Raw genomic sequence first — 49,041 nt, forward strand, 5'->3', positions numbered from 1 at the left:
CCATCACTAAAGAGGTCGGTGCAGACGAGTTGGCAGTCGCGCGTGGTAAGCAGCGCAATATCGCCGGTTGGAAAAAAACTGGCGATCAGTAAGCCTACAGCTGTTCTTCTGGGCTGATCAGTCCAGAAGATCCAGCGCCAGTCGGACAAAATCCTGCGAGGTGACAATCCCGAGCAGGTTTCCCTCTTCGTCTGCGATCAGCAGACAACCTTCTTTCTCAGCTCTCAAGCGCTCTCCGGTTGTCTTAAGCGGCGTATCTGCGGGTAAGGTATCGATTTCTTTGTCCAGGCAGTCGAGTACCGGCGTTTTCGCCAGATAGTCCTGCAGATGGTGGGCGCCAAATTTATCGGTAATCCGGAACGCTTCACGCAGAAACTCTTTCTGACTCAGCACGCCCTTAATTGAGCCTGATTCATTGACCACTGGAATATGGCGTACGTGGTGCTCCCGCATCAATTCTTCGGCATCGCGCAACGTAGATTCGGTGCCGAGGGTTTTGACGTCGCGGGTCATGATGTCGCTGACGGTTTGCATAATTTCAGATCTCTTTCATTACCTTACCTAAAGTAAAGCACTTAACCGGGGAGCTGCTATTCTGAAATCAGATAGTCACGCCGGAAGGGAGGTTTCATGAGTTTTTCAGACAGTATCCGTAACTACTACGAGCAGATGGTGGCCGAAGAAATTGTCACTCAACTGAATGCAGCGGGGCGTGATGTATCGACGGGCGCTATGGCTGATATTGCTTGTGTTGCACTTAACAGGTTGCCACCGAAATACATCCGGTACGAGGTGGATATGGCGTTTTATATGTCCCCGGATGAGCTGATTATGACCCGCCAACGGGTCCGTGATGGCGTCGCCGATGCAATACGCTTCGTTGATTCTCACCGGCGAGAAGACGACGCGGGCAATGACATCGGTTGAGCGGCGTATTATTGTAACGACAGGTTTGAATAATAAGACAGGATTGGCACGCCGGGTTCAGTGGCTGCCTGATGGAGTAATTAATGAATATCTTATTGGTGGATGACGATACTGAACTGACGGCATTGCTGACCCGCTACCTTGAGCGTGAGCTATTTAAAGTAACCGCCGTCCACACTGCAGAAGAAGGCTTGGCTGAGGCTCTGAGTGCACGTTATCAGGCCGTTGTGCTTGATGTTATGCTGCCCGGAGGTAGTGGTATCGACATTCTTGGGCAAATCCGTACCCGCAGTGACGTTCCTGTTCTGATGCTCACTGCGAAGGGCGATGAAATGGATCGCATTCAAGGGCTCGAGATTGGCGCAGACGACTATATTCCCAAGCCGTGTAACCCCCGAGAACTGTCTGCCCGGCTGCGGTCCATTCTGCGACGAGGTCGTTCGGCAGATGTCATCTCTGCAACGCTGGAAGTAGAAGATCTGGTGATCGACTTCGACAAGCACATCGTGCACCGCAACGGCGAAGAACTCGACCTTACGGTCACAGAATTCAATATTCTGGGTGTTCTGGTACGTGAAGCCGGCAAAGTTGTCGACAAGAACCGCCTCGCTGAGCAGTCGATGCAACGTTCATTGACCCTGTTTGACCGCAGTCTCGATATGCATCTGAGTAATCTGCGCAAGAAACTGGGGCCTTCGCCTGGCGGAGAGCAGCGCATTAAGACCGTCCGTGGTGTCGGTTACATGTACCAGATGGAGCAGGGATCAGCTGAAGACTGATGCGCGGCGTATTTCTCAAGATCTATCTCGCCTTTATGGTGACTGCTTTGGTAACCACGGCTGTCACCATTACTCTGGCAGCCTATTATCGCCAGTGGTCCAATGATTCGGTCAACCTGATCGCACCGACCGGAGGCTACATCTCTGCGGCTGAGCTGATTCTTCAGCAGGGTGGCGAACCCTTGTTGCTGGAGTGGTTACTACGGTTTGAAAGGCATCCGAGTGTTAATGCCTATGTTTTTGATGATCAGGGGCTGAGCCTGCTACCCGACCCTCCCGCGACTGTCGTCAACTATGCCTTATCGGCAGAAAGCTATGAGGCTCAGGTAAATCCTGTCAGTCGCTCTGAAATTCTCGTGAAAGCCCCAATCGAAAGTGCTGGGGGCCGGGTGTATCTCCTCGTGGTTGAGTTTATGCATCCGCTGGTGGTGTTTAATTTGCCGGCTTATCTCGGCTGGGGGTTACTCGCGTCCTTTCTGATCTTTGCTGTCTGGAGCCTTCTGCTCTCTGGCTATCTCACGCGCCCTGTGCGATTCATGCAGAAAACGGTTCAGGCCTTTGCCAGTGGAGACTGGCATGCCCGAATGGACCCAAGATCACTAAGGCGACGGGATGAACTGGGTGAGCTGAGCCGCGAGTTTAATCATATGGCGGGTTACATTGAGCGTCTGATACATGACCAGAAGCAGCTCGTCAGTGATGTTTCCCACGAGTTGCGATCGCCTCTGGCTCGCAGTACTGTGGCTCTGGAGCTAGCTCGTCTTGATGCGGTACCTGATCAGGAGGAGCATCTGGATCGTATCGAGCTGGAAACACACCGGCTCAATGAGATGATTGAAGATCTCCTGAACATGGCCAAGCTTGATGCTCAGCAGGACCATAGCCATTGGAGCGACGTGCATTGCGATAATGTATTGCAGCAAGTCGTCGATGATGCCCGGTTTGAGCATCCGGACAGTGAAGTGAATCTGACACTGGCAGAGGGCTTGCCGGTGGTATTTGGCGATCGAAAACTGCTTAAGTCTGCGTTTGAAAATATCACCCGCAATGCGTTGCTACACACTCAGGAGGGTACCAGTGTTGATCTGTCAGCGCGGATGAAAAATGGCCTGATCCGGATTGTGATCCGGGATCATGGGCCAGGGGTGCCTGACGATAAACTGGAAGATCTTTTGCGCCCGTTTGTTCGGGCTGAGTCTGCGCGGGAGCGACTGGGGCAAGGACATCGCGGTTTTGGTCTGGGCCTCGCTATTGCACATCGGGTGGTGTCGCATCATCGGGGGCAGATTTCATTGCGCAACCATCGTGAGGGTGGCCTGATGGTCACTATTGACCTTCCTCCAGCGGGCTGAAATGGCCTCTTTACGTTGGGTTTACTTCTCTCTGCTGTAATAAATTGTTGAGCTGCCGTTACAATACAAGTCTACAAGAATAAGCAGGTTGTATTGTGCGTTTGATTCCCACTCTGATATTGATGTGTCTTCCGGCGGTCGCTTTGGCAAACCCGCCGCATTCAGGCGCACGCCCGGACATGTCGGTTGAGTGGAGCAACAGCCAGCCAGAACAACGTCAGGCACTGGATAATTTTTATCAGGCGCTGCAACAAATGCCGCCGGGTGCGGGTAATCCCGACATCAACGAGCGACAGCGTCATCTTGAACAGCTGCGTGATATGTCGACGGAGCAGCGTCAGGAGATGTTCCGTAACTTCGTTCAGGATGCTGAGCGTCGCCGCTAAAAATACCTCCCTTAAGAATTGCGTCATTTCGGCAATGGACAAATCCCATCCAGCCGATAAAGTGGTGCCCGTCTAATCTCGGGAAACCAGCATGAAAACACGTATCACTGAACTTTTAGGTATCGAAGCTCCCCTGATCCTTCCGGGGATGAGCTGGATCTCTACTCCTCAGCTTGTTGCTGCCGTATCGAATGCGGGCGGCCTTGGTATTCTTGCCAGTGGGCCTCTGACTCCAGAAGAAACCCGAGCCGCTATTCGTGAAATCCGTGAACTGACGGATAAACCTTTCGGCGTAGGCGTGACTCTGCTCATGCCGGGCGCGAAAGAAAATGCCATGATCGCACTGGAAGAAAAGGTACCTGTTATTAACTTTTCGCTGGGTAAAGGCGATTGGCTGGTTAAAAAAGCTCATGAATACGGTGGCAAAGTGATCGCTACCGTCGTGTCAGAAAAGCACGCATTATCAGCTCAGAGTATCGGTGCGGATGCTCTGCTGGTGACTGGTCATGAAGCCGCTGCCCACGGCGGTGATGTGACATCACTGGTGCTGGTACCCTCTATCGCCAGCAAAGTAGATATTCCTGTCATCGCCACCGGTGGCTTTGCCGATGCCCGTGGCTTAATGGCAGCGCTTTCTCTCGGCGCCGAAGCGGTAGCAATGGGCTCCCGATTTGCGACCAGTGCAGACAGTCCGCTGCATAACCATGTTAAAGAGACTGTGATTAAGAAGTCCGAGCAGGAAACTATCTACTCTAAAAACTTTGATGGCCTCTGGGCCCGAGTGATGAAGACGCCGCGCTCAGTCAAAGAAACCAAACGCCCTATGAATCTCATCATGGCAGGTATTGAAGCGACGAAAGCAGCCAAGATCGTTAAACAGCCAGTATGGAAGATCATGCTCGGCATGATGGTGATGCTCGATAAAATCAAGCTGCTCGCATACTTCGGTGCCAGTGTGCCGCGCCTGCAGGCCGCAACAATCAATGGTGATCTTGATAAAGGCGTGCAGTTCATTGGTCAGACTCAGGGTTTGATCGAGGACATACCAACGGTTCAGGAGCTGGTAGATCGTATTCTGGCAGACGCCAAAGCGATGCATGAAAGCAATAACCGCTTCTTTTCCTGATGACGCCATACAGGCTATCTGCGGATAGCCTGTTTTTATTTTTTTATATCCCTCTTTTTCATTTACACCTTCCATGAAATGACCTTCTCGGTTTTTTCTGGCCAATTTCATTCCTAGGTATGAGGCTGTCCGGATAATGCACGAATTCGCGTAGTGCTTTTGTAACCCTGTCTCTATTAATCCTTCTTTGTCCGTATAAAGCATTCTTCAAAAGATAGACATTTGTATACTTGTTCTCGCTCTGGCCATAGCACCACATAAAAATAATAGGGTGAGGAACAGAAAATGAAAAAGTATCTGCTTACGGCAGTGGTTGCGGCCACTATGTCGGCGGAGGTTTCTGCGATGTCGGAAACTGTTGAAACTGGCTATACAGAGACGAAATATCCCATTGTTCTGGCGCATGGTTTGTTTGGGTTTGACGAAATTCTCGGTGTTGATTACTGGAATAGAGTCCCCGAAACTCTGCAAGAAGACGGTGCAGATGTCTACCTGACACAAGTGGCTGCGGCGAACAGTCCTGAAATCAGAGGCGAGCAGTTAATTCCACAAATTGAAGAAATTCTGGCGATTACAGGCGCTGAGAAAGTAAACCTGATCGGACACAGCCACGGTGGTCCGACTACGCGCTATGTTGCCTCTGTGCGCCCCGATTTAGTGGCTTCCGTCACCTCTATTGGTGGTGTGAATAAAGGCACACCGGTTGCAGAAGGTGTAAACGGAATAAGTGGAAGTCCGGAGAATCCCTCTCTCGTAACGAACCTGGGCAATGCTCTGGCCACGGTCATCGACTTTGTTTCTGGCGGTGGATACGAACAGGATCTGGCAGCATCCGTGGGCTCAATGACCTTTGCTGAAGCAGAGCGTTTCAATGAACAGCACCCAGGTGGCGTTCCTGAAACGACATGTGGTGAGGGAGAATACGAATATCAGGGAGTGAGATATTACTCCTGGACCGGATCTCAGGTACTGACCAATGCGCTTGATCCTTTTGACTATGTATCGGCGGCAGCCTCACTCTTCTTCCCGGCAGGCGAAGCAAACGATGGTCTGGTGGGAGCATGCTCTACGAACCTGGGGATGGTTATCCGCAACGATTTCAAAATGAACCATTTTGATGAAGTAAATCAGTTGCTCGGATTACATGGTTTAAATGAAACCGATCCCCTGACTGTTTTTCGTACACACGCTCATCGTTTAAAACGACACGGTCTATAGTCCTGATAAAATAGACCACAATTAAAAAGAGAAATTAAACCGATTCTGATCATTCTTTCTGACAGGCTATTAAAAATTAGCCTGTCTTTCTTCGGTTTTTAATTTTCGATAATAGTCTGTTAAGGGGTATCTCTCACTCTTAGGTATTAGCGCGTCCGGATAATTTACCTCGAATGTAGTTGTTTTGTAACCCTGTCTTTATAAGTACTTTTATGTCCGGATAAAGCATTTTATACAAGATAAACATTTGTATACTTTTTTCGCTCTGGCCAAAGCACCAAATAAAAATAATAGGGTGAGGAACAGGAAATGAAAAAATATCTGCTTACAGCAGTAGCAGCAGCTACTGTGTCTTCACAGGTTATGGCTATGTCCGAAACCTTAGAAACCGGGTATACCGAAACAAAATATCCTATCGTACTTGTTCATGGTTTTCTTGGATTTGATCAGCTGGTCGGTGTTGATTACTGGTATAACATTCCGGAAACACTGCAACAGGATGGCGCAGAAGTATTTGTTGCAACAGTATCAAATACTAACTACCCAGAAGTTCGCGGTGAACAACTAATTGAGCAGGTTGAGGATATTCTGGCTATTACAGGCGCAGAAAAGGTAAATCTGATTGGGCACAGCCATGGTGGTCCTACGACGCGCTACGCTGGGTCAGTGAGACCGGACATTATTGCATCGGTTTCCTCTATTTCTGGCGTCAATAAAGGCACAGTCGTGGCTGATACACTCATGGAATGGTCCGATAACTCTGATGTGTTCGGGACGGCCTTTGATGTATTTATTTCAGGGATTTCTGGGTTTATATCCTTTGCTTCGGGCAGTGATCTTCCACTGGCGCCTGTTGAGTCTGTGCGGTCAATGACAACTGATGCATCGGTTATCTTCAATGCAGCACACCCCGGTGGAATTCCAGAAAGTGATTGCGGCGAGGGGGGCTATGAATATAACGGCGTGCACTACTACTCCTGGGCCGGAGCGAAGCCAGCGACCAATCTCCTGGACCCGCTGGAGCCGATTACTATCGCGTTCTCGCAGTTCTTCCCTGACGGGGTTGCTAACGATGGTTTTGTCGACCCGTGCACGAGTAACCTGGGTATGGTCATCCGCAATGATTTTGCTATGACCCATCTGGATGAGGTGAACCAGATGCTCGGTATTCATGACCTGAGCGAAACCGATCCTTTGACGGTGTTCCGCACGCACGCTAACCGCCTCAAGAACGACGGTCTCTGATATGAAAGTCAGCATAGTCGTTGTCGCTTTAGTGATGTCAGCGGCTGTCGCTGGCTTCTTTTGGCTCCCTCAGGGAGGCGTTGTGATCAGCCAGTCAGAACCCTCTTCGTCGCAATCTATTGACGCCAGAAGACCGATAGCTGACAGCCCGTTACGTTCACGTTTCCTGCAGTCGGCAACATTCAGAGGTGCTACTCCGGATGGACGGCTGCAGGTATTGAATGGAAACCTGTTGGTAAATCGCGATCTCAAACGGTGGATGGATTTCTATCTCAGCTCTGTGGGTGAATTCAGTATTCAGGAAATCACTGAATTTATGGAAGCAGAGATGCGCACTTTGCCAGCGCCTGCTGATCAGCAGGCACTGGACCTTTTACATAAGTATCTTGCGTATCTTGATGATATTTCGCGCTACGATGAAGTCAGCGGAAGAAAAGTGAATGGCGCCGATCTGGATGGTCTGGTCGCGCGTATGGAGTGGTTAGAAGATCTGCGCCGTATCTACTTTGCTGATACTACGATTGCTGCATTTTTCGGCGACGATGAGGCGTTGGATCGCTATTCTCTAGAAAGAATGCGACTTGCTAAGAACGGTGGTGACACGGCGGCACTGGACCAACTGGAAGATACATTGCCACTTCATCTGCGTGTTGCGAGGGAGAAAGCCCGAAGTATCGAAACCTCTCAGAGTTTGCGGGATACCATCGATGACCCTCAGGCACTCTGGGAGGCCAGGAAAGAGCGATTTGGGCAAGCCGCTGCAGACCGGCTGGCAGCTCTGGATGTTGAACGCCAGCAGTGGCATGCCCGACTGTCAGACTACAGAGCCTTTCTGGAACACAATGCAGATAAGAAAAATATTGATGATCTGACTGAGGCCTACCTGACTGAGCATTTTTCTCCTGTTGAGCAGAAGCGTGTCGATGCTGCGTTACAGGCAAGCTCAGATTAGCTTCTGTAGAGCGTAAGTGTTAATCCCCAGCATCAGCAAGAAGTGCCTGTAATGGTTTAAACAGCGACGGTGCTGAGATCAGAATATTGTCACCGCACAGCTGGGGGTTCATTTCTTCATTTAATGCCTGGATATGTCCAAAACAGGCTCCAGCCTCGCGGGCGATCAGTTGCGCTGCGGCAAAGTCCCAGGGTTTGACCGATTCGTAGTAACCATCCAGACGCCCACAAGCTACCCAGCAGATATCCAGTGCTGCAGAACCTAAGCGGCGTATATCTGCGCAGTGCGCCAGAACGTGCTCAAGTCGCCGCATTAATAAAGCGAGGTTATCAATCTCGTATGGGAAACCGGTGGCGATGATTGAGCGGCCAAGATCCGTTTTATCTGAGCAGTGAATCGGTACATCGTTGAGCCGTGCGCCTTTTCCTGCCTGTGCATGGAATGTCTCATTGAGAAATGGATTGTGAACGACACCCACTCGCGCTTTTCCATTGTGATAGTAGGCAATCGAGACAGCGACCTGAGGGTGATTGTGAGCAAAATTAACGGTGCCATCGATCGGGTCGACGATCCATAAGTGTTCCTGTTGGCCTGCCTTTGCCAGCTCATCGGGATTCAGCTCTTCAGACAGAATCTGATGATCCGGGTAGTTACGACGAATCGCGGCTGTAATCAGCTCGTCAGCCGCGACGTCAGCCTGGGTAACCAGTTCGCTGCCATTTTTGTAGGACAACGACAGTGACTTTCTTTGGCTGGCAATCAGGTCGCCTGCCTCTTTAGCTAATCGCAGTGCTAATGTCAGAATATTGGTCTCGTGCATGTTCCAGTCACCACAGGAGTTCAGTGTTTGCGAGTATGCGCTTCGAAAACACGGCTTACCAGAGAGCCGGACCGGGTCGGGAAGGTGAGAGAGTGTTACACTGTATCTTTTTAGCGTCTGAGCAAAGGGTATGACACGAGTACATCTGATCACTGGGTTTCTGGGAGTGGGTAAAACAACTGCCATTCTGGACCTTTTGCAACAGTCCCCCGGTAACGAGAAGTGGGCCGTATTAGTGAATGAATTTGGCGAAGTGGGTGTCGATGGCGCCATCCTCGAAGCCAATGGCGCTGTCGTGCGTGAAGTGCCCGGCGGTTGCCTGTGTTGCGTGTCCGGGCTGCCGTTTCAGATGGGGCTGAATATGTTGCTCGCCAAAGAAAAACCCGACGTTCTGTTAATTGAACCTACCGGCCTGGGGCATCCTCGCAAAGTACTGACCACACTGCGCAGCGATGACTATCGCGATCTGCTGACGGCTGGAGCCAACCTCTGCCTGATCGACCCACGTCATCTGAAGGACTCACGCTACACCGATAATGATACCTTTAACGATCAGATCACACTGGCTGATGTACTGGTCGCCAATAAAACCGATCTTTGCTCCGTTGATGATCTGGCGGCATTCGATGCATTGGCGGCATCAGCAACACCTCCTAAGGCGGAGGTTGTACGCACGCAACAGGGCCGGCTGGAGGCTTCCTTGCTGGAATTGTCCACCAACCCTGAGCGCCTGCAATTGAAAGATCGCGGCCATCATCATCACCACAGTAAAGAGCCGGCTGCGCCGGTTGCCTTGCAGGCCGGTGAGGAGATTCGTCGTCTGGAAAGCCACGGTGAGGGGCACTTTTCCTGCGGCTGGCTGATCTCTGGCGAATGGGTGTTTTCTCTCGATGCGCTGCGCTACTGGTTTGACCAGCTCGATTCGGATGAGGGGAGGGTGGTGCGTGCGAAAGCATTAATCCACACCGAGCAGGGGCATTATGTTCTCAATTGGCGTGATGGTGTACTTTCAGAAATGCCGACCCGCGCGCTGGAAGAAAGTCGGCTGGAAATTATTACCGAAACCACACCAGATGCTGACGCATTGGAAATATCACTGAAAAAGTGTCGGAGCGAACAATGAAATACTGCCCGCAATGCAAAGCTGATATCAATATTCAGGTCATTGATGGTGAAAAGCGACGCGCTTGTGCAGTGCAATGTGGCTTTGTCTTCTGGGATAACCCGACACCCGTGGTGGCAGTCGTAGTCGAAACGCCAGATGGTGTGGTGTTGGCCCACAACAAGCTCTGGCCCGCGGGCAAATATAGTATTATTACCGGCTTTCTGGAGCGTGGAGAAACGCCTGAGATCTGTGCTCTGCGAGAAACCGAAGAAGAACTCGGCTTAAAAGCAACACAGGCTGACTTTATTGGTTTCGAGCTGTTCGATGGCAAAGGTTTTAATGGTCATGAATATAATCAGATCATTATCGGCTTTCATATCTACGCGGAGGGGAATATCGCACTGGATGAGAATGAACTGGATGAATACAAAATCATCCCCGTTGAAAAACTGAAAGGCTGGGGTTCGGCGACCGGAAAAATCGTTCAGCGCTGGCTCGACGGGAAAACCTCTTAAGACATCATTGAGTGCCGGGAAACCTTATAAAAAATACGTTTAATAAACCGTAATAAATACGCCGTAAAACCGTAAGAAAAGTGACCCGGCAATGACATCTGTTTCTGACTGAATACCCGCTGGTTTTTCTACCGGATGGTGATGTAATGAAACGTTCTCTTCTCTGGCTGGCAATGCTCTCTGCGAGTGCTGCGCATGCCGATATTCTGATCAATGAAACCGATGCTGATACCCCCAGCACCGACACGGCTGAATTTATCGAGCTTTATGATGGCGGTCTCGGTGCTCAGTCACTGAATGGCCTGTCATTAGTTCTGTTTAATGGTAACGGTGATGCCAGCTATAAATCCATTTCACTGAATGGCTTTCAGACCAACGCTGATGGGTACTTCGTTGTTTGCGGCGATGATAGCAACGTCAGCAATTGCGACCTGGATCTGTCGCCTGACAGCAATCTGGTTCAGAACGGCGCAGATGCCGTTGCACTGTTTTCCCGCCCGGCGTCAGACTTTCCGAATGGTACCCCTGTAACGACGGACGGCCTGATCGATGCGGTTGTTTACGACACCAATGATAGTGATGACGCTGGCCTGTTACCTCTGCTGAATGCTGGTCAGCCTCAACTGAACGAAGCCATGAGCGGCAATAAAGATCACCATTCGTTGCAACGTTGTTCGGGCGGTGCCCGCGACACCGAAGGCTTTGTTGCTGATCTGCCAACGCCGGGCGAAGCAAATGCCTGTGGCGGCAGTGAGCCTGAGCCAACACTGGGTGCCTGTGGTGATGTCGCTACCCCGATCAGCGCAATTCAGGGATTAATTACAGATATCGCGAACGATGCCAGCCCAATGAATGGCCAGCAGGTCATCGTTGAAGCCATCGTGACTACCGACCTGCAGGGCGGCACTCTGGCGAACGGCGAATATTCTTACCAGTACAGTGGTTTCTGGCTGCAGCAGGCCGACAATGAAACCGATACTGACCCGATGACTTCGGAAGGTGTATTTGTTTACAACTACAGCGAGAACGTCTCTGTTGGTGATCGCGTGCGTTTGCAGGCAACGGTTGGCGAATACAACAACGTAACTCAGTTGAGCAATATTTCTGATATTGCCGTCTGCTCGTCAGGCAATGCATTGCCGGCAGCCATTGAGCTGACTCTGCCGGTGGCTGATCTGGCCGAATTCGAAGCGGTCGAAGGCATGCTGGTAGAAAGCGATCAGTCGCTGCTGATCAGTGACCTGTTTGGTACCGGCTACGGCTTCGGTAATTACGGCCAGTTTGCTGTGTCTTCACGTCTGCATTTTCAGGGTACTGAAATTGCGCTGCCGGGTTCAGCCGAAGCGCTGGCGGCAGAGCCAAACCGGGTGCTGGACACGCTGTTAATTGATGACGGTGTGTCGGCGTCGTATCCGGAATTTATTCCTTTCCCGGATGACTCGGGTTTCTCCGCAGATAACCCGGTACGTATCGGTTATTCCGTTCCTGCGTTCGCTGGTGTGATGAACGCGTTCCGCGATAATTACACGGTTATTCCAGCGGCGATCACCATTGATCCTACACACCCACGCACACTGGTGCCTCAGGTGTCTGACCAGGCGAACCTGGTGGTTGTTGGTATGAATGTTCTTAACTTCTTTAATGGTGATGGCATGGGGGGTGGCTTCCCGACGTCTCGTGGCGCCCCAAGCGCTGACGCGCTTGATATGCAGACCGCGAAGATCGTTGCAGCACTGGATGCCATGAACGCTGATGTGATTGGTTTGATGGAGCTTGAGAACGACGGCTGGGATGCAGAGAGCGCCATCGTTGAACTGACAGAAGCTTTGAACGCTGTGCAGGCGCCGGGTGATGAATATTCTGTGATTAATCCGGGCGGTAATCGTATCGGCACTGATGAAATCGCCGTTGGTCTGATTTATCGCGCTGATCGCGTCACACCGGTGGGTGCAGCGCGTGTCCTTGATTCCAGTAATTCACCACTGGATGAAAATAATATCCCGCTGTTTGATGACACGAAAAACCGCCCTGCATTAATTCAGACCTTTAATGTTGATGGCCAGGAAATCACCTTTGCCGTTAACCACCTGAAGTCAAAAGGGTCTGCGTGTAATGAACCGGACGAAGGGTTGGATGGTCAGGGCAGCTGCAACATTAACCGTACCCGTGCGGCACAGGCCTTAGTTGAATTTCTCGCTGACGATGAGCAGGTGATGATTCTTGGCGACCTGAATGCGTACAGCCAGGAAGATCCGATGCAGGCGTTCTACTCCGCCGGTTTCACCAACCTGAAATACACCGATGCCGCCACCGAAGAGCGGCCATACAGTTATACCTTCTCGGGCCTGCTGGGTTCACTGGATCACGCACTGGCGACTGACGATCTGCTCGCTCAGGTGGTGAGTGTGGATGCGTGGCACATTAACTCGGTTGAAGATTCGCTGGTGGATTACCTGACCGAAGCCAATGGTCAGCCATATCGCTCGGTGGATAGTTACGCAGCGCCGGATGCTTACCGCTCATCGGATCACGATCCGATTGTGGTCGGCCTGATGATCGAAGAGCCAAACGTTGCTCCAGAACAGGTAGCGGATATCCCGGCGATTGAAGTGACTCGCCGTAACCAGAATATTGCTGTCGATCTCAGTGCGTATGTGACTGATGCCGACGGTGATCTTCTGTCTTATCAGGCGGTCACACTGCCGCAAGGCATGACGCTGAGCTCAATGGGTGTGTTGTCAGGTGTGGCTGATCGTGATCTTCTGAATCAGCTGCCTGTGTCGGCAACGGTTGAAGTCAGCGATGGTGGAGAAAGCATTCAGCTGGTCGTAGACATTCGTGACGAGCGCCCGGCCGCGAACTTCTTCAACCGGGTTTATGAATTCTTCCGGTCGATCTTCTCCTGGCTGTTTGGGCGTTAATTTCTGAATAGATCTGGTCTGCTTGTCAGGTCAGGCCAGATCAGACGTTAACGTCGCCTGTGCTGGACTAGGAGGGCCCTAGCAGCACAGGCAGGGCTCCCCGACTGGCGAAGCTACTTAGTAAGGCTTCCCAGTCGGGGCTCAATAATTCATTCCGATATCCTTGAATAAATACGTTCCTTTCTTTCAGGCTGATACCTTTAAAGGCCGTTGTGGTATCCAGCCAATCTTCCTCAATACCAATAATATCCTCCGCTGAAATTAACAGATAAATATCTTTGTACGGGCAGATATTCTGAGCGCTGGCGACTTCTGTGGCATAACAGTCAAAGCAAATATTGGGCAGCGACTCTGCGAGTTGCTCGGTAATGTCAGCAGGACAACCCGCGGTGCAGATCATCGCAGCGCAAGACATGGCACCTGGATTCTTTGGTTTTTCTTGCGTTGGGTACAGAGGGATTCGCTTGCGCATACCGGTTACACCAGATGGTGACTGATAAACTGCATTTCGCGGACAAGGTTACGAAGACTGCGCTCACCACCCGGGCGGGCCTTGTACATATGGCGTAGGGCGAAGAACACCTGATACAGAGCATCGAAGCAGAGGGTGCGCGAGGCTTCTTCGCACTCTGGGTCGAGGCTGATTGAACGTAGCGTTGTGTAGATTCTGCGCAGCCAGCTTTCCTGCAGGCGTGTTAAACCTGAGCTTCCAGCATTGATGGCAAGGTCGAGACCTGTGTCCAGATAATGATCCAACAATTCGCTATTCAATGAACGGTAATTGGTGATACTCAGTTCGAGCACTGTAAATTGATCGTGCCGGGACAAACCTGGGGTAGTATCACAGGGCTTTGGGTCGTCTGGTACAGTTTGCATGGATCGCATTAGCTCTTCCTCCATCGGATAGGAATAAGTTAATGCGAATTATTATCAATTGCAATGCTGTGACTATTGCAAATATTTATCAAAAGTGGCTTTCAGATAGAAAAAGTTACTTTTTATAGGGAAAGCCACATTCGATAGAAAAAGCAAAATTACCAGTTGAAAGGCTTCTCGCCCCGGGCGTTCAGTTTCACCCAGCCTTCTTTTCCTGAGTCGCTTTCTGATTCTTCCCAGCCACTGTCGCTACAGCGGACTTCGGTCTCTAAGGCTTGCCAGGCAGCTCGTGCTGCTTCCAGGTCGGTATTCCACGGCGTATCGTTCTGTTTGAACCAGAGGCTGGAGAAGTTCTTTTCAGCGTTGGCGTTCATATAGATATCCATACCGCCTGAGCGCCAGTGTTGATGAGTGCCAGTGTCCTTTATTGTGTTGATCTCTCCCAGTACTGAACGTAGCCACTCGGTAACTTTGGCTGGGTCGCCTTTCATCAGGTAAATCTCAAGGTCCGGGAAGCGTTCAGTCATTGCGGGTATCCGAAAACAGTCGAAGTAGGGTGAGCATTATATAGGCGCTCAGAGAAATAAGGGCACCGCTTGCTGCGGTCGTCATACCGATCAGCGTTACGACTTCCTGAGTCAGAGATGGCGATATTCGGTTATCAGCAAACAGCATGGCGCCAGAACCGGCAAAAAAAAGCGTAGCGCCTATTGAGAAGCGGGTCAGGTATCGTCTTTCCTTCCCCTGTTTTGAACTGATCCACTCTTTTAATGGCATATGTTGGTGCTGTTCGGGTACTCGCCCGATCCGGTAGGTAAGTCAGGTTAGTAGTGTAGGAGGCTTATCGGGTTGAAGAAAGAGGTACTTAGTTTGGAAAAAGCGGTACTTGGTTTAGAAGAGGACGCAGCTACCGCCAGCGGGCGACAGTGACCCCAGTAGCTGCGCATTCAGGCCACCCTCATAGCCCTTATCTATAGTAGGGCTCGTGGGGGACGCTGGGGATGCGGCAGAGTGTCGCAGTGCGGGATTGAAACCGTCGGGATGATCACATATAATCGCCGCCCTTCGTTTTTCTGTGTCTCGTGATGGCATAGAAATCCGGACTCCTTGCCTTACCGGATGGGCCGGAAGGCTATAAACCCATAAGGAGCTGAAAATGCGTCATTATGAAATCGTTTTCCTGGTTCACCCGGACCAGAGCGAGCAAGTACCTGCGATGGTTGAGCGTTACACCAACACCATCGAATCTACTGGCGGTAAGATCGACCGTTACGAAGACTGGGGCCGTCGTCACCTGGCATACCCAATCAACGACGTGCACAAAGCGCACTACATCCTGATGAACGTTGAGTGTACTCAGGAAGCGCTGGATGAGCTGACTACTAACTTCCGTTACAACGACGCTGTTCTGCGTAACATGGTTATCCGTCGTGACGAAGCTGTGACTGAAATGTCGCCAATCAAAGCGGCAGAAAGCCGTGAAGACCGTCGTCGCGCTGAGCGCAACGAAGCTTCTGAAGCGAAAACCGAACAGTCTGAAGAAAAGGCTGAAAAAGAAGAATCTTCAGCTGAAGACAACGCTGAGTAATAGGAGATCAGATCATGGCTCGTTTTTTCCGTCGTCGTAAGTTCTGCCGTTTCACCGCTGAAGGTGTGACCGAGATTGATTACAAAGATCTGGACACTCTGAAAGGCTACGTTACTGAAACTGGCAAAATCGTACCAAGCCGTATCACCGGTACCCGCGCTAAGTATCAGCGTCAGCTGTCTACAGCAATCAAGCGTGCGCGCTACATTGCTCTGCTGCCATACACTGATCAGCACGACAAATAAGAGATACGGTTAACACTGTATCATTACTAATTTTCGTAGCCCGGCATCCAATGATGTATGTCGGGAGACAAAAAGACACGGTGGCTTCTTAATTCACTAAGCAAGTTACCCTGTAATGAGGAATTATCATGCAAATCATTCTGCTGGAAAAAATCGCAAACCTGGGTTCACTGGGTGATCAGGTAACTGTTCGTCCGGGTTACGCACGTAACTTCCTGTTCCCACAGGGCAAAGCGGTTCCTGCGACTAAAGCAAACGTTGAACAGTTCGAAACCCGTCGCGCTGAACTGGAAGCTCAGGCTGCTGATAAGCTGGCTGCTGCTCAGGCTCGCGCTGAAAGAATCGACGAAATCGAACTGTCTGCTGCTGTTAAAGCAGGCGACGAAGGTAAGCTGTTTGGTTCACTGGGCAACCGTGACATTGCTGACCTCGCGACTGCAGCTGGCGTTGAGCTGGCTAAATCTGAAGTACTGCTGCCAGAAGGCCCAGTACGTCAGGTGGGTGAATACGACATCACTATCCGTCTGCACCCAGAAGTCGAAGCAGTACTGAAACTGCACGTAGTTGCTGAATAAGTAATTACCGCGCAGACGCCGCAATGATGGCTCATTGCGGCAGATTAAGGCACTATTGGTTCCCACTGATAGTGCCTTTATTTTTTGCATTGAAGATATGAACGAAGAATTCGGACAGGATACAGACAGCGTCGGCAGTAGCCGCATGCCACCCCATTCAGTTGAAGCTGAGCAATCAGTCCTTGGTTCACTGATGCTGGACGAGCGCGCCTGGGAGACCGTCTCAGAGACCCTACTGGATACTGACTACTACCGTCATGACCATCGCATCATCTTCCGGGCTATTCAGCACCTGGTTGCTCAGGAACAACCCATTGACGTTGTCACGGTCGCTGAAGAGCTTGAAGAGCGTGGGCAGCTTGAGAAGGCGGGTGGTGCGTCATACCTGAGTCGGCTCGTCGATATGACCCCGTCGATCGATAACTGCGCTGCGTATGCGACCATTGTTGCCGAGCGCTCACAACAGCGCAGCCTGATTGAAGCCGCCAGTGACATCATCGAAAAAGCCTATGAGCCGGGTGGTGATGATGCGCTCACATTGATCTCAGACGCTGAGAAATCGATTGCCACGATCGCAGAGGGTAACCGTAAAGACGGTGGCCCTGAGTTGGTCGCTCCTATTCTTAAGAATACCCTTGAGCAGCTGGATCAGATGTTCAACCAGCCTGAAGGGCTGACGGGGCTGACAACCGGCTTTACCGAGATCGACAACCGGACATCAGGCTTCCAGAAAGCCGACCTGGTGATTGTGGCGGCACGTCCTTCGATGGGTAAAACCACCTACGCTATGAATCTGGTGGAAAATGCCCTGTTGGCTACTAAGCGTCCGTGCCTGGTATTCAGTCTTGAGATGCCGTCAGAATCGATCGTGATGCGTATGCTGTCGTCGATCGGAAAAATCGATCAGACCCGTATCCGCTCGGGCAAGCTGATTGATGAAGATTGGCCCAAGCTTTCAGCCGCGGTCAACATGCTGAAAGATCTGCCGCTTTATATCGATGACACCGCAGCACTTACACCGCAGGAAATGCGAGCGCGGGCGCGCAAAGTGTATCGAGAGAACAATAATGATCTGGCCATGATCATGGTCGACTACCTTCAGTTGATGCGGGTGTCTGGGCCTTCTGAGGGGCGTACCCAGGAAATTTCTGAAATTTCGCGGACGCTGAAGATCATCGCTAAAGAATTTAACTGCCCAATGATTGCTCTGTCGCAGCTTAACCGATCACTGGAGCAGCGTCCGAACAAGCGCCCGGTGAACTCTGACTTGCGTGAATCCGGTGCGATCGAGCAGGACGCCGATATTATTCAGTTTATTTATCGTGATGAGGTCTATAACGAAGACTCACCCGATAAAGGCATTGCTGAAATTATTACCGGTAAGCACCGTAATGGTCCGATTGGTATCGACCGTCTTGCGTTTATCGGTAAATACACCCGATTTGAAAATCTTGCTCATGGCTATGACGGAGATGACGAGTATTAACCCGTCACTTTCATAGTCTTCATCAGTAGGTAGTTTCCATGAAATTTACTCCCGAGCTGGAGATCCCCGGCGGTTGTATCAAACCGCTTCACTACGACGACATAGACGGCTTATTCGAACTGTATAAGCATCCTGAAATTCCTGGGCAGCGTCCACTGCAGGATAAAGAACAACTGAATCGAATGATCGATTACAGTGTTCAGATGGCCGCCACACAGCGTGGAATGATGTGGGCGATTGAAACAGAAGGGCAGATCAAAGGCATGGTCAGTGGATTTGACTGGCAGCCTTCGAATTTGCGAATCGTTATGCGTGTTGATGGCTTGCCGCAGCTGACGGTGGAAGAACGTACTGCGTCGTTAAAAGCTGCGATCAGTTTTCTCAGTACCAAGTACCATGTACGTAACTTCGCTTACCAATGGATTGAAGGTCAGTCTGACGATATTAAAGCGGCGCTCTCGGAGTGTGGCTTTACGCTGGCTGCGCGCTTGCGCGACGGCTGGCGCACAGGGAATACCGAGTTTTCAGATGTTGAGCAATATCATTGGATCTCGAGCGAGAATAAGCCGGTGCCTCGAAAACTGGGTGACGATGACGAATTGGGCCAGAACCTCAATGCGAATAAAAGAGGGGAGTCCTGATGAGCTGGAACTTCGAAACTGAACAATTCCTGATCCGCCTGCCGGTTTCTGATCAGGACGGAGCAGCACTGTTTAAGCTGCTGAGCCAGAGTTCTGCTGCTGCTCATATCCCGCGCCTGCCAATGACGGTAGAGGCTCAGGCACTTGATGAGCTACGCAGAATCGCTATGCGCTTTGAGACACGTGAAGCGGCATTCTGGTTGATTGAGCGCAAGTCTGACGGTGAGGTTGTTGCGCGTATTGGCGTTCAGTACATAAACTGGATGATGCTGAATGCTCAGTTACAGTGGGAGCTGTCGGCAGAGTGTGGCCTTGAAGAACTGCAGGAAGTACTTCCTGTTATCGTGAACTACCTGTCAGACGATCTGCATCTCCACCGTTTAGAAATGCGCTTGAGAACAGGGAGTGATGATCAGAGCAAGCTACTTACAGCGTTAGGCTTTTCACACGAAGGAACTCTACCATCTCAAATGGAGTTTGAAGGTGAAGATATTGACCTCGATGTATACTCTTTGCTTAAAGGTGAGCTGAATATCTAATTTCATGCTCGCTACTAGAATCAAAAAGGCCGCAGATGCGGCCTTTTTTATTTAATGCGGATTTTTGTTGTTCTCGTTGATCGATAAAATAGTATTTTGGTGGGCGAAATTGGCAGTAAACTCACGAATCATTTTCGTGAGAGACCGTCAGCGACACGCTGCCATCAAACCCTTCGGTCAGATGAAAGGTGATCGGCCGGCAGCAGACTTGGCAGTCCTGAATATAGCTTTCCTCATCGACGTCGCTGGGGTCGATAAAAACTGTCTGATATTCACCACAATAAGGGCAGTGGATGCCGTGTTCGTCGAGTAGCATTTCAGAGGTCTGCCATCAGGTTTTTCAAGCGATCTTTTTGCTCATCCCGTGATAAAGGCGTCGTAGTTTCTTCAGGGAGACCGCGTGGAATGTCTATCTCCAGATTTTCACCGTTCTGAATACGATTCAGTAGAAGATCATAGTTACGCTTGAACACTGGAAATACTTTTTCTTCTGGTTCATTGGCGATAAAAAACCAGTCGGTTGAGCGGCCTGCAAAATACACGGCAGGATGACTCCAGTTAAATTCTTTTTTTGGCGATGGCGCCCGGCAGGCTTCTACGTAGGCTGCATGTGGCGATGGCAGGCCCAGCACTTCAGAAATATCACAGCGTGCCAGTACTTCGTGAACGTTTGGGAGCCAGCTATTCTCTTTTACGGCTTTTTCGGCGGCGCGCATGATGACTTCACCGCTATAGTCACCGAGTAGTCGTAACCACAGGCGTTTCGCCATGTTCATGGTGTCGAGGTCGGGAAACGCTTTTAAAAACTGGTTGTGATAATTGAACCGGAATAACTCAAAAATCTGATTGATGGCAGACAGCTGGTCGTCGCTTGGCGCGTTATTTTGCCCAGCTGGTGTCACTGAGTCGGCTGACGCTTGCTTCAGCTGTTGAGTAACCCGGTTGAGTACCTGCTTGCTGTCCATTGTTGGCTCCTGTTGGATTGCCGGAGGATTGAGCGTGTCGCTTCGCCCATTGCTGCTTCACGTATTGTAAGAAGCGGCTGTTCCAACTGTTGTGTACCTGATTCGAATCCCGCCAGTATAAAACAAACTCAGCAACGAGTGCGCTGGCGAAATCTCTGGGAATATGGCCCATGCTCAGAATATCGTAGCAGTCTTCCGCAGGCTGCCAATTACTCTCGATGCGGGTGGGCATCGGTGAATGTTCAACGGCGGCGGTGTAGCGCGCCCATTGCTGGCGTACGTGCTGAATAAATTTGCTGTTCCAGGTTTTGAATACGTCGCCGCGCTCCTGCCAGTAGAGAACAAACTCGGGTACGGCATCTTCAATAAACTGAGGGTCGATACCCGCGCGCTGCAAGATCTGCAATGCATCGCTACTCGGTTGCCAGTCTCCGGTAATGGGCTGGGCTTCTTCCTGAGTTGGCTGAAAGCCGGTGCGCTCCTGCTGACGACGGAAGCGACCAGCGTCATTCTGAGCGTATACCCACTGGTTCTTTATGAAGCGGAAGAAGCGAGTATTCCAGTCATTACGGTTTGAGCCCTGTTCCTGCCCTTGCAGTACAAAGGCATCAAGCTGCGAGAAGGAGAATGCACGGGGGATACCATGCTGCTCCAGTCGTTGCATAGCCTCTTCAGACGGCTGCCATTGCTCAGGCATAGGTGCAGGACGGGCCGGTTGAGGTTTGGCCTGCGCGGGTTGAGGAGCGGGCACAGCTTGCTGCACAGGCGCTTTCGCGCGTTCCGGGTGCTCCTGAGGCACTGGCGCATTGCCAAAGCTGAAGACGATGCCTGCTGCCTGAGTAAATGCAGGGCCATGAAGTTGCAGAAGCCCTTTGGCAGTCAGAGAGTCCATCACCCGCACTATGGTGTTGTCATCCCAGAAGGGCACCTGTCGTCTCAGCGTATCGCTGTTCAGGCGTGCCTGAGGCTGGGTCTGCAGCCGTGCGGCATCGTTCAGAACCGATAACAGAATGGCTTCTTCTAGCCCGATCGTTGCCGCGAGTGTCGCAGAGAGACTGATGGCATGATCGCTGATTAGCGGGTGAACGGGCATGAACGACTTCCGGGGTGTAAGTAAGGCTGACATAATGACACAAGCTTCCCGGTGTTCGCACCGGGCAGAACACAACATTGTACTGATTTTCAGGAATCTTCATACGCCTATGACCCGTCCGACACGTGCCCTGCTGAAATGGTCAAATCTGCGTCACAATTATCGCAAAGCCAGAGAAGTGACATCCCATGAGGTATACGCTGTCATCAAGTCTGATGGCTACGGCCATGGCATGGTGGCATGTGCGAATGCACTGAGTGGTGAAGCAGACGGTTTTGCCGTTGCGTGCGTCGATGAAGCTCTGAAATTACGGGGCGCGGGCATTCGACAGCCAATTCTTGTTCTCGAAGGCGCTTACGATGCCGAAGAGTGGGAGCAGGCGTCAGAGCATCATATTCAACTTGTGGTACATCATCCTCAACAACTGAAAGATCGCGCCGCAGCTGAGCTGTCGGACGAAGTGGCGGTTTGGCTTAAGGTCAGTAGTGGAATGAACCGCCTGGGCGTGAAGCTGGAGGATGCGCCAGAGATGATCGCCCGGATCCGCAATGATCGCGGCCTGATTCTCCGGCATGTTATGAGCCACTTTGCGACGTCAGATGAAGCCGATACCTCATTCTACGAAGAGCAGAAGCGACGCATGACAGATCATGCCTGGCCTGTCTCTCTGAGCCTCAGCAACAGTGCATCCGTTATTCGCGGTGGCGTTACAGGAGAAAAGGTAATGCGACCTGGGATCATGCTCTATGGCAGTTCTCCCTGTGAAGATATTACCGCCCGGGATGCCGGCCTGAAGCCCGTTATGACCTTACAGTCCGCCTTGATCAGTGTGCACGACGTGAAAGCCGGGGACACAGTTGGCTATGGTTGTACCTGGGCAGCCCCCCGCAATAGCCGTATCGGCGTCGTTGCGATTGGCTATGGTGACGGCTATCCGCGTCATGCGCCGACTGGCACGCCCGTGAACGTCGCAGGTAAACTTTGCCAGCTGGTTGGCCGGGTATCCATGGATATGATTACTGTCGATATTACAGATGTACCGGAGGCTCGTATCGGCTCGCCAGTCGAGCTCTGGGGCGAGCTGGTCGATATTGATGAAGTCGCGCGCCTTGCGGGTACTATCAGTTATGAATTGTACTGTCGCCTGACGCAGCGGGTGCCGCGCATTAATCTGCAGTAAACCTCATCGAGTATCAGTGTGTGAGACCTGGAACACACTGATGCACATAAACGGCTGGCCTATTACGGCCAGACCGGGACAAACCTCGCCTGACTTTGCATAATGCTGCCTGATTATTATTCCCTGGTAAGAGAGCGCATCATGCCCTGGCAACCTATCAGTAAAGCGGATCACCGCTGTTTTGGCTGTGGTACAGAAAACCCTCACGGTCTGAATATGAATTTCGAAACGGATGGCGAAAAAGTCAGAACCACTGTGACGATTCCGGAGCATCTTCGTGGGTGGGCAAAACTGGCGCATGGCGGTGTTACCTCAACCATTCTGGATGAGGTCATGGGGTGGGCCAGTATGTATTTTACGAATAAATATCCACTGACCCGCGATCTTAGTGTGACTTTCCGGAAACCAGTGTTTGTTGACCAGACCGTGGTCGCGACGGGATGGATCAAAGAGCAGAAAAATCGCCGGAAATATCTGCTGGTCGGTGAGCTTCACGATGACCAGGGAGAACTACTCGCTACCTCATCATCCGAATTTGCCATGCTCGAGAAAGAGCAGTTTCTGAACCTTGGTCTTGTCGGTGAGGACGACCTTGATGCTATGACCTGCACCTTTTCTTCATCTCATAACTACGGGCATGGTTATTCCGATGACTGACAATACGAAGGTGAAATCTGCCCTGATCGTCGAAGGTGGCGCCATGCGGGGTATTTATAGTGCAGGCGTTCTGGATGAGTTTATAAGAGCCGATTATTACCCGTTCGACTGGTACTTTGGTGTGTCAGCAGGCGCTTCAAATACTGCGGCGTATATCGGTAAGCAATATGGTCGTAATTACAAAGTAATCACGGACTACTGCCGCCGGCCCGAATTTAAAAGCCTGAGACGCTTCCTGCGAGGAGGGCACCTGATTGATATCGAATGGCTCTGGGATATTACCGAACGCGAGTTGGATATTGGTTTGGATGAGATCGATAAACGTAAAGGGCGTTTCCTGGCTGTTGTTACCGACGCTGAAACAGGAAAGGCCGAGTATATAGCGCCTGAGCGTGATGAGTTATTTCAGGCAATCAAATGCTCTGCTGCGATGCCTATCGCGTTTAAGGGGTCTGTTCCTTTCCGAGGGCGGACCTGGCTGGATGGCGGTGTTGCTGATTCGTTACCCGTAAAAGAGGCGTATCGTCGCGGTGCGCGGAAAATTATGGTGATTCGTTCTAACCCCGCGTCGTATCGGAAGCAGGCATATCGCTTCAGACATCTGTTTCCGTACATTCTCCGACAGTATCCCGCGGTGGCCAAGCGGCTTCAGCGTCGTCACCTTGAATACAATGAGGCGCTCGACTTCATCCGTAACCCTCCAGCTGACTGTGAGGTGATTGAGTTATGCCCTCCAGAATCATTTTCTGCAGGTCAGTTCACGACGGATATGCAGGTGCTGGATGAAGCGTATGAGATGGGTAAGGAGGATGGTTTGAGAGTCCTTTCTCAGAACTTGATCTAACGCAACTCAGGGACGCTTCTTTACACACTGCGATCGTAGACGGCAGTATAGTAAGCGTCTGATTCACATCTTGCGGAGCACACAATGTCACGTAAAACACTTGTAACAATTCACCTTTACCTGGCAGCTTTTTTTGCTCCCATTATGTTGATAATGGCGGTATCTGGTGGCCTCTATCTTTCAGGCATCAAAGGGTCTTTTGAAAAGGGCGAGACGATATTTGTGCCCGCGGTTCAGATTGATGCTGATCAGGAAAAAGAGTCGCAGGTTAAGGAAATACTTCAACAGGCGGGACTGGATACCGATTTCGAATATGTCAAAGATCGTGGCAGGTTGATGCAGACCCGCCCTACTAGTCGCGATTACTTTGAGCTGGAGCCGACAGCTGATGGCATGAATATTACGCCGGTCTCGCCCGACCTTGTGGCCTCGCTTATGGAGCTTCACAAAGGCCATGGCCCCGGCTTGTTCCGTATTCTTGAGCAGATCACAGCTTTAGGTCTGATCCTGATTCTGATTTCGGGTCTGATCATTGGTCTGAAATCCCCTCTGCTGAAGAAACCTACTATCGGTCTGACAGCAGCGGGTATCCTGGTCTTTGTTATTCTGGCCGCAGTGCTTTAAGAACACGCGGTCATGGTAGAAATAAAAAAGGGCGCTCAGCGCCCTTTTTTATTTGGGTGATTTCTTGCTCACTCAATCGACTTGATTGGTTTGGCGAATCAGGAAACCCTCAGGCCAGTACGCTACTTGCCTGGGTCTGTAGCCCTTTTTCAATTTCCGCGTACGACTTTTTACACCAAACGCGGGTGCGCTGACGCTCCATCAGTGAGAGAGTGCCTTCTGCGCGCTCAGTCAGGTTGCCAGCGGCCCAGAAGTTGAGGGATAGCTTGTCGATTTTTCGCATGGTGCCATCGTGCAGCTCATTAATGGCGATGGATGCTTTGGGGGTAATTCCCGCGTCAGCGATTGTCTTCTCAAGGCTACTGAAATCGCCACCACGGCCATAGTTCTTCACCAATACACACGGCAGCTCATCCTGATAGCGATCAAGGAAAGCCGCAGCCAGTCGCGCTGAGTCCATACCATCATCGACCACGTACCAGAAGTAGCACTTCACACCGGTTTCTTCACACAGAGCGCTGACATCGTTGTCTTCCATCCAGCGCTTCAGAAAACGCTCACTCTGAGCGGGCAGGTCAACAACAACATTAACGTCGTTCTCCAGTGCCGTCTCAATAATACGATCGGCACTTTCGAACTTATCCAGGTTTACAGGTTGAGTGAACTCAGGGTAAAAGCGGGTCAGGGTGTCGTGTGACTGGTCGGCATCGAAACCTGCGTAGTGCATGTTGTGATCAAGAAAGTACTGCGACAGCAGACGGGAAAATACGGATTTACCGACACCGCCTTTTTCGCCACCGATAAAGTGGATTGTGCTCATAGTGTATCCCTGCGATGCCTGCATAAGCAGCAGGCTGAAAATGTAAGAAGATCGACTAAGCTAGCACAAACTGGGTGTCGGAATTATTTCAATTGTCACCTTTGACGTCGATCACCTGAGCGATTTCCGATCATGAGGCTGGGTAAAATCCAGCCCAGGACCCAGCGGCACGATGCGCGTCGGGTTGATCATATCGTGGCTGTAATAGTAGTGGCGCTTGATGTGGGAGAAGTCGACCGTCTCCGCAACGCCCGGATGCTGATACAGATCGCGCACGTAGCCACTGATCGCCGGGTAATCTTCGATGCGGCGCAGATTGCATTTGAAGTGACCGAAGTACACGGGATCGAAGCGGATCAGCGTTGTGAACAGGCGCCAGTCAGCCTCTGTCAGGACACTTTGGTCTCCATCTCTGACCAGGTAACGCTGCTCCGTCAGTCGTTCCTCTAGCCAGTCCAGTGAGTCAAATAATTCGCCGAAGGCAGCTTCATACTTCTCTGCTTTAGTAGCGAAACCGGCTTTGTACACACCATTATTGACCGTGTGATAGACGCGCTCATTCACCTCGTCTATTTGAAACCGGAGTTCTTCCGGATAAAAATCCTGAGTGTCGCCAGTGAGATCATTAAACGCTGAGTTCAGCATACGGATAATTTCAGCAGATTCGTTGCTGACGATACATTCCTGCTGTTTATCCCAGAGCACAGGAACCGTAACCCGCCCCGTGTAATCGGATTTATTGCGGGTATATATCTGGTGCATAAAGTCGCTGTGGTAAAGCGGGTCGCCAGAACTGCCTGCCTCGGTATTGAAGGTCCAGCCGTGATCCAGCATATCGGGAGAAACGACAGATACACCAATATGCCCAGCAAGTCCTTTCAGCTGACGAAATATTAGGGTGCGATGTGCCCAAGGGCAGGCGAGAGAGACATACAGGTGATAGCGGCCGGACTCGGCCTTGAAACCGGCATTACCGGAAGGGCCAGCGCTGCCGTCTGCCGTTACCCAGCTTCGCAGTTGCGCGTCTTCGCGTTCGAACGCACCGTCTGACTTATCGGTGTCGTACCATTTGTCGTGCCACTCACCTTTTACCAGCAGTCCCATCTGAGCCTCTCTTGGTCATCATCTTCTGTTCAGATTAGCAGCGGACAGCACGGGTAAAAACCGGGATTCTGGAACAATAGGTTGCAGGCGCGGGCGGAACCGGTAGCTCAGGTGCCGCAGAAGGTCCTGAACACCTGCTCTGCTGGCAATGGGGGCGCTTCATATGCAGCGTATTCGGCATGCTGCTCGTAGGGTGACTTCAGCGCAGCCAGTAAAGCGTCAAACGGAGTGTAGTCCCCTTCTTCCGCCGCTGAGATCACCGCTTGCACCTGATGGTTGCGGGGGATGATGCCAGGGTTATTCTGTTTCATTCGCTCTTCAGCCGCTTTCAGCTCATCGCGTTCGCTCAGTCGTGCCTGCCATTTGCTAATCCACTCTGACAGACGCTGCTTGATATCATCCGTTGAGCGGGCATCAGGCGAATCAAATAGGGTAAACAGAGCGCCGGTATCAATATCCGAGTCTGTACAGTCACTCAGTCGTCGGAAAAACAAAGTAAAGTCGAGATGGCTTTCATCAAGAAGGTCGAGCAGTGATTCGAAAAACTCCCGGTCGCCAGTCTCGACTGAGCTGAAGCCAAGCTTCTTCGCCATGCCCGATTCCCAGGCATCTTGATGCATCTGGACATAGTCATTGAGAATCTGAGTGGCGTCATCAATCGCCTGTTTCTCCGCAGCTTCGCTGTCTGTGTCATTCATAAACAAAGGCAGCATAGCTTCCGCCAGACGGGTCAGGTTCCACTGGCCAATAGCAGGCTGGTTGATGTAAGCGTATCGCCCTTGTTGATCGATCGAGCTAAAGACTTTTTTACGATTAAAGGCATCAATAAATGCACAGGGGCCGTAATCAATGGTCTCGCCGCTGATGGTCATATTGTCGGTGTTCATCACGCCATGAATAAATCCAAGGTTCATCCATGATGCAATTAATTCTGCCTGTTTTTTAACGATATTTTTAAACAGTGATAAATAAATATTCTCGCTTTCAGGACTATTTTTAAGCTTGGGGAAATGCCGGTCAATCACGTGGTCTGCCAGTGCTTTCAGGGCGACATGATCTCTGCGCATCGCAAAATATTGAAACGTCCCGACACGGATATGGCTGGAGGCAACACGGGTGAATACGGCGCCCGGTTCACGCTGTTGGCGGATCACATGTTCGCCCGAGCTGACCACAGCGAGTGCCCGGGTGGTCGCAATACCTAAGGCATGCATGGCCTCGCACAGGATGTACTCGCGCAGCGCAGGCCCGAGAGGGCTGCGACCGTCTCCACCGCGCGAAAAGGGGGTGCGCCCAGATCCTTTGAGTTGGATATCTTTCAGCTTTGCGTCGCTATCATAGAGGTCGCCCAGCAGGATGGCGCGGCCATCGCCAAGTTGTGGATTCAGGTTGCCGAACTGATGCCCCGAATACGCCATCGCCAGTGGATCGGCATTGTGTGGCACCAGATTACCGGAAAAGACCTGAGCGAGTTCTTCATCATCGGCATCGCTGAATTCGATATTTAATTCGGTCGCCAAAGACGTATTGAAACGAATCAGTGTCGGAGTTTTTACCGGCGTCGGCATCACCCGCTCAAAACATTGTACAGGGAGTTGCGCGTAGATATTTTCGAACGGAAAGACGACGGGCATAACAGTGCAACCAATAATAACCGAGTGTGTTGATAGGGTATTATTGATTGCGGCTTATGTATACCTCAAGCCTCTGGTTTACAGAGCCTGAAATCAGGCGCCGAATGGCGGGACGCCAATGAGTACCGCGTGCGCCCAGAAAGCGAAGCCAGCCCAGGCGCCAAGAGAGACAACGAGGGTTATCCCATCGCGCATCAGCCCCTTATACTCACGCACGTTGCCGGCAGCCTTATCCCGACGACGTGATACAGCAAAGCCGGCGATACCCCAGATCAGGAAGGTACCGAACAGCAGGACGTCGTGCAGGCCGCCGTTGGCGATAATGTGGGCAAATGCCCAGAGCTTGATGCCCAGATACATCGGGTGGCCTGTTGCTACCTGAAGACGGTTTCCCGGAATCTGGCTGGCAAAGAGCAGTAAGAAGGCAGGTAAGGTCAGCAACGCTGCAATATGACGCGTCCAGACCGGTGGTTGCCAGAGGTAAACGCCCTCGGCACGGGCGTCGCCGTATCCGTAGACGAGGCACACCAGACCCACGATGGCGAAGAGAGAGTACAGGCCTTTCCAGGGTAAGAGGCCGACTTTTTCGACCATGGAATTGCGCCATTGGTTGGCAAACAGGTTGACTGAATGACCACCGACAAATAGCACAAGGCCGAGAATCAGAAGTTCCATAATTATCCCCGGAAACGCGTAATGAAAGTCTGTAGAACACTACGTGATCAGAGTGGGGCAATCAATAAAGAAATCGGAACTGATTGTTCTGAAAGCAATAAAAAGAGCACCCGCGAACGGGTGCTTAAAAAGGGCCTTAATGATGCCGGGTCTCCCAACAAACCGACATCAGCCCAGGAGGAGAAATGCAGCGCATTTCATACCAGAGGAGAGGTGAGAGAGCGTTGTTTAAAAGAAACCCAGTGGGCTGGTGGCGTAGCTGACCAGCAGGTTCTTGGTCTGTTGATAATGCTCCAGTGCCACTTTGTGGGTTTCACGACCAATACCGGATTTCTTGTAGCCACCGAACGCGGCGTGTGCCGGGTAAGCGTGATAACAGTTAGTCCAGACGCGGCCTGCCTGAATGCCACGACCCATGCGATAAGCGCGATTCATGTCACGGGTCCAGACACCCGCACCCAAGCCAAACTCAGTATCGTTAGCGATTTCCAGCGCCTCGGCTTCGTCTTTGAAGGTCGTTACGCTGATCACCGGGCCAAAGATTTCTTCCTGGAATACGCGCATTTTGTTGTGGCCTTTGAAAACGGTCGGCTGGATGTAGTAGCCGGTCTTGAGGTCGCCTTCGAGTTTCTCTGGCGCGCCACCGATCAGGACTTCAGCGCCTTCCTGTTTACCGATTTCAATGTACTTCATGATGCGCTCGTACTGTTCCTGCGAGGCCTGAGCACCGACCTGAACGTCCGTATCCAGTGGATTACCGCGCTTGATGGTCTGAGCACGCTCAACGACCTTGGCGATAAATTCGTCGTAAATACTTTCCTGAATCAGAGCGCGGGATGGGCAGGTACAGACTTCGCCCTGGTTAAAGAAGGCGAGCACGGTGCCTTCGACGGCTTTGCTCAGGTAGTCGTCTTCCATCTGCATCACGTCTTCGAAATAGACGTTCGGCGACTTGCCACCCAGCTCAACGGTGCTTGGGATCAGAGTTTCTGCTGCGCAGCGCAGGATGTGCTGGCCAACCGGAGTCGAGCCGGTAAAGGCGAGCTTAGCGATACGGTCGCTGGTGGCCAGTGCCTGACCGGCTTCTTCACCGACACCATTAACAATATTGAGAACACCCGGTGGCAGCAGGTCACCGACCAGTTCCATTAGCACAAGAATGGACGCCGGGGTTTGTTCAGCAGGCTTCAGAACTACGCAGTTTCCGGCAGCCAGCGCTGGGCCCAGTTTCCACGCGGCCATCAATAGCGGGAAGTTCCACGGAATAATCTGGCCAACGACGCCCAGAGGTTCATGAACGTGGTACGACACAGTGGTCTCGTCCAGTTCAGCCATACTGCCTTCCTGTGAACGCAGGCAGCCGGCGAAGTAACGGAAGTGGTCGATGGCCAGAGGAATATCTGCTGCCAGAGTTTCGCGCACGGCTTTACCGTTATCCCAGGTCTCGGCAACGGCCAGCATTTCGAGGTTTGCTTCCATTCTGTCTGCAATTTTGAGAAGAATGTTTGAGCGCTCCTGCACTGAGGTTTTGCCCCATGCAGCCGCTGCAGCGTGTGCGGCATCGAGTGCTTTATTGATATCGTCGGCGTCAGAGCGGGCAACGCGGCAGAACACTTCGCCGTTTACCGGGCTGACATTGTCCATATAGTTGCCATTAACCGGAGCAACGAACTCACCGTTGATGTAGTTACCGTACTGTTCTTTATAGGATACGACAGCGCCCGGCTGTCCTGGGTTTGCATAGATCATGGTGTTATCTCCGTTGTTATTCTTACCGGTCCTTTCAGGTCTTCGACTAAAGTATTAGTCGGCCCAATCTGCCGGCGTTTTCTGTTGTGTGACTCCAGAGTATGTGGTCTATTGGGGTGATGACTTGCACGACAGTCCGCAAGAATGTTCTCTGAGTCCCGCTGGTGTCAGGATGTGTAACTGGCCCGCAATTACACACGAGAGCGGACTGGCAGACAGAGGCTTTTTCTTAGAACGACTCTATGTAACGACGACGGCGCATTTCTTATGACTACAGAACATCGACCGGGCAGTATGGCTGCACTCGCAGGTGCTCATCGCCAGAAAGTCGTCCCCAGCGAATTAATAGAAAACCGTACGGTATATGCCAGCCAGTTAGCCGAGTTATCTGTGTATGACACTTATGAACAGGCCGATCGTATCCGTCTGGATGCTGGTGAGTTGTTGTACTGCGGCATGATGACCGGCCGGAAAGTCATGCACGGTATGGATGGCTTTTCGACAGAATTTCTTCCCCACGAGTCCTTCGTTGTTGCGCCCGGTGAATATGTTGAAATCGACTTTCCCGAAGCCACGTTAGACACCCCCACCACCTGTATGACGCTGGAAATACCCCGTGAGACTCTGCTGAAAGTCTGCGATCAGCTGAATACTGTCAGCGAGCGACCGAAAGATCTGGGTGAGTGGGAAGTCGAGACACGTCAGTGGCATCTCGCTCACACCGATGCTACTCAGCAGCTACTAGAGCGTATCGTCGCCAGCCACGTACAGAAAGAAGACGATTGTGACCTGGTATTGAACTTCGGAGTAAATGAGCTGGTAGCGCGGATGCTACGTCAGCAGGGGCGGGATTTCTTACTGCGTTGTGTGCAACAGAACCCGACCCAGTCGGGCCTGACGAATGCCGTGGCTTATATTGAAGAGAATCTTGCACAGTCGGTGGATATTGATCAGCTTGCGCGTGTTGCCTGTATGTCGCGCACCAAGCTTTTTCAGCAATTTAAAAACAGCCTCGGGTGTAGCCCAGCCCAATACCAGCAGCAGCGTCGCTTAGAACATGCCTGCAAACTTATCCGCAGCGGAAAAAGTATTACCAGTACCTGTTATGAACTCGGGTTTTCTAATCCAAGTCATTTTTCCCGTCGCTTCCATCAGCAGTACGGCATGACGCCGAGAGAATTTGCGTCGCGTTAATTTTTTGGTTTTTATTAATTTTAATTTTTTATTTTCTTTTAAAAATAACGACGCGCTTTTCATCCTTACAAATGCAGGATAAACCAAACCTATCTTCGATGTAATTGATCGTTTTTTCGTGCATAAAAATTACATGGGTCGGATCACGGTTGTAATGCCAGTGCATGAATTTTTCGGCATTGCTCCAGCGACTTGTCATTAAAGCCAGAAGGCCTCCCGGCTTTAACATTGATACTAATTTTTTAAGTTCATCTTCCGGGTGATGAAAGTGCTCAAAGCATTCAGTGGCTGTGATGACATCGTACGGCGGGGACAATGCCTTCGGAAAGAAAAACGGGTCATAGTTATCACAGTGGATGCCGTTCTGCTCAAGCAACACAGAAAGGGTGGGGCCCGGACCACAACCATAGTCCAGCGCTATTGTCTTTTCTTTCTGCTCGATGAGATCTAATAACGGCGCCAGCAGAATATTCAGAAACCCGACATAGCCTTCGTCATCTATGCTGTTCTCGTGGGTTGCATAGTATGCTTTCTCTTCATCTGCACTCAGGTAGTCGTCGGGATGCATATACGCCAGATAACACTGCCCGCAGGCGAGATAACGACGCGGCATGGCGCTGTCGAGAACCGAAATCTGCTCTGTTTCGTGGCACAAAGGGCAGGGGGGATAAGTCATGTCGGGTATTCCGGTGTGTGCATTTTGCCTACGGCGACCAATTCCGCGACAATAGAGTGCATAGTATCCAGCTTCTGAGAAGCCCGGCAATCATGAGACAGTAATGAGGCGCACAAACCCATGACAACCCGTATCGCCATCAACGGTTTTGGACGTATCGGCCGCTGTGTGCTGCGTGCGCTTTATGAAAACGGTTACCGGCAGGACATCGAAGTGGTCGCGATCAACGAGCTGGCAGACATTGAGTCGCTGAGCTACATGCTGCGTTACGACAGTACGCACGGTCGCTTCAATGGCACCGTCAGCATCGCTGATCAGCAGCACCTGATGGTCAACGGCGATCGTATCTGTGTTCGTCATATCAGTGATCCGGCAGAACTGGATTGGGCTGCGCTGGACGTGGACCTGGTACTGGAATGCAGCGGCCAGATCCGCTCACGCGAAGATGCCGAGCTGCACCTCAGCCGCGGTGCGAAGAAAGTACTGATTTCGAACCCGGCAGACAGCGCAGTCGATAACACCATCATTTATGGTCACAACCATGACTCACTGGCGGCGGATCAGCGCATTGTTTCTAACGGTTCCTGCTCGACCAATGCTCTGATTCCGGTACTGACATTGATTGATCAGGCCTATGGCATTGAAGCCGGGGTCACGACCACCATCCACTCCGCGATGAATGATCAGCCAGTGATTGATGCCTACCACTCAGACCTGCGTCGTACCCGATCATCTGTGCAGAGCATTATTCCTGTCGATACCGGGTTACCCGCGGGGATCGAGCGCCTGATGCCGCAACTGGCCGGCAAAATAGAGAGCCTGCACGTGCGTGTGCCTACCATCAATGTCTCGGCGTTGGATATCACGTTGCAACTCAACAAAGCGACAGATACCGAAGCGGTGAATCAGTTACTGGCAACGGCGGCTAACCAGAGTTTCGACGGGATTCTTGGCCTGACCCGCGAAGCCCACGCCTCTATCGATTTTAATCATGATCCGCGTTCCGCCATTGTGGATGCGACTCAGACCCGGGTCAGCGGCGGACGCTTGCTCAAACTGTTGGTCTGGTTTGATAACGAGTGGGGCTTTGCTAACCGTATGTTGGATACGGCCAGTGAGATGATTGTGATCAAGGCCTGATTAAGCGCTTTTCTCTTCCCCAAACTGTAACTCGGCCAACCGCTTATACAAGGGCGAGCGTTCAAGCAGTTCATCGTGCGTGCCGACAGCCACTATACGCCCCTGGTCCATCACAACGATGCGGTCGACGTGTTTGATGGTCGACAGACGATGCGCGATCACAAAGCTGGTGCGGTTCTGCATCAGTTTATCTAACGCCTGTTGCACAAGGTATTCGCTCTGGGCGTCTAAGGCGCTGGTGGCTTCATCAAGCAGAAGGATTTTCGGATCGTGCAGAATCGCTCGGGCGATGGCCAAGCGTTGCTTCTGACCACCCGATAGTTTCACGCCGCCTTCTCCCAGATACGACTCGTATTGTTCCGGCAGCTGCTGAATAAATTCATCGGCATGCGCCGCTTTGGCGGCAGCGAGAATATCCGCATCGGAGGCGTCAGGTCGGCCGTAGCGCAGGTTTTCCAGCACGTTAGTGCTGAACAGCACCGGCTGTTGAGGCACCAGAGCAAACTGGCTGCGCAGGCTCTGTAACTGCCATTCAGGTAATGGTGTGCCTTCCACCAGAATTTGCCCATGTTGCGGATCACGAAAGCGCAGCAGCATATCGAACAGGGTGGATTTGCCTGCCCCGGATGGCCCGACCAAGGCAATGCGCTCGCCAGCGCGTACCTCGAGATTGAGTTCTGTTAAGGCTGCTTTGTCTTGCCGCGAAGGGTAGTGGTAACTGACCTCTTGAAATGCAATCTGAGTCTCGCTGTGCTTTACGGCAGGAGTCACATTGTCGGCGGGTGATCGTATATCAGACTCCGCAGCCATCAGTTCACGAATACGCTCTGCTGCGCCCGCCGCGCGTTGAACTTCTCCGTAGACTTCGGTCACCGCGGCCAGCGAGCCGCCGACCATGATGGCGTAAAACACAAAGGCGGCCAGATCGCCGCCACTGAGACTGCCGGTAATCACATCGTGACCACCGACATACAGCATGCCCGCAACGGACCCCATCACGAGAACCATAACCAGAGCAATCATCAGGGCGCGCTGTTTAATCCGCAGTAAGGCGACATCAAAGGCAGATTCCGCCGCGTCGCCAAATTGTTTATTCACACTGTCTTCACGGGTAAAGGCCTGCACGACTTTGATGTGTTGCAGACTTTCGCCTGCCCAGGCGCCGACGCTGGCGACTTTGTCCTGGCTTTCGCGTGAGAGTTTTTTCACTTTTCGACCGAAAAACACCATGGGAAATACCACCAGAGGCACCGCCACTAAAACGATCAGGCTGAGTTTGAGGTTGGTGATAAACATCAGGGTAATGCCGCCCACGAACGTGAGGGCATTACGCAGAGCAAAGGAAAACGACGAGCCAATTACAGTTTGCAGAAGGGTGGTGTCTGTAGTGATCCGGCTCTGGATTTCGCCGGAAAGATTATCCTCGAAGAAGGAGGGAGGCAGTGTGACTAAGTGTCGGTAGAGCGTTTTACGGATATCAGCGACTACCCGCTCACCCAGCCACGAGACCATATAAAACCGGAAGTAAGCCCCGACGGATACTGCAACCACCAATATGGCGAAAAAGATCACCGCGTCTTTCAGGCCTTCGACTGAACTGGCCGCGAACCCCTGATCGATCATCAGACGCACGCCCTGACCAAGGCTGAGCGTCAGGCCTGCCGTAGTCACCAGCGCGATCACTGCAATGGTTAAACGCAGTTTGTAAGGGCGGATAAATTGCCAGAGCCAGCACAGCATCAGAAAGCCTTTGAACCGTAATTACATGGAAGGCTAAGCAGGCTATCGGCACTTACCGAGGTAAACAAGGTAAAGGTCAGTTCTGGGCGGTGATTGTCATGTGTGGGCCGATGAAACGCACTGTTCATGCTGGTATACTCCGCGCGATTTCTAACCAACTTATTGGCATCGCTCCGCTTTGACCGCCGCGCGGTGTCTGTTTGAAGTGGGGTAGTGCGGAGTCAGGCTGAGCGTCTGTCGCATGGACGCGACAGCCGAGCGTACAGGGATGTATCCACCGCGTCTCAGCATGGCTATGCACTATCACGCTGAAGAATTTAAAAGACTCCATTATCTGGGACATGACTATGACTGTTTTGAAAATGACCGACCTGGACCTGAAAGGAAAACGGGTTCTGATCCGCGAAGACCTGAACGTGCCGGTAAAAGACGGCAAGGTGACTTCTGATGTGCGTATCCGCGCGTCACTGCCAACCATTCAGCACGCGCTTGAAGCCGGTGCCAAAGTCATTGTGATGTCTCACCTCGGTCGTCCGACCGAAGGCGAATACGCCGAAGAGTTCTCCATGCAGCCTGTGGCTGATCACCTCGCTGGCCTGCTGGGCCGCGACGTAAACGTTGTTAAAGACTTCCGCGCTGGTATCGAACTGGCCGACGGTGAACTGGCACTGCTCGACAACGTGCGCTTTAACAAAGGCGAAAAGAAGGACGAAGATGAACTGGCCAAAGCCTACGCCGAACTGTGCGACATCTTCGTCATGGACGCCTTCGGTACCGCGCACCGTGCTCAGGCGTCAACTCACGGTGTGGCTAAGTTCGCACCGGTTGCCTGTGCAGGTCCTCTGCTGGCGGCAGAGCTCGACGCACTCGGCAAAGCACTTGATAAGCCAGCACGTCCGCTGGTCGCCATCGTGGGTGGTTCTAAAGTGTCGACCAAGCTTGAAGTACTCGAAAGCCTGTCTGACATCTGTGACCAGATCATCGTGGGTGGTGGTATCGCTAACACTTTCTTAGCGGCAGCAGGCAAGCCTGTTGGTAAGTCACTGTACGAAGAAGACCTGATTCCAGCGGCGAAAAAGCTGATGGAAAAAGTGTCTATCCCAGTACCAACCGACGTAGTGTGCGGTAAAGAATTCTCTGAAACTGCCGTGGCGACTCTGAAGTCTGCAGATGAAGTAGAAGCCGACGACATGATCTTCGACATCGGCCCGGATTCAGCCAAAGCACTGGCCGAGCAACTGAAAGAAGCCAAAACCATCATCTGGAATGGCCCGGTCGGTGTGTTCGAATTCGATCAGTTCGGCGAAGGCACCAAAGCACTGTCACTGGCGATCGCTGCGTCTGATTCTTTCTCCATCGCAGGTGGCGGTGACACCCTGGCAGCCGTAGATAAGTACAACATCGCAGAGCAGGTGTCTTACATCTCTACCGGTGGCGGTGCATTCCTTGAATTCGTAGAAGGCAAAGTACTGCCAGCGGTTGCGATTCTGGAAGAGCGTGCGAAGTGAAAACGCTCTTGTTGAGTGCTGTGTGCCTGCTTACAGCTTGCGCACAGCACACAATTGACGCAGATTCTGCGGTCCAGCAATCGGTGGATCAGCAGAACAGACATTTTGAGACGATGGGCGTGCCGAGGAATCACCAGCCTCAACCGCAAGCACCGTTCTACTAGGCGTTAGCCGAAAGAAAAGGTTTAGCTTAGAAAGATTGTCTCCATTTAAACCCCAGCAATGCTGGGTTTTTTTGTATTGACCACCTTGCCGCCCGACATTCTCCCCTTGAGGTTTCTATCCCTCCCTTTAATCGCTAGAATACCCGGATATTTTTTAGTCCCCATTTTATAGACCCATTGAAGGTATTCACATGGCATTGATCAGCATGCGTCAGATGCTGGACCACGCAGCCGAGTTCGGCTACGGCGTACCAGCGTTCAACGTAAACAACCTCGAACAGATGCGCGCCATCATGGAAGCGGCAGACAAAACGGATTCTCCTGTGATCGTGCAGGCTTCTGCAGGTGCTCGTAAGTACGCGGGTGCGCCGTTTCTGCGTCACCTGATTCTGGCTGCCATCGAAGAATTTCCGCATATCCCGGTGTGCATGCACCAGGATCACGGTACGTCTCCGGCGGTATGTCAGCGTTCTATCCAGCTTGGCTTCAGTTCGGTGATGATGGATGGCTCTCTGGGCGAAGACGGCAAAACCCCGACCGACTATGAGTACAACGTTGATGTGACTCGTCGCACCGTTGAAATGGCGCACGCCTGTGGTGTGTCGGTAGAAGGTGAGTTGGGTTGTCTGGGTTCTCTTGAAACCGGTCAGGCGGGTGAAGAAGACGGTATTGGTGCAGAAGGCACCCTGTCTCACGATCAGATGTTGACCGACCCTGAAGAAGCGGCTGACTTCGTGCGCAAGACTCAGGTAGATGCCCTGGCGATTGCTTGTGGTACCTCACATGGCGCGTACAAGTTTACTCGTCCGCCTACAGACGACATTCTTGCCATCGACCGTATCAAAGAGATCCATAAGCGTATCCCGGATACTCACCTGGTAATGCACGGTTCGTCTTCTGTACCTCAGGAGTGGCTGGCAATCATCAACGAGTTCGGTGGTGAAATCCCTGAAACTTACGGTGTGCCGGTTGAGCAGATCGTTGAGGGCATCAAGTACGGCGTGCGCAAAGTAAACATCGATACTGACTTGCGTCTGGCATCTACCGGTGCGATTCGTCGCTTCCTGGCAGCGAACCCAGCTGAGTTTGATCCGCGTAAGTACTTCAAAGAGTCTGTCACTGCGATGAAGGATATTTGTATCGCTCGTTATGAAGCGTTCGGTACGGCGGGCAACGCCTCTAAGATCAAAGCGATCTCTCTCGACGATATGTTCGAGAAGTACCAGAGCGGTGCTCTTGATCCAAAAATCAGCTGATCTGTCGATCTTGCTGGTAGTTAAAAAGGCGCTTCGGCGCCTTTTTTCTTGTCTGTTATTCCTGCATTATCTAAATATAACTGAGAAGGAATGATATGAGCTGGTTAGAACATAAAATACCGCCACCTGTGGTTGGTGCGCTTTGTGGGTTACTCATGTGGGGAATCAGTACACAGACTGTGGCAATCAATTGGTGGGGATTCACCGCGCAGGCTATCACTGGGCTGCTTGTATTGTTGGGGCTGTTTCTGGATTCCGGTGGACTTCTCTCGTTTATCCGCAGTAAGACCACAATCAACCCAGTAAAAATCGAAAACGCATCAGCGTTGGTCACAGGCGGGGTTTATCGATTCACCCGTAATCCGATGTATCTGGGGATGGCTCTTCTGCTGACTGCACTCGCTGTTTGGCTACAAACCCCGCTGGCATTTGTTGGCCCCGTGTTATTTGTGGGATACATCACTCGCTTTCAGATCATCCCTGAAGAGCGTGCACTGCAGAAGCTCTTCGGGCAGGAGTACCTTGATTACTCGCAACGGGTGAGACGTTGGCTGTAGCGTGTATTGGTAAAAGGTCTTAGGCAGCGCGGAAACACATTTCGGAATTCCGGCATATACTGTAGGGGTTTTCCTTTCGGGCCTTTTGTATGTCTGATTATTCCGATGCTCTCGACCAGCTGGCTTTGGCCTTCGACCCTGTCGCTGTGCTGGCAGGGCACAAGCCGCTAGAGCAAACCTTGCTGGGCTTGCTTTATGCTGCCCGCACGAAGCTGAGGATGGAGGTTGGGTTCATATCCCGTTTTGATGGTGATATGCGCACTTTTTACTTGGTTGACTCGGCGCCCGGGGTCAACATTGTCCAGTCTGGCGGATCAGAGTACCGGGGTGAAAGTCTGTGCCAGCGCGTTGTCGATGGCCGGGCTTCGCAGTTGATCGCAAATGCTCAAACGGTTGCCGGTGCCAATGATCTCACCGCTGTGAAACTGGTGCCTGTTGGGGCTCATATCAGCGTTCCGATTGTATTTTCTGATGGCACTGTTTTTGGGACCTTTTGTGTCTTCAGTCGTTATGCCATCCCTGAGCTCAATCATCGAAGTCTGGCTATGTGTCGTGTATTTGCGGATGTGGCATCGGCATTGATCGAAGAGGTGAGTGCTCTGCCTCAGTACGAGTCACATTATTGTGCGAAGAAGAAAATCGAAGTAACGGAACTACTGACAGAGGGCAGGTTGAAATATGCGCCTGCGGCGTTGATTAATTTAAACACAGGCAAGCAGTTGGGCGTCGAATTGATGCCCACACTGACTCAAGCGACTGAGACTATCGCAAGCCCTGTGCTGCTAATGCATGAGGTGATTCGCTTAGGTCTGGCGAATTTAATCGGTGTTAATTTAATCGAGCGGGTGATTTCAACATTATCGACAACACCTGATGAACATTTCGTAGCGATAAATATTACGCCGCAGCTTCTGGCAGAGTTCGATTTTCTGGAGTGGTTGAATAAAGACATGTGCAAGCGTGTCGTTTTCGAGATATCAGAGCACGATCGCGTTTCGAGTTATCATGATCTCAAGAGGATTCTTCAACCTATACGGACATCTGGCATACGCTTGTCGATTGATAATGCCGGGGCCGGATTCGCCTCCATGCAACATATATTGCAGCTGCAACCTGAGTTCGTGAAGCTGGATGCTGGCCTCACCTGTGGTATCGCTTCTGACCGCGGTCAGCAGGCCATGTTGCAGGCGTTGCTGATTTTTTCAAGGGCACAGGGTTGCACGTTAGTAGCTGACGGAATTTCGAATAAGTGGGATGAGGAGTACCTCCTTCACTCTGGAATATCGGTTGGGCAGTATGATCGTTCGTTCCGTTGCTCTCTGCCTGGGGCTTGCACCCGTACGTCTATTTGAGATTATATTTTCAAATGGCGTATTTTGTCTTTTCTGGTTAGCTTTCCGGTGAGTATTGGTGCAGTAACTGCGATATTTATCTGCATTTTCCACACAATCCGCTTCGTCTCTGCAAGAATATTTCACACTAATGCCTTATATTTGACCTGAGTGGAAAATGCCGCCAAGAGTTGCCTTGTGAGACATGTTTAATTCCGACAGAGTGCTATAGTTCCATGGTGAAAAGTTTGAAGGTATTACTGAATGGAAAAGCGCCCGGATGTCGCGAGACAGCTCGCAGAGGTGATCAATGAACCTGCTCCCAAAAGCCCGGAAACACTAAAAACAGCCATCTCCAGCCTGATACGTTCCGTTCGGGACCGGCTTGATATGGATGTGGGTTTTTTGTCCGAGTTCAGTCAGGATCAGCGCGTATTCCGTTTCGTCGACTGCGCCAGTGATGCCAACCTGGTGTCTGAGGACAGCTGTGGCCCACTAAAAGATAGTTTCTGTGAAATGATCGCTGATGGCCGCCTGAAGCAATTGGTTCCGGATACCGAATCCAGCGGCGAGACAGATTTAGTACCTGAGTTCACAACTATCCCGGTAAAGTCTCATGTTAGCGTCCCTGTGGTGCTTTCTGATGGGCATACGTTTGGCACCTTCTGTATTTTCAGTCGTCAGGTAAAACCGAAACTCAACAACCGCAGTCTTATGCTGGTGCGGGTTTTCGCTGATGTGATTGCAGCCTTGATTGAGGACGCCCGAAAAGGCAGTGAAGAAAACCGTCAGCGTCAGGAGGTTATTCTTGATATCCTTGAACGTGATGAGTTGCTTCTGCATGCTCAGCCCATCTGTGCGCTTACAGACCGCTCAGTGCAGGGGTTTGAACTTCTGGCAAGGCTGTCAACCGACCTGGATCTGTCACCTGCTCAGTTATTTATCGATGCAGACCGTCTTGGCTTGTCGTCTGCGATTGGTTTGAGAGTCGTTGAGAAATCTAAGGAAGCGTTAGCAAGGCTGCCAGCGAATGCCTATGTTTCAATTAACGTCACGCCTGCTTTCCTCTTACAGTGCGATATCTCTGGAATTTATACGCCGGAAGAAGCCAGGCGTATTGTTCTGGAGCTCACTGAGCATGAAGAAATTCCTGACTATGATGTTCTCAATGCGCGCTTAAAGCCTCTGCGTGATGCGGGGATGCGTCTGGCCATTGACGATGCTGGTGCAGGATATGCGAGTATGCGTCACATTCTTTTGCTCAGCCCGGATATGTTGAAGCTGGATATGAGCCTGATCCGCGATATTGATCAAGACAGAGATAAGCAATCTCTGGTCGCTGCGCTGAGAGGGTTTGCCGAGGTGCAAGGGTATAAGGTTGTCGCCGAGGGGATCGAAACAGAGGCTGAATTAGCTGAGCTGCAGACGCTCTCTATCGGATTCGGACAGGGATATTTATTGTCACGCCCTCAGCCATTGGCGACGTTTGAGTCCTGAGCCTTTCGTGGCTCAGGATGCTGCTGCCGTATCTTTAATTTTCTGTACCATCGCGCGTAAACCATTGCCTCGGGTTGGGCTAAGGTGCTTCACCAGGTCGACCTGCTTAAAATATTCGTCGCTGTCGAATGCGAGAATCTCAGCAGGCGTTTTGTAGTTATATGCTGCGAGCACCATTCCTAATAGCCCGCGAACGATATGGGCGTCCGAATCGGCTTCAAATACGAGCTTTCCATCATCGCTTGCATGGTCGATCCAGACCTGACTCTGGCAACCGCGCAATAGAAAGTCGTCCGTTTTTTTATCGTCACTCATGCCCGGTAATTCTTTACCGAGATCGATAATGTATTTGTAGCGCTCTTCCCAGTCATCGAAAAAGCTTAAAGTATCGACAATATCTTCGCTGGTAATGCTCTTACCAAACGGGCTTTCGATAGACATATGCGTTCCTTATAGAGATTCAATGAATGAGCGTATGCGCAGTGCTGCTTCTGTGCACTCTGCGGTCGGAGCAACCAATGCCATGCGGATACGGTTGCTGCCCGGATTAATGTCATCAACGGTGCGAGACAGATAGGACCCTGGCAATACGGTAACGTTCTGCTGGGCAAACAGTTGTTGAGCAAACGTTTCTTCGTTGATCGGAGTTTTTGGCCATAAATAGAAGCTGGCCTCGGTTTGTTTAACATCCAGAACTGGGCTGAGAATATCGAGTACAGAGCTGAACTTCTGTGTGTATTCCTGGCGATTCTTAATCACGTGCTGCTCATCGCTCCAGGCGGCAATACTGGCCAGTTGCGTATGAACCGGCATCGCGCAGCCGTGATAAGTTCGATACAGCAGGAAGGGTTTCAGCAGATCTTCGTCACCAGCGATGAAGCCTGAACGCAGACCGGGAAGGTTAGAGCGCTTGGATAGCGAGTGGAATACGACGCAGCGTTTGAAGTCTTTGCGGCCTAGCTGTTCGCAGGCTTCCAGCAGACCCATCGGTGCATCTGCACCATCGACATAAATTTCTGAATAGCACTCGTCACTGGCCAGAACAAAATCGTACTGATCAGCGAGATCAATTAACTTTTTAAAGTCTTCCAGCTTAAGCGTTGAACCTGTCGGGTTACCGGGCGTGCAGACGAACAGCATCTGACAGCGGTGCCAGATTTCCTCCGGCACGGCATCGTAATCTGGGTTAAATCCATTCTCTTCGAGACACGGCAGGAAGTGCGGCTCAGCACCTGAGAGGTACGCTGCGCCCTCGTAGATCTGGTAGAAGGGGTTAGGAGAAACAACCAAAGGACGGTACTGACAACGGTTCACCACAGCCTGAGTGAAGGCAAAAATAGCCTCACGGGTACCATTGACTGGAATGACCTGAGATACAGGGTCGACGTTTGCCAGTGAAAAGCGGCGCTCCAGCCAACTGGCAATCGTTGAGTTCAGCTCAGGCAGGCCCTTAGTCGTTGGGTAGTTCTCTACGCGTTGCAGTTCAGTGCGAAGAGTGTCGAGAACAAACTCCGGCGCTGGGTGCTTAGGTTCGCCAATCGACAGGGCGATATGCTCCAGATCTGCAGGAGGCGTGACTTCGCCCTTCAGTTTGGCCAGTTTTTCAAATGGGTAAGGCTGGAGTTTGCTCAGATCTGGGTTCATGCCGCTTCCGGTCTTGTTGTTCAGAAAGCGCGCATTATAGCCCTTTTACAGCGCAATTCCGATTGTGTGAAGTAAACAAAAAAGCCCCGCCAGTTCGCACTGGCGGGGCTTCTTATGTGCTAGTTAAAGCAGGTATTACTTAGATGCTTCAACGATACGCTTCATGTCGGTCATGTAGCCACGCAGCTCAGCACCAACCCACTCAACTGGGTGGTTACGGATAGCTTCGTTCACTTCAATCAGACGAGCGTTGTCTACCGAGTTAGACTTCAGGTTGAGACCTTTACCAATCACGTCAGTACTGATGTGTGGCATGAACTTCTCGCGCAGCAGAGGTACGGCAGCGTGAGAGAACAGGTAGTTACCGTATTCAGCTGTGTCAGAGATAACCACGTTCATCTCGTACAGCTTACGACGTGCAATCGTGTTCGCGATCAGTGGCGTTTCGTGCAGAGACTCGTAGTAAGCAGATTCTTCAACGATACCGCTTTCAACCATAGATTCGAACGCCAGCTCAACACCAGCCTTGATCATTGCAACCAGCATGATGCCGTGGTCGAAGTATTCCTGCTCGTCGATTTCAACGTCAGACGCTGATGCTTTTTCGAAGCCAGTTTCTGCGGTTTCTTCACGCCATTTCAGCAGGTTTGCATCGTCGTTCGCCCAGTCAGCCATCATAGTGGAGGAGAATTCGCCTTCCATGATGTCAGCCTGGTGCTTGCGGAACAGAGGACGCATCAGTTCTTTCAGGTCTTCAGCCATGTCAAACGCAACGATTTTCGCTGGGTTAGACAGACGGTCCATCATGTTAGTGATGCCGCCGTACTTCAGCGCTTCAGTGACAGTTTCCCAACCGTACTGGATCAACTTAGAGGCGTAGCCTTCGTCGATGCCGTCGGCAACCATTTTCTCGAAGCCCAGGATCGCGCCAGTCTGCAGCATGCCGCACAGAATGGTCTGCTCGCCCATGAGGTCAGACTTAACTTCAGCAACGAAAGAAGATTCCAGACAACCAGCGCGGTGACCGCCAGTGGCAGCAGCCCATGCTTTAGCGATGTCCCAGCCTTCGCCTTTAGGGTCGTTTTCTGGGTGAACAGCGATCAGAGTCGGTACACCGAAACCACGCTTGTATTCTTCACGTACTTCAGAACCTGGGCACTTAGGTGCAACCATCACAACAGTCAGGTCTTCACGGATTTGCATGCCTTCTTCAACGATGTTGAAACCGTGGGAGTAACCCAGGCAAGCGCCTTCTTTCATCAGCGGCATAACGGCAGTAACAACAGCAGTGTGCTGCTTGTCTGGCGTCAGGTTCATCACCAGGTCAGCCGTTGGGATCAGCTCTTCGTAGGTACCTACGTTGAAGCCGTTTTCAGTCGCGTTTTTCCACGACTGACGCTTCTCTGCAATGGCTTCTGCACGCAGGGTGTAAGAAACATCCAGACCCGAGTCGCGCATGTTCATGCCCTGGTTCAGGCCCTGAGCACCACAACCAACGATGACAACTTTTTTACCTTTCAGGAATTCAGCTTCAGAAGCGAATTCAGAACGGTCCATGAAACGGCAGCGGCCGAGTTGATCCAGCTTTTGCTGGAGGTTCAGAGTGTTGAAGTAGTTGTTACTCATCTCTGCGTCCTCAAATAAGTGGGTTAGATAGAAATAATCGGTGAGAATTTTAGGGTATGAACCTCGTTGCGTAAAATGCTATATTTGCGTCGAGGTGTTGCGTTTTTTGCAACGCTTCAGTGGCTGGCCATGCCAGAAAACAGACACCTCTGGGTTAATCGATGGATTACAAGGACTTACGGGTTTTTCTCACGGTCGCTGCGACTCAACATCTGGGGCAGGCCGGACAGCAGCTGCATATAAGCCCTTCAACTCTGAGCCGTCGGATTGCGCGTATGGAAGAGGATGCGGGCGCAAAGTTACTTGTTCGTGACAATGGACCTCTGACTCTAACCTCGGCAGGAGAGCTGTTCTTTCAACATGCAGAGCAGACGCTGGATGCCTGGGAGTCGATGCGCTCTGCGGTCAATGCGGATGTCAGCGAGCTTGAAGGATCTTTGACGCTGTATTGCTCGGTGACGGCGAGCTACTCCTTTCTGGCAGACCTGTTGGCACGTTTCCGGGAGCGGTATCCCAAAGTCGATTTGCGCATCCATACCGGTGATGCCGCAGCCTCCATTCCAAGAGCAGAGTCCGGTGATGCTGACGTTGTGATTGCTGCGCGTCCCGAACAACTCTCACCAGACCTGACCTTTCGCGGAATTTCAGAGTCCCCATTGCTGTTTATCGCCCCGAAAGCAGTGGGAACTGTTCCGCAGCTTACGCAATCAGAGATTCCATGGGCAGAAGTGCCTATGGTGCTGTCAGAAACCGGGCTAGCCAGAACCCGAGTGAATCAGTGGTTTGCCTCAAGGAGCCTCACTCCGAATATTTATGCTCAGGTGACAGGGCACGAAGCCATCGTCAGTATGGTCGCGCTGGGCGTCGGGGTCGGGGTTGTCCCTCAGGTGGTATTGCAGAACAGCCCCTTGTTGAGCCGTGTTCGCGTATTGTCGGTTACACCAGAGCTGGAGCCCTTTCTGATTGGTTTGTGCTCCCGTACCGAACGACTGAATGAGCCAGTCCTGCAGGCCTTATGGCAAACAGCGGGGCGGTGACATGGCCAGATGCTCGGCTTTGGACCATAATAGCCCTGACTTTACCCACACCTCTAATAAAGCAGGGGTTACACATTAAGGAACATAGTGTGAGTGATAACGAAGACGCTCCGGTACCGGTAGCGACAAAGCGCGATCGAAAAGGCATCTATCTCCTGCCTAATCTGTTTACAACTGGGGCGCTGTTTTCCGGTTTCTACGCAGTGGTCGCAGGTATGAATGGTGATTTTGAAAATGCAGCGATCGCGATCTTTGTTGCGATGGTGCTAGATGGCCTTGATGGCCGTGTAGCACGTATGACGAATACCCAGAGTGATTTTGGCGCTGAATACGACAGCCTCGCCGACATGGTCTCGTTCGGTGTCGCTCCTGCGTTGGTCGCTTTCAGTTGGGCGTTGCAGGACTTAGGTAAGGTAGGCTGGGTGGCCGCATTTGTTTATTGCGCTGGCGCCGCTTTGCGTCTCGCGCGTTTTAACACCCAGTTGGCGGTGGCGGATAAGAACTACTTTACCGGTCTTGCCAGTCCATCAGCTGCGGCTATTGTGGCAGGTAATATCTGGGTGTTTACCGAATCAGGAACTCAGGGTGCCGATGCGGCCTGGTGGATGGCGATTATAGTTACCGCAGCGGGCCTGCTCATGGTCAGCAACTTTAAGTACCATAGTTTCAAAGGTCTGGATCTGCGCGGCAAGATTCCGTTTGTCGCACTACTGGCGATTGTGATGGGCTTTGCAATCGTGTCGATTGACCCGGCGACCGTCCTGCTGGCTGTCTTTATGCTCTACGCGTTGTCAGGTCCTGCGTGGGCGGTGAAAGAAAAACTGTTCGATTGACGACTATACGAATGTAGACAGAAATATGGAAAGAAGCCCGGCACTATCGCCGGGCTTTTTTGTCACAGCCGTTCAGATATTAAGAGGTGTATATGCTGATTCCCAAACGCCGCTATCCGAAGATTGCCCCTTCTGAGATCACGCCTGAAGAACTGTACGTGAATCGCCGTTTATTCATGAAAGGCAGTCTCTCGGCCGCGGCGGCCCTGAGTACTATTCAGGCGCAGGCATTAGTTACTCCCGAAGGAGGGAGCCGCTTGCCTGAGGGGCCAGAGTGGTTACAGAAAGCCGTTGTTAACGCTGCCGAAACAGCATTTGGTGCGGGTGAGAAAACGGCACCGTACAGTTCGGCGACCCAGTACAACAACTTTTACGAGTTCGGAATGAGTAAGTCAGACCCATTCGAAAACTCAGGAAAGTTCAATGCACACCCCTGGCAAGTAGAGATAGAAGGGGACTGCGAAGTAACAGGGAGTTTTGAACTTGAAGACCTTATAAAAGGGATAGATCTTGAAGAGCGCATCTATCGTTTACGCTGCGTCGAGGCCTGGTCAATGGTTATTCCTTGGGTTGGCTTTCCTTTGGCTGACCTGATTAAACGATGTAAACCTCTGTCATCGGCGAAATACGTCGAGTTCGTGACCGTTGAGCGCCCGAAAGAGATGCCGGGGCAGCGTTCGGTATTCTCTACCATTGATTGGCCATATCGCGAGGGGCTGAGAATGGATGAAGCAATGAATCCACTGACCATAATGGCGGTTGGTATGTACGGTAACGTGCTGCCTAACCAGAATGGCGCTCCGATGCGCTTAGTCGTCCCTTGGAAGTACGGCTTTAAGAGTATTAAGTCGATTGTGAAAATTCGTTTCCGCGAGACGATGCCTGCGACGACCTGGAATGATCTGGCTCCTCAGGAATACGGCTTCTATGCCAACGTAAATCCAGAGGTAGATCATCCACGCTGGAGTCAGGCTTCAGAACGAAGACTCCCAAACAGTATCTTCAGCCCTAATCGGATACCGACTGAAATGTTCAACGGCTATGGTGAGCAGGTAGCGCATTTGTACAAAGGAATGGATCTTCGTAAATGGTACTGACAGTAGACCAACGCCGCTGGCTGGTGGGGGTAGCCGGGGTGTTGCCTCTTGTCTACATAGTACAAGCAATAGTACGTGTGCAGACTGGCGAGTGGGATCTGTTGGGGCCTGAACCAGGAAAAGCGATTACCCACTTTACCGGAACCTGGGGCTTCAACTTTCTGATTGCGACACTGGCGATAACGCCGCTGAGTCGTCACTTGGGGCAAAAATGGCTGGTGCCTCACCGGAGGATGCTGGGCCTCTATGCGGCTTTCTATGTATCTTTGCACGCATTAGCGTACCTGGCTTTCCTTCTGGGATGGCAGTGGGGTGAGTTAGGTCGTGAGGTCGTGGAGCGTCCGTATCTCATGGTCGGAGCTTTGTCCTGGTTGCTCTTGTTGCCGCTGGTGGTCACCTCGACGAAATCGTGGCAGAGAAGGCTGAAAAGGCGTTGGAAGCGACTACACCAACTCATTTATGTAATCGTAGCCCTCGCAGCCGTTCACTATTTATTACAAATCAGGGCTAGCTGGTTTGAGCCTGTTGCCTACACTCTTATAGCTGCATTCCTACTGGCCTTAAGACTATGGTTTTTTGCTAAGAAGAAACGCGCCAGAACTTCCTGAAAATTATTACAGAAAGTAGTTGACCCAAATCGCCGCATCTCTATAATGCGCCGCTCTTGATCGTTACCCAGCACAACGCTGAAAACGAACAAGAAATGGGTCAAAAAAAGGTGTTGACCAAGTCTGAAAAGACTGTAGAATGCGCCGCCTGATCCAACAGAGTCGCTCTTCGGAATGCTCTGATTTAGGTTATTAACTTGTTGATTTTAAAAGATTTTTTAAAAATTAACGGTTGACAGCGAAAGGTTCTCTGGTAGAATGCTTCGCACTGATTGAGACGCTACGGCGACTTGGTTGGATGTCAAAAATTGAGAGGTTCGCCTCTTAAGAAAGTTTGAAAAAACTTGTTGACATTGAAAGCTGCTTCTGTAAAATACGCAGCCCGCTTTGAGAGAAAGCTTCTAGCGAATCCAAAGCAACGTTCTTTAAAAATTAGCATTAAGTAATTCGTGTGGGTGCTTACTGAGATGTTGTGGAGACATAAGATTTCAA

General features: G+C 51.5%; 51 protein-coding genes. 32 read left to right on the forward strand and 19 right to left on the reverse strand.

Annotated features, from left to right (window positions below; all coding sequences use genetic code 11):
• Positions 1 to 117: 117 nt before the first annotated feature.
• A complete protein-coding gene (locus tag B2R29_RS03000) occupies positions 118 to 534 on the reverse strand; it encodes an HPP family protein (RefSeq protein WP_301179725.1) in 417 nt (138 codons plus the stop codon).
• Between the two features lie 96 nt (positions 535 to 630).
• Here B2R29_RS03000 and B2R29_RS03005 point away from each other — a divergent pair, with 96 nt between their 5' ends.
• The 8 genes from B2R29_RS03005 to B2R29_RS03040 all read left to right on the forward strand — a co-directional run bounded on the left by B2R29_RS03005 (position 631) and on the right by B2R29_RS03040 (position 7,985).
• On the forward strand, positions 631 to 927 hold the full coding sequence (locus tag B2R29_RS03005; RefSeq protein WP_300428680.1) for a late competence development ComFB family protein: 297 nt from the start codon (positions 631 to 633) through the stop codon (positions 925 to 927).
• Between the two features lie 83 nt (positions 928 to 1,010).
• Entirely contained in the window at positions 1,011 to 1,706 is a 696-nt protein-coding gene (locus B2R29_RS03010) for a response regulator transcription factor (RefSeq protein ID WP_301179726.1), read from the forward strand.
• Positions 1,706 to 3,058: a sensor histidine kinase gene (locus tag B2R29_RS03015; RefSeq protein WP_301179727.1), complete on the forward strand. Its 1,353-nt coding sequence runs from the start codon at positions 1,706 to 1,708 to the stop codon at positions 3,056 to 3,058. The genes B2R29_RS03010 and B2R29_RS03015 overlap by 1 nt, the downstream gene beginning before the upstream one ends.
• 95 nt (positions 3,059 to 3,153) lie before the next feature.
• On the forward strand, positions 3,154 to 3,444 hold the full coding sequence (locus tag B2R29_RS03020; protein ID WP_300428684.1) for a hypothetical protein: 291 nt from the start codon (positions 3,154 to 3,156) through the stop codon (positions 3,442 to 3,444).
• Between the two features lie 91 nt (positions 3,445 to 3,535).
• A complete protein-coding gene (locus B2R29_RS03025) occupies positions 3,536 to 4,570 on the forward strand; it encodes an NAD(P)H-dependent flavin oxidoreductase (protein WP_301179728.1) in 1,035 nt (344 codons plus the stop codon).
• A gap of 285 nt (positions 4,571 to 4,855) precedes the next feature.
• Positions 4,856 to 5,788, forward strand: a complete 933-nt coding sequence (locus B2R29_RS03030; protein ID WP_301179729.1) for an esterase/lipase family protein — start codon at positions 4,856 to 4,858, stop codon at positions 5,786 to 5,788.
• Between the two features lie 309 nt (positions 5,789 to 6,097).
• Positions 6,098 to 7,033, forward strand: a complete 936-nt coding sequence (locus B2R29_RS03035; protein WP_301179730.1) for a lipase family alpha/beta hydrolase — start codon at positions 6,098 to 6,100, stop codon at positions 7,031 to 7,033.
• Position 7,034: 1 nt separating this feature from the next.
• Complete coding sequence (locus B2R29_RS03040) at positions 7,035 to 7,985, forward strand: lipase secretion chaperone (protein ID WP_301179731.1); 951 nt, start codon at positions 7,035 to 7,037, stop codon at positions 7,983 to 7,985.
• 19 nt (positions 7,986 to 8,004) lie between these two features.
• Here the strand turns inward: B2R29_RS03040 and B2R29_RS03045 are convergent, their stop codons facing one another.
• Positions 8,005 to 8,805, reverse strand: a complete 801-nt coding sequence (locus B2R29_RS03045; RefSeq protein WP_301179732.1) for an inositol monophosphatase family protein — start codon at positions 8,803 to 8,805, stop codon at positions 8,005 to 8,007.
• 130 nt (positions 8,806 to 8,935) lie between these two features.
• Between B2R29_RS03045 and B2R29_RS03050 the strand changes: the two genes are divergently transcribed.
• The 3 genes from B2R29_RS03050 to B2R29_RS03060 all read left to right on the forward strand — a co-directional run bounded on the left by B2R29_RS03050 (position 8,936) and on the right by B2R29_RS03060 (position 13,346).
• Positions 8,936 to 9,928, forward strand: coding sequence for a CobW family GTP-binding protein (locus B2R29_RS03050; protein ID WP_301179733.1), 993 nt, complete (start codon positions 8,936 to 8,938; stop codon positions 9,926 to 9,928).
• Positions 9,925 to 10,425, forward strand: coding sequence for an NUDIX domain-containing protein (locus B2R29_RS03055; RefSeq protein WP_300428611.1), 501 nt, complete (start codon positions 9,925 to 9,927; stop codon positions 10,423 to 10,425). Before B2R29_RS03050 ends, B2R29_RS03055 begins: the two co-directional genes overlap by 4 nt.
• A gap of 146 nt (positions 10,426 to 10,571) precedes the next feature.
• Positions 10,572 to 13,346, forward strand: a complete 2,775-nt coding sequence (locus tag B2R29_RS03060; RefSeq protein WP_301179734.1) for an ExeM/NucH family extracellular endonuclease — start codon at positions 10,572 to 10,574, stop codon at positions 13,344 to 13,346.
• A gap of 67 nt (positions 13,347 to 13,413) precedes the next feature.
• Here the strand turns inward: B2R29_RS03060 and B2R29_RS03065 are convergent, their stop codons facing one another.
• The 4 genes from B2R29_RS03065 to B2R29_RS03080 form a co-directional block, all read right to left on the reverse strand.
• Positions 13,414 to 13,818 carry a hypothetical protein gene (locus tag B2R29_RS03065; RefSeq protein WP_301179735.1) on the reverse strand — a complete coding sequence of 135 codons (405 nt, stop codon included), beginning with the start codon at positions 13,816 to 13,818 and terminating at the stop codon, positions 13,414 to 13,416.
• A gap of 5 nt (positions 13,819 to 13,823) precedes the next feature.
• Positions 13,824 to 14,222 carry a hypothetical protein gene (locus B2R29_RS03070; RefSeq protein ID WP_139325867.1) on the reverse strand — a complete coding sequence of 133 codons (399 nt, stop codon included), beginning with the start codon at positions 14,220 to 14,222 and terminating at the stop codon, positions 13,824 to 13,826.
• A gap of 158 nt (positions 14,223 to 14,380) precedes the next feature.
• Complete coding sequence (locus B2R29_RS03075) at positions 14,381 to 14,749, reverse strand: hypothetical protein (protein WP_301179736.1); 369 nt, start codon at positions 14,747 to 14,749, stop codon at positions 14,381 to 14,383.
• Entirely contained in the window at positions 14,742 to 14,999 is a 258-nt protein-coding gene (locus B2R29_RS03080; protein WP_301179737.1) for a hypothetical protein, read from the reverse strand. The genes B2R29_RS03075 and B2R29_RS03080 overlap by 8 nt, the downstream gene beginning before the upstream one ends.
• Before the next feature lie 379 nt (positions 15,000 to 15,378).
• On the opposite strand from B2R29_RS03080, the gene rpsF reads away from it, so the two are divergent.
• From rpsF to B2R29_RS03110, 6 genes are all read left to right on the forward strand, one after another.
• Positions 15,379 to 15,810 carry a 30S ribosomal protein S6 gene (gene rpsF / locus B2R29_RS03085; RefSeq protein WP_301179738.1) on the forward strand — a complete coding sequence of 144 codons (432 nt, stop codon included), beginning with the start codon at positions 15,379 to 15,381 and terminating at the stop codon, positions 15,808 to 15,810.
• Positions 15,811 to 15,824: 14 nt separating this feature from the next.
• Entirely contained in the window at positions 15,825 to 16,055 is a 231-nt protein-coding gene (gene rpsR / locus B2R29_RS03090) for a 30S ribosomal protein S18 (RefSeq protein ID WP_068438192.1), read from the forward strand.
• A 128-nt stretch (positions 16,056 to 16,183) separates the two neighbouring features.
• The gene (gene rplI, locus B2R29_RS03095; RefSeq protein WP_301179739.1) at positions 16,184 to 16,630 is read left to right on the forward strand and encodes a 50S ribosomal protein L9; all 447 of its coding nucleotides are present in this window, start codon (positions 16,184 to 16,186) and stop codon (positions 16,628 to 16,630) included.
• 97 nt (positions 16,631 to 16,727) lie between these two features.
• Positions 16,728 to 18,116 carry a replicative DNA helicase gene (gene dnaB / locus B2R29_RS03100; RefSeq protein ID WP_301179771.1) on the forward strand — a complete coding sequence of 463 codons (1,389 nt, stop codon included), beginning with the start codon at positions 16,728 to 16,730 and terminating at the stop codon, positions 18,114 to 18,116.
• 38 nt (positions 18,117 to 18,154) lie between these two features.
• Complete coding sequence (locus B2R29_RS03105) at positions 18,155 to 18,757, forward strand: hypothetical protein (RefSeq protein ID WP_301179740.1); 603 nt, start codon at positions 18,155 to 18,157, stop codon at positions 18,755 to 18,757.
• Positions 18,757 to 19,296 (forward strand): GNAT family N-acetyltransferase, encoded by a 540-nt coding sequence (locus B2R29_RS03110; RefSeq protein WP_301179741.1) that lies wholly within the window; start codon positions 18,757 to 18,759, stop codon positions 19,294 to 19,296. The genes B2R29_RS03105 and B2R29_RS03110 overlap by 1 nt, the downstream gene beginning before the upstream one ends.
• Before the next feature lie 121 nt (positions 19,297 to 19,417).
• Here the strand turns inward: B2R29_RS03110 and B2R29_RS03115 are convergent, their stop codons facing one another.
• Genes B2R29_RS03115 through B2R29_RS03125 form a run of 3 tightly spaced genes read right to left on the reverse strand, consistent with a single transcriptional unit; the run spans position 19,418 to position 21,354 of the window.
• Positions 19,418 to 19,612, reverse strand: a complete 195-nt coding sequence (locus tag B2R29_RS03115) for a CPXCG motif-containing cysteine-rich protein (RefSeq protein ID WP_301179742.1) — start codon at positions 19,610 to 19,612, stop codon at positions 19,418 to 19,420.
• 1 nt (position 19,613) lies between these two features.
• Positions 19,614 to 20,261: a replication protein P gene (locus B2R29_RS03120; RefSeq protein WP_301179743.1), complete on the reverse strand. Its 648-nt coding sequence runs from the start codon at positions 20,259 to 20,261 to the stop codon at positions 19,614 to 19,616.
• Entirely contained in the window at positions 20,176 to 21,354 is a 1,179-nt protein-coding gene (locus B2R29_RS03125) for a DnaT-like ssDNA-binding domain-containing protein (RefSeq protein ID WP_301179744.1), read from the reverse strand. The genes B2R29_RS03120 and B2R29_RS03125 overlap by 86 nt, the downstream gene beginning before the upstream one ends.
• Before the next feature lie 109 nt (positions 21,355 to 21,463).
• On the opposite strand from B2R29_RS03125, the gene alr reads away from it, so the two are divergent.
• From alr to B2R29_RS03145, 4 genes are all read left to right on the forward strand, one after another.
• A complete protein-coding gene (gene alr / locus B2R29_RS03130) occupies positions 21,464 to 22,534 on the forward strand; it encodes an alanine racemase (protein ID WP_301179745.1) in 1,071 nt (356 codons plus the stop codon).
• 141 nt (positions 22,535 to 22,675) lie between these two features.
• Complete coding sequence (locus B2R29_RS03135; protein ID WP_301179746.1) at positions 22,676 to 23,191, forward strand: PaaI family thioesterase; 516 nt, start codon at positions 22,676 to 22,678, stop codon at positions 23,189 to 23,191.
• Positions 23,184 to 24,035, forward strand: a complete 852-nt coding sequence (locus B2R29_RS03140; protein WP_301179747.1) for a patatin-like phospholipase family protein — start codon at positions 23,184 to 23,186, stop codon at positions 24,033 to 24,035. Before B2R29_RS03135 ends, B2R29_RS03140 begins: the two co-directional genes overlap by 8 nt.
• Positions 24,036 to 24,119: 84 nt before the next feature.
• On the forward strand, positions 24,120 to 24,659 hold the full coding sequence (locus B2R29_RS03145) for a PepSY-associated TM helix domain-containing protein (protein WP_301179748.1): 540 nt from the start codon (positions 24,120 to 24,122) through the stop codon (positions 24,657 to 24,659).
• Between the two features lie 109 nt (positions 24,660 to 24,768).
• Here the strand turns inward: B2R29_RS03145 and B2R29_RS03150 are convergent, their stop codons facing one another.
• From B2R29_RS03150 to B2R29_RS03170, 5 genes are all read right to left on the reverse strand, one after another.
• Complete coding sequence (locus B2R29_RS03150; RefSeq protein WP_301179749.1) at positions 24,769 to 25,479, reverse strand: mobilization protein MobD; 711 nt, start codon at positions 25,477 to 25,479, stop codon at positions 24,769 to 24,771.
• A gap of 111 nt (positions 25,480 to 25,590) precedes the next feature.
• Positions 25,591 to 26,583: a glutathione S-transferase family protein gene (locus tag B2R29_RS03155; protein WP_301179750.1), complete on the reverse strand. Its 993-nt coding sequence runs from the start codon at positions 26,581 to 26,583 to the stop codon at positions 25,591 to 25,593.
• A 107-nt stretch (positions 26,584 to 26,690) separates the two neighbouring features.
• Positions 26,691 to 28,217, reverse strand: coding sequence for a protein adenylyltransferase SelO (locus B2R29_RS03160; RefSeq protein WP_301179751.1), 1,527 nt, complete (start codon positions 28,215 to 28,217; stop codon positions 26,691 to 26,693).
• Between the two features lie 93 nt (positions 28,218 to 28,310).
• Positions 28,311 to 28,892, reverse strand: coding sequence for an NnrU family protein (locus tag B2R29_RS03165; protein ID WP_301179752.1), 582 nt, complete (start codon positions 28,890 to 28,892; stop codon positions 28,311 to 28,313).
• Between the two features lie 228 nt (positions 28,893 to 29,120).
• Positions 29,121 to 30,641 carry an aldehyde dehydrogenase family protein gene (locus tag B2R29_RS03170; RefSeq protein ID WP_301179753.1) on the reverse strand — a complete coding sequence of 507 codons (1,521 nt, stop codon included), beginning with the start codon at positions 30,639 to 30,641 and terminating at the stop codon, positions 29,121 to 29,123.
• A gap of 267 nt (positions 30,642 to 30,908) precedes the next feature.
• Here B2R29_RS03170 and B2R29_RS03175 point away from each other — a divergent pair, with 267 nt between their 5' ends.
• Complete coding sequence (locus B2R29_RS03175; RefSeq protein ID WP_301179754.1) at positions 30,909 to 31,835, forward strand: AraC family transcriptional regulator; 927 nt, start codon at positions 30,909 to 30,911, stop codon at positions 31,833 to 31,835.
• Between the two features lie 28 nt (positions 31,836 to 31,863).
• Here B2R29_RS03175 and B2R29_RS03180 read toward each other — a convergent pair whose 3' ends face one another.
• A complete protein-coding gene (locus B2R29_RS03180; protein WP_301179755.1) occupies positions 31,864 to 32,511 on the reverse strand; it encodes a class I SAM-dependent methyltransferase in 648 nt (215 codons plus the stop codon).
• 120 nt (positions 32,512 to 32,631) lie between these two features.
• Here B2R29_RS03180 and B2R29_RS03185 point away from each other — a divergent pair, with 120 nt between their 5' ends.
• A complete protein-coding gene (locus B2R29_RS03185; RefSeq protein WP_301179756.1) occupies positions 32,632 to 33,651 on the forward strand; it encodes a type I glyceraldehyde-3-phosphate dehydrogenase in 1,020 nt (339 codons plus the stop codon).
• On the opposite strand, the gene B2R29_RS03190 is transcribed toward B2R29_RS03185, so the two are convergent.
• Positions 33,652 to 35,391, reverse strand: coding sequence for an ABC transporter transmembrane domain-containing protein (locus B2R29_RS03190; protein ID WP_301179757.1), 1,740 nt, complete (start codon positions 35,389 to 35,391; stop codon positions 33,652 to 33,654).
• A 347-nt stretch (positions 35,392 to 35,738) separates the two neighbouring features.
• Here B2R29_RS03190 and B2R29_RS03195 point away from each other — a divergent pair, with 347 nt between their 5' ends.
• The 5 genes from B2R29_RS03195 to B2R29_RS03215 all read left to right on the forward strand — a co-directional run bounded on the left by B2R29_RS03195 (position 35,739) and on the right by B2R29_RS03215 (position 41,704).
• On the forward strand, positions 35,739 to 36,899 hold the full coding sequence (locus B2R29_RS03195; RefSeq protein WP_301179758.1) for a phosphoglycerate kinase: 1,161 nt from the start codon (positions 35,739 to 35,741) through the stop codon (positions 36,897 to 36,899).
• A gap of 355 nt (positions 36,900 to 37,254) precedes the next feature.
• Positions 37,255 to 38,319 carry a class II fructose-bisphosphate aldolase gene (fba, locus tag B2R29_RS03200; protein ID WP_301179759.1) on the forward strand — a complete coding sequence of 355 codons (1,065 nt, stop codon included), beginning with the start codon at positions 37,255 to 37,257 and terminating at the stop codon, positions 38,317 to 38,319.
• A gap of 95 nt (positions 38,320 to 38,414) precedes the next feature.
• On the forward strand, positions 38,415 to 38,876 hold the full coding sequence (locus B2R29_RS03205) for a methyltransferase family protein (protein WP_301179760.1): 462 nt from the start codon (positions 38,415 to 38,417) through the stop codon (positions 38,874 to 38,876).
• A gap of 89 nt (positions 38,877 to 38,965) precedes the next feature.
• A complete protein-coding gene (locus tag B2R29_RS03210; protein ID WP_301179761.1) occupies positions 38,966 to 40,228 on the forward strand; it encodes an EAL domain-containing protein in 1,263 nt (420 codons plus the stop codon).
• A gap of 243 nt (positions 40,229 to 40,471) precedes the next feature.
• Positions 40,472 to 41,704 carry a sensor domain-containing phosphodiesterase gene (locus B2R29_RS03215; RefSeq protein WP_301179762.1) on the forward strand — a complete coding sequence of 411 codons (1,233 nt, stop codon included), beginning with the start codon at positions 40,472 to 40,474 and terminating at the stop codon, positions 41,702 to 41,704.
• 12 nt (positions 41,705 to 41,716) lie between these two features.
• Here B2R29_RS03215 and B2R29_RS03220 read toward each other — a convergent pair whose 3' ends face one another.
• From B2R29_RS03220 to ilvC, 3 genes are all read right to left on the reverse strand, one after another.
• Positions 41,717 to 42,145 (reverse strand): SufE family protein, encoded by a 429-nt coding sequence (locus tag B2R29_RS03220; RefSeq protein ID WP_301179763.1) that lies wholly within the window; start codon positions 42,143 to 42,145, stop codon positions 41,717 to 41,719.
• Between the two features lie 9 nt (positions 42,146 to 42,154).
• On the reverse strand, positions 42,155 to 43,348 hold the full coding sequence (dapC, locus tag B2R29_RS03225; RefSeq protein ID WP_301179764.1) for a succinyldiaminopimelate transaminase: 1,194 nt from the start codon (positions 43,346 to 43,348) through the stop codon (positions 42,155 to 42,157).
• Between the two features lie 135 nt (positions 43,349 to 43,483).
• A complete protein-coding gene (gene ilvC / locus B2R29_RS03230; RefSeq protein WP_301179765.1) occupies positions 43,484 to 44,974 on the reverse strand; it encodes a ketol-acid reductoisomerase in 1,491 nt (496 codons plus the stop codon).
• Between the two features lie 161 nt (positions 44,975 to 45,135).
• Here ilvC and ilvY point away from each other — a divergent pair, with 161 nt between their 5' ends.
• From ilvY to B2R29_RS03250, 4 genes are all read left to right on the forward strand, one after another.
• Entirely contained in the window at positions 45,136 to 46,011 is an 876-nt protein-coding gene (gene ilvY / locus B2R29_RS03235) for an HTH-type transcriptional activator IlvY (protein WP_301179766.1), read from the forward strand.
• An 89-nt stretch (positions 46,012 to 46,100) separates the two neighbouring features.
• The gene (pssA, locus tag B2R29_RS03240) at positions 46,101 to 46,844 is read left to right on the forward strand and encodes a CDP-diacylglycerol--serine O-phosphatidyltransferase (RefSeq protein ID WP_301179767.1); all 744 of its coding nucleotides are present in this window, start codon (positions 46,101 to 46,103) and stop codon (positions 46,842 to 46,844) included.
• A gap of 92 nt (positions 46,845 to 46,936) precedes the next feature.
• On the forward strand, positions 46,937 to 47,941 hold the full coding sequence (gene msrP / locus B2R29_RS03245) for a protein-methionine-sulfoxide reductase catalytic subunit MsrP (protein ID WP_301179768.1): 1,005 nt from the start codon (positions 46,937 to 46,939) through the stop codon (positions 47,939 to 47,941).
• The gene (locus tag B2R29_RS03250) at positions 47,932 to 48,549 is read left to right on the forward strand and encodes a sulfite oxidase heme-binding subunit YedZ (RefSeq protein WP_301179769.1); all 618 of its coding nucleotides are present in this window, start codon (positions 47,932 to 47,934) and stop codon (positions 48,547 to 48,549) included. Before msrP ends, B2R29_RS03250 begins: the two co-directional genes overlap by 10 nt.
• Positions 48,550 to 49,041 lie beyond the last annotated feature (492 nt).

Source organism: Thalassolituus sp. UBA3500, assembly GCF_002377545.1.
Classification (GTDB): domain Bacteria; phylum Pseudomonadota; class Gammaproteobacteria; order Pseudomonadales; family Oceanobacteraceae; genus Thalassolituus.

What these genes read in the sequence shown, in the direction of transcription:
- ilvC (WP_301179765.1), bottom strand. Translation starts at nt 44,974, where the DNA reads ATGAGTAACAACTACTTCAACACTCTGAACCTCCAGCAAAAGCTGGAT.
- B2R29_RS03210 (WP_301179761.1), top strand. Translation starts at nt 38,966, where the DNA reads ATGTCTGATTATTCCGATGCTCTCGACCAGCTGGCTTTGGCCTTCGAC.
- B2R29_RS03175 (WP_301179754.1), top strand. Translation starts at nt 30,909, where the DNA reads ATGACTACAGAACATCGACCGGGCAGTATGGCTGCACTCGCAGGTGCT.
- B2R29_RS03030 (WP_301179729.1), top strand. Translation starts at nt 4,856, where the DNA reads ATGAAAAAGTATCTGCTTACGGCAGTGGTTGCGGCCACTATGTCGGCG.
- B2R29_RS03115 (WP_301179742.1), bottom strand. Translation starts at nt 19,612, where the DNA reads ATGCTACTCGACGAACACGGCATCCACTGCCCTTATTGTGGTGAATAT.
- B2R29_RS03040 (WP_301179731.1), top strand. Translation starts at nt 7,035, where the DNA reads ATGAAAGTCAGCATAGTCGTTGTCGCTTTAGTGATGTCAGCGGCTGTC.
- B2R29_RS03220 (WP_301179763.1), bottom strand. Translation starts at nt 42,145, where the DNA reads ATGTCTATCGAAAGCCCGTTTGGTAAGAGCATTACCAGCGAAGATATT.
- B2R29_RS03045 (WP_301179732.1), bottom strand. Translation starts at nt 8,805, where the DNA reads ATGCACGAGACCAATATTCTGACATTAGCACTGCGATTAGCTAAAGAG.
- B2R29_RS03195 (WP_301179758.1), top strand. Translation starts at nt 35,739, where the DNA reads ATGACTGTTTTGAAAATGACCGACCTGGACCTGAAAGGAAAACGGGTT.
- B2R29_RS03250 (WP_301179769.1), top strand. Translation starts at nt 47,932, where the DNA reads ATGGTACTGACAGTAGACCAACGCCGCTGGCTGGTGGGGGTAGCCGGG.
- rpsR (WP_068438192.1), top strand. Translation starts at nt 15,825, where the DNA reads ATGGCTCGTTTTTTCCGTCGTCGTAAGTTCTGCCGTTTCACCGCTGAA.
- B2R29_RS03000 (WP_301179725.1), bottom strand. Translation starts at nt 534, where the DNA reads ATGCAAACCGTCAGCGACATCATGACCCGCGACGTCAAAACCCTCGGC.
- B2R29_RS03015 (WP_301179727.1), top strand. Translation starts at nt 1,706, where the DNA reads ATGCGCGGCGTATTTCTCAAGATCTATCTCGCCTTTATGGTGACTGCT.
- B2R29_RS03125 (WP_301179744.1), bottom strand. Translation starts at nt 21,354, where the DNA reads ATGCCCGTTCACCCGCTAATCAGCGATCATGCCATCAGTCTCTCTGCG.
- B2R29_RS03060 (WP_301179734.1), top strand. Translation starts at nt 10,572, where the DNA reads ATGAAACGTTCTCTTCTCTGGCTGGCAATGCTCTCTGCGAGTGCTGCG.
- B2R29_RS03110 (WP_301179741.1), top strand. Translation starts at nt 18,757, where the DNA reads ATGAGCTGGAACTTCGAAACTGAACAATTCCTGATCCGCCTGCCGGTT.
- B2R29_RS03135 (WP_301179746.1), top strand. Translation starts at nt 22,676, where the DNA reads ATGCCCTGGCAACCTATCAGTAAAGCGGATCACCGCTGTTTTGGCTGT.
- B2R29_RS03065 (WP_301179735.1), bottom strand. Translation starts at nt 13,818, where the DNA reads ATGCGCAAGCGAATCCCTCTGTACCCAACGCAAGAAAAACCAAAGAAT.
- B2R29_RS03165 (WP_301179752.1), bottom strand. Translation starts at nt 28,892, where the DNA reads ATGGAACTTCTGATTCTCGGCCTTGTGCTATTTGTCGGTGGTCATTCA.
- fba (WP_301179759.1), top strand. Translation starts at nt 37,255, where the DNA reads ATGGCATTGATCAGCATGCGTCAGATGCTGGACCACGCAGCCGAGTTC.
- B2R29_RS03155 (WP_301179750.1), bottom strand. Translation starts at nt 26,583, where the DNA reads ATGGGACTGCTGGTAAAAGGTGAGTGGCACGACAAATGGTACGACACC.
- B2R29_RS03105 (WP_301179740.1), top strand. Translation starts at nt 18,155, where the DNA reads ATGAAATTTACTCCCGAGCTGGAGATCCCCGGCGGTTGTATCAAACCG.
- dnaB (WP_301179771.1), top strand. Translation starts at nt 16,728, where the DNA reads ATGAACGAAGAATTCGGACAGGATACAGACAGCGTCGGCAGTAGCCGC.
- B2R29_RS03120 (WP_301179743.1), bottom strand. Translation starts at nt 20,261, where the DNA reads ATGGACAGCAAGCAGGTACTCAACCGGGTTACTCAACAGCTGAAGCAA.
- B2R29_RS03010 (WP_301179726.1), top strand. Translation starts at nt 1,011, where the DNA reads ATGAATATCTTATTGGTGGATGACGATACTGAACTGACGGCATTGCTG.
- B2R29_RS03180 (WP_301179755.1), bottom strand. Translation starts at nt 32,511, where the DNA reads ATGACTTATCCCCCCTGCCCTTTGTGCCACGAAACAGAGCAGATTTCG.
- B2R29_RS03160 (WP_301179751.1), bottom strand. Translation starts at nt 28,217, where the DNA reads ATGCCCGTCGTCTTTCCGTTCGAAAATATCTACGCGCAACTCCCTGTA.
- B2R29_RS03205 (WP_301179760.1), top strand. Translation starts at nt 38,415, where the DNA reads ATGAGCTGGTTAGAACATAAAATACCGCCACCTGTGGTTGGTGCGCTT.
- msrP (WP_301179768.1), top strand. Translation starts at nt 46,937, where the DNA reads ATGCTGATTCCCAAACGCCGCTATCCGAAGATTGCCCCTTCTGAGATC.
- B2R29_RS03055 (WP_300428611.1), top strand. Translation starts at nt 9,925, where the DNA reads ATGAAATACTGCCCGCAATGCAAAGCTGATATCAATATTCAGGTCATT.
- rpsF (WP_301179738.1), top strand. Translation starts at nt 15,379, where the DNA reads ATGCGTCATTATGAAATCGTTTTCCTGGTTCACCCGGACCAGAGCGAG.
- B2R29_RS03075 (WP_301179736.1), bottom strand. Translation starts at nt 14,749, where the DNA reads ATGACTGAACGCTTCCCGGACCTTGAGATTTACCTGATGAAAGGCGAC.
- B2R29_RS03005 (WP_300428680.1), top strand. Translation starts at nt 631, where the DNA reads ATGAGTTTTTCAGACAGTATCCGTAACTACTACGAGCAGATGGTGGCC.
- B2R29_RS03025 (WP_301179728.1), top strand. Translation starts at nt 3,536, where the DNA reads ATGAAAACACGTATCACTGAACTTTTAGGTATCGAAGCTCCCCTGATC.
- rplI (WP_301179739.1), top strand. Translation starts at nt 16,184, where the DNA reads ATGCAAATCATTCTGCTGGAAAAAATCGCAAACCTGGGTTCACTGGGT.
- ilvY (WP_301179766.1), top strand. Translation starts at nt 45,136, where the DNA reads ATGGATTACAAGGACTTACGGGTTTTTCTCACGGTCGCTGCGACTCAA.
- B2R29_RS03080 (WP_301179737.1), bottom strand. Translation starts at nt 14,999, where the DNA reads ATGCCATTAAAAGAGTGGATCAGTTCAAAACAGGGGAAGGAAAGACGA.
- alr (WP_301179745.1), top strand. Translation starts at nt 21,464, where the DNA reads ATGACCCGTCCGACACGTGCCCTGCTGAAATGGTCAAATCTGCGTCAC.
- B2R29_RS03035 (WP_301179730.1), top strand. Translation starts at nt 6,098, where the DNA reads ATGAAAAAATATCTGCTTACAGCAGTAGCAGCAGCTACTGTGTCTTCA.
- dapC (WP_301179764.1), bottom strand. Translation starts at nt 43,348, where the DNA reads ATGAACCCAGATCTGAGCAAACTCCAGCCTTACCCATTTGAAAAACTG.
- B2R29_RS03150 (WP_301179749.1), bottom strand. Translation starts at nt 25,479, where the DNA reads ATGAGCACAATCCACTTTATCGGTGGCGAAAAAGGCGGTGTCGGTAAA.
- B2R29_RS03140 (WP_301179747.1), top strand. Translation starts at nt 23,184, where the DNA reads ATGACTGACAATACGAAGGTGAAATCTGCCCTGATCGTCGAAGGTGGC.
- B2R29_RS03215 (WP_301179762.1), top strand. Translation starts at nt 40,472, where the DNA reads ATGGAAAAGCGCCCGGATGTCGCGAGACAGCTCGCAGAGGTGATCAAT.
- B2R29_RS03050 (WP_301179733.1), top strand. Translation starts at nt 8,936, where the DNA reads ATGACACGAGTACATCTGATCACTGGGTTTCTGGGAGTGGGTAAAACA.
- B2R29_RS03170 (WP_301179753.1), bottom strand. Translation starts at nt 30,641, where the DNA reads ATGATCTATGCAAACCCAGGACAGCCGGGCGCTGTCGTATCCTATAAA.
- B2R29_RS03145 (WP_301179748.1), top strand. Translation starts at nt 24,120, where the DNA reads ATGTCACGTAAAACACTTGTAACAATTCACCTTTACCTGGCAGCTTTT.
- B2R29_RS03070 (WP_139325867.1), bottom strand. Translation starts at nt 14,222, where the DNA reads ATGCAAACTGTACCAGACGACCCAAAGCCCTGTGATACTACCCCAGGT.
- B2R29_RS03185 (WP_301179756.1), top strand. Translation starts at nt 32,632, where the DNA reads ATGACAACCCGTATCGCCATCAACGGTTTTGGACGTATCGGCCGCTGT.
- B2R29_RS03190 (WP_301179757.1), bottom strand. Translation starts at nt 35,391, where the DNA reads ATGCTGTGCTGGCTCTGGCAATTTATCCGCCCTTACAAACTGCGTTTA.